The organism is Bacillus timonensis (assembly GCF_000285535.1).
In the GTDB taxonomy this organism is placed as follows: domain Bacteria; phylum Bacillota; class Bacilli; order Bacillales; family Bacillaceae_L; genus Ferdinandcohnia; species Ferdinandcohnia timonensis.
Genome location: NZ_HE610986.1, coordinates 1,149,342 through 1,190,789 on the forward strand (window position 1 = coordinate 1,149,342; position 41,448 = coordinate 1,190,789).

Annotated in this window: 37 protein-coding genes and 1 riboswitch (1 of these 38 cut by a window edge); of the genes, 10 read left to right on the plus strand and 27 right to left on the minus strand. The window is 36.9% G+C overall.

Translation table 11 applies throughout. From position 1 onward, the window contains the following. The 8 genes from BTHG_RS14270 to BTHG_RS14305 form a co-directional block, all read right to left on the minus strand. On the minus strand, positions 1 to 1,254 hold the 5' portion of the coding sequence (locus BTHG_RS14270) for a YycH family regulatory protein (RefSeq protein ID WP_010677407.1). 78 nt of this gene lie to the left of the window's left edge; 1,254 of the gene's 1,332 nt are visible here — the first part of the coding sequence; its start codon is at positions 1,252 to 1,254; its stop codon lies beyond the left edge, outside the window. Further along, the gene (walK, locus tag BTHG_RS14275; RefSeq protein ID WP_010677408.1) at positions 1,244 to 3,085 is read right to left on the minus strand and encodes a cell wall metabolism sensor histidine kinase WalK; all 1,842 of its coding nucleotides are present in this window, start codon (positions 3,083 to 3,085) and stop codon (positions 1,244 to 1,246) included. The genes BTHG_RS14270 and walK overlap by 11 nt, the downstream gene beginning before the upstream one ends. 8 nt (positions 3,086 to 3,093) lie before the next feature. Continuing rightward, the gene (yycF, locus tag BTHG_RS14280) at positions 3,094 to 3,801 is read right to left on the minus strand and encodes a response regulator YycF (RefSeq protein WP_010677409.1); all 708 of its coding nucleotides are present in this window, start codon (positions 3,799 to 3,801) and stop codon (positions 3,094 to 3,096) included. Positions 3,802 to 4,105: 304 nt separating this feature from the next. Then, on the minus strand, positions 4,106 to 5,539 hold the full coding sequence (locus BTHG_RS14285; RefSeq protein ID WP_010677410.1) for a peptidoglycan DD-metalloendopeptidase family protein: 1,434 nt from the start codon (positions 5,537 to 5,539) through the stop codon (positions 4,106 to 4,108). Positions 5,540 to 6,064: 525 nt separating this feature from the next. Next, positions 6,065 to 7,429, minus strand: coding sequence for a replicative DNA helicase (dnaB, locus tag BTHG_RS14290; protein WP_010677411.1), 1,365 nt, complete (start codon positions 7,427 to 7,429; stop codon positions 6,065 to 6,067). 417 nt (positions 7,430 to 7,846) lie between these two features. After that, the gene (gene rplI, locus BTHG_RS14295; protein WP_010677412.1) at positions 7,847 to 8,293 is read right to left on the minus strand and encodes a 50S ribosomal protein L9; all 447 of its coding nucleotides are present in this window, start codon (positions 8,291 to 8,293) and stop codon (positions 7,847 to 7,849) included. Then, positions 8,290 to 10,263, minus strand: a complete 1,974-nt coding sequence (locus BTHG_RS14300; protein ID WP_010677413.1) for a DHH family phosphoesterase — start codon at positions 10,261 to 10,263, stop codon at positions 8,290 to 8,292. Before BTHG_RS14300 ends, rplI begins: the two co-directional genes overlap by 4 nt. A 27-nt stretch (positions 10,264 to 10,290) precedes the next feature. Next, positions 10,291 to 11,220: a YybS family protein gene (locus BTHG_RS14305; protein WP_010677414.1), complete on the minus strand. Its 930-nt coding sequence runs from the start codon at positions 11,218 to 11,220 to the stop codon at positions 10,291 to 10,293. 235 nt (positions 11,221 to 11,455) lie between these two features. Further along, positions 11,456 to 11,560: riboswitch (TPP riboswitch) on the plus strand. A 75-nt stretch (positions 11,561 to 11,635) separates the two neighbouring features. Between BTHG_RS14305 and thiT the strand changes: the two genes are divergently transcribed. After that, a complete protein-coding gene (gene thiT, locus BTHG_RS14310; RefSeq protein ID WP_010677415.1) occupies positions 11,636 to 12,205 on the plus strand; it encodes an energy-coupled thiamine transporter ThiT in 570 nt (189 codons plus the stop codon). 92 nt (positions 12,206 to 12,297) lie between these two features. Here the strand turns inward: thiT and rpsR are convergent, their stop codons facing one another. The 7 genes from rpsR to BTHG_RS14345 all read right to left on the minus strand — a co-directional run bounded on the left by rpsR (position 12,298) and on the right by BTHG_RS14345 (position 18,624). Further along, positions 12,298 to 12,537, minus strand: coding sequence for a 30S ribosomal protein S18 (rpsR, locus tag BTHG_RS14315; protein WP_010677416.1), 240 nt, complete (start codon positions 12,535 to 12,537; stop codon positions 12,298 to 12,300). 47 nt (positions 12,538 to 12,584) lie between these two features. Then, positions 12,585 to 13,151 (minus strand): single-stranded DNA-binding protein, encoded by a 567-nt coding sequence (ssb, locus tag BTHG_RS14320; RefSeq protein WP_010677417.1) that lies wholly within the window; start codon positions 13,149 to 13,151, stop codon positions 12,585 to 12,587. 54 nt (positions 13,152 to 13,205) lie between these two features. Then, complete coding sequence (rpsF, locus tag BTHG_RS14325; RefSeq protein ID WP_010677418.1) at positions 13,206 to 13,493, minus strand: 30S ribosomal protein S6; 288 nt, start codon at positions 13,491 to 13,493, stop codon at positions 13,206 to 13,208. Between the two features lie 351 nt (positions 13,494 to 13,844). After that, positions 13,845 to 14,945: a redox-regulated ATPase YchF gene (gene ychF, locus BTHG_RS14330; protein ID WP_010677419.1), complete on the minus strand. Its 1,101-nt coding sequence runs from the start codon at positions 14,943 to 14,945 to the stop codon at positions 13,845 to 13,847. A 273-nt stretch (positions 14,946 to 15,218) separates the two neighbouring features. Beyond that, complete coding sequence (locus tag BTHG_RS14335; protein WP_010677420.1) at positions 15,219 to 17,219, minus strand: molybdopterin-dependent oxidoreductase; 2,001 nt, start codon at positions 17,217 to 17,219, stop codon at positions 15,219 to 15,221. Between the two features lie 123 nt (positions 17,220 to 17,342). Continuing rightward, complete coding sequence (locus tag BTHG_RS14340) at positions 17,343 to 17,540, minus strand: DUF951 domain-containing protein (RefSeq protein WP_010677421.1); 198 nt, start codon at positions 17,538 to 17,540, stop codon at positions 17,343 to 17,345. Between the two features lie 67 nt (positions 17,541 to 17,607). Then, a complete protein-coding gene (locus BTHG_RS14345; protein ID WP_010677422.1) occupies positions 17,608 to 18,624 on the minus strand; it encodes a YkvI family membrane protein in 1,017 nt (338 codons plus the stop codon). A 139-nt stretch (positions 18,625 to 18,763) separates the two neighbouring features. Here BTHG_RS14345 and yyaC point away from each other — a divergent pair, with 139 nt between their 5' ends. Further along, on the plus strand, positions 18,764 to 19,381 hold the full coding sequence (gene yyaC, locus BTHG_RS14350; protein ID WP_010677423.1) for a spore protease YyaC: 618 nt from the start codon (positions 18,764 to 18,766) through the stop codon (positions 19,379 to 19,381). Between the two features lie 28 nt (positions 19,382 to 19,409). Here the strand turns inward: yyaC and BTHG_RS14355 are convergent, their stop codons facing one another. The 12 genes from BTHG_RS14355 to BTHG_RS14415 form a co-directional block, all read right to left on the minus strand. Next, positions 19,410 to 20,147: a DUF554 domain-containing protein gene (locus BTHG_RS14355; RefSeq protein WP_010677424.1), complete on the minus strand. Its 738-nt coding sequence runs from the start codon at positions 20,145 to 20,147 to the stop codon at positions 19,410 to 19,412. Between the two features lie 91 nt (positions 20,148 to 20,238). Further along, the gene (locus BTHG_RS14360; protein ID WP_010677425.1) at positions 20,239 to 21,096 is read right to left on the minus strand and encodes a ParB/RepB/Spo0J family partition protein; all 858 of its coding nucleotides are present in this window, start codon (positions 21,094 to 21,096) and stop codon (positions 20,239 to 20,241) included. Then, complete coding sequence (locus BTHG_RS14365) at positions 21,089 to 21,850, minus strand: ParA family protein (protein WP_010677426.1); 762 nt, start codon at positions 21,848 to 21,850, stop codon at positions 21,089 to 21,091. Before BTHG_RS14365 ends, BTHG_RS14360 begins: the two co-directional genes overlap by 8 nt. 250 nt (positions 21,851 to 22,100) lie before the next feature. Continuing rightward, on the minus strand, positions 22,101 to 23,006 hold the full coding sequence (gene noc / locus BTHG_RS14370; RefSeq protein WP_408605280.1) for a nucleoid occlusion protein: 906 nt from the start codon (positions 23,004 to 23,006) through the stop codon (positions 22,101 to 22,103). Positions 23,007 to 23,282: 276 nt separating this feature from the next. After that, positions 23,283 to 23,999, minus strand: coding sequence for a 16S rRNA (guanine(527)-N(7))-methyltransferase RsmG (gene rsmG, locus BTHG_RS14380; RefSeq protein ID WP_010677428.1), 717 nt, complete (start codon positions 23,997 to 23,999; stop codon positions 23,283 to 23,285). A gap of 15 nt (positions 24,000 to 24,014) precedes the next feature. Then, positions 24,015 to 25,898 (minus strand): tRNA uridine-5-carboxymethylaminomethyl(34) synthesis enzyme MnmG, encoded by a 1,884-nt coding sequence (gene mnmG, locus BTHG_RS14385; protein ID WP_010677429.1) that lies wholly within the window; start codon positions 25,896 to 25,898, stop codon positions 24,015 to 24,017. 81 nt (positions 25,899 to 25,979) lie between these two features. After that, complete coding sequence (gene mnmE / locus BTHG_RS14390; protein WP_010677430.1) at positions 25,980 to 27,356, minus strand: tRNA uridine-5-carboxymethylaminomethyl(34) synthesis GTPase MnmE; 1,377 nt, start codon at positions 27,354 to 27,356, stop codon at positions 25,980 to 25,982. Between the two features lie 325 nt (positions 27,357 to 27,681). Beyond that, positions 27,682 to 28,302 carry an RNA-binding cell elongation regulator Jag/EloR gene (gene jag, locus BTHG_RS14395; RefSeq protein WP_010677431.1) on the minus strand — a complete coding sequence of 207 codons (621 nt, stop codon included), beginning with the start codon at positions 28,300 to 28,302 and terminating at the stop codon, positions 27,682 to 27,684. Beyond that, positions 28,299 to 29,075: a YidC family membrane integrase SpoIIIJ gene (gene spoIIIJ / locus BTHG_RS14400; RefSeq protein WP_010677432.1), complete on the minus strand. Its 777-nt coding sequence runs from the start codon at positions 29,073 to 29,075 to the stop codon at positions 28,299 to 28,301. The genes jag and spoIIIJ overlap by 4 nt, the downstream gene beginning before the upstream one ends. 147 nt (positions 29,076 to 29,222) lie before the next feature. Continuing rightward, positions 29,223 to 29,570 carry a ribonuclease P protein component gene (rnpA, locus tag BTHG_RS14405; RefSeq protein ID WP_010677433.1) on the minus strand — a complete coding sequence of 116 codons (348 nt, stop codon included), beginning with the start codon at positions 29,568 to 29,570 and terminating at the stop codon, positions 29,223 to 29,225. Positions 29,571 to 29,776: 206 nt separating this feature from the next. Next, on the minus strand, positions 29,777 to 29,911 hold the full coding sequence (gene rpmH, locus BTHG_RS14410; protein ID WP_010677434.1) for a 50S ribosomal protein L34: 135 nt from the start codon (positions 29,909 to 29,911) through the stop codon (positions 29,777 to 29,779). 215 nt (positions 29,912 to 30,126) lie between these two features. Then, positions 30,127 to 30,333 (minus strand): hypothetical protein, encoded by a 207-nt coding sequence (locus BTHG_RS14415; protein WP_010677435.1) that lies wholly within the window; start codon positions 30,331 to 30,333, stop codon positions 30,127 to 30,129. A 552-nt stretch (positions 30,334 to 30,885) separates the two neighbouring features. On the opposite strand from BTHG_RS14415, the gene dnaA reads away from it, so the two are divergent. The 8 genes from dnaA to BTHG_RS14455 all read left to right on the plus strand — a co-directional run bounded on the left by dnaA (position 30,886) and on the right by BTHG_RS14455 (position 41,243). Further along, positions 30,886 to 32,232 carry a chromosomal replication initiator protein DnaA gene (gene dnaA / locus BTHG_RS14420; protein WP_010677436.1) on the plus strand — a complete coding sequence of 449 codons (1,347 nt, stop codon included), beginning with the start codon at positions 30,886 to 30,888 and terminating at the stop codon, positions 32,230 to 32,232. 254 nt (positions 32,233 to 32,486) lie between these two features. Beyond that, positions 32,487 to 33,623 (plus strand): DNA polymerase III subunit beta, encoded by a 1,137-nt coding sequence (gene dnaN, locus BTHG_RS14425; protein WP_010677437.1) that lies wholly within the window; start codon positions 32,487 to 32,489, stop codon positions 33,621 to 33,623. Positions 33,624 to 33,711: 88 nt separating this feature from the next. Further along, entirely contained in the window at positions 33,712 to 33,930 is a 219-nt protein-coding gene (yaaA, locus tag BTHG_RS14430; RefSeq protein WP_010677438.1) for a S4 domain-containing protein YaaA, read from the plus strand. A gap of 45 nt (positions 33,931 to 33,975) precedes the next feature. Next, on the plus strand, positions 33,976 to 35,094 hold the full coding sequence (recF, locus tag BTHG_RS14435; protein WP_010677439.1) for a DNA replication/repair protein RecF: 1,119 nt from the start codon (positions 33,976 to 33,978) through the stop codon (positions 35,092 to 35,094). A 23-nt stretch (positions 35,095 to 35,117) separates the two neighbouring features. Next, a complete protein-coding gene (remB, locus tag BTHG_RS14440) occupies positions 35,118 to 35,369 on the plus strand; it encodes an extracellular matrix regulator RemB (protein ID WP_269719505.1) in 252 nt (83 codons plus the stop codon). Between the two features lie 166 nt (positions 35,370 to 35,535). Next, positions 35,536 to 37,458 carry a DNA topoisomerase (ATP-hydrolyzing) subunit B gene (gene gyrB / locus BTHG_RS14445; protein WP_010677441.1) on the plus strand — a complete coding sequence of 641 codons (1,923 nt, stop codon included), beginning with the start codon at positions 35,536 to 35,538 and terminating at the stop codon, positions 37,456 to 37,458. A 107-nt stretch (positions 37,459 to 37,565) separates the two neighbouring features. Further along, on the plus strand, positions 37,566 to 40,082 hold the full coding sequence (gyrA, locus tag BTHG_RS14450; RefSeq protein WP_010677442.1) for a DNA gyrase subunit A: 2,517 nt from the start codon (positions 37,566 to 37,568) through the stop codon (positions 40,080 to 40,082). Positions 40,083 to 40,175: 93 nt separating this feature from the next. Beyond that, positions 40,176 to 41,243, plus strand: a complete 1,068-nt coding sequence (locus BTHG_RS14455; RefSeq protein ID WP_010677443.1) for an HD-GYP domain-containing protein — start codon at positions 40,176 to 40,178, stop codon at positions 41,241 to 41,243. Positions 41,244 to 41,448: the final 205 nt, after the last annotated feature.

Here is a 41,448-nt window from a genome sequence, read left to right on the forward strand (position 1 = left end):
TGTCCAAAATGGGTGAAGTGAAACAAACTGGGAATTATCATCATCATCCATTAATTCATAAGCAACCGTCACATACTCAAGCAGTTCCGGATTAAAATTTGGCCGACTTGTAATTACCTCCATCACCTTTTCGCCTTTTGGTAGAGGTATCTTAATTTTCGGATTCAATTTGACTTGAAGGCTTATTGATGGGTGAACATATTTTGCAATATCATTGTTTTCCCAATGCTGGATAATATCAGCAAGTCCATCATGACTAAAAACAGGTATATTTTCTACATATAATTTAAATATAGTCATTTGACTCTCTTTATTCCAGCTAAAAAAGCGATACTCTTCGTCTGTCCAACCAACATGTTCATTCACAAAATCAATGCTTGTTTGAATTAAATCCGTAGTTGTCTCCTCTTTTCCACCAATTCTTGTTGGATTAATAAATTCAATATACTTTTTATTATTATAGACTCGAAGCAACCTTGTTCCGTCTGTATGTACTTCACCCGTTGTGAGCACATCCCTTTTTACGAAATTTGAATTCGTAAATAATCGGTTAATAAATGTATCAATTTCAATCAAATCAATATAATAGTCAATTCGATTTACATCTGTGGTATCTTCCGGTAAATACAGTGAATTCGTATCTGTTAATTCAAATTCAATCTGTTTTGGAAATCTCGTTGCTGTCTGGTAGAAACTCTTTCTAAATTCTTTCGTAAATCTACTATCGACACGGCTTTCATATACTAAATTATCGCCTGTAGAAACGAAATATACAATTCCCTCTCCTTGCCTCTCTGAATTGACATCAATTACTAGTCGGTCAAACGAAATGAGAGAATGTTCTTTGTCATTTATATTAAAAAATGACTTATAGAGCTGCAGTGGAAATGGGTCAGGAAAATATATCTCAACATGTCCACTTTGGTTCAAGAAGTCAGCTAAACCATCATCTTGAACAGTATGAGTAATATTTTGAACATCATGAAAATCCCAGGACCTTAACTCTTTCATGACTCGATTCAGTTCTGCCTCATTAAAGGTTCCAAAATGTTGACCATCAATATGATACAGAATTTTAATTGGCTTAATGATTTGGAATATTTCTTTCGAATTATTTGTGGCTACTTCCTCTACTAAATCATCTGTTCCTAGATCCTTATATTGGGGCTGATAAGTCCATAAGGTCCAAGTAAGAACAATACTTGATAGTACTAAGATGATTAATATGGTAGTTTTTATTGATTCATACTTCATCCCAATCATCCTCTAAACTATCTTGATTCTCAACGATTGGTAGGGTAAAGGAAATCGTTGTTCCAATCCCTTCTTTACTTTCAGCCCAAATCCTACCTCCATGAGCAACAACCATTTCTTTTGCAATAGCAAGCCCCAATCCTGTTCCACCTAATTTACGAGTACGTGCTTTATCAACCCGGTAAAAACGGTCAAAAATTCGATTAATGTTTTCCTTCGGTATCCCTACACCCTGGTCAGATACACTTACAATAATTTCATCATTTGCTTCAACCACCTGGAAGGTTACCCTTCCTCCCTCTGGGGAATACTTCAAAGCATTTGAAATGATATTATCAAGCACCTGTGTAATCTTGTCTTGATCCATTTCAAGATAAATGGCCTTTTCAGGTAAATTTCGAGAAAATGAAACATGCTGTTCCTTCGTCATTTCAAAGCGGTCAATGATTCTATGAAAGTACTTTGTAAAATTAATTAAGTCTTTAGATAAACGATAATCCTTACTGTCTAGTTTTGATAACTTCAACAAGTCATTGACCAACCTGATCATTCGCTCTGTTTCCGTTTGTGTCACATGTAAAAATTGTGGAGCAATCTTTTCATCCTTCCAAGCGCCATCTGCAAGTGCTTCGAGATAGCTTCGCATGGTCGTTAACGGAGTTCGAAGTTCATGGGAAACATTCGCTACGAACTCCCTTCTCTCACTTTCAATCTTTTCCTGCTCTGTGATATCATATAAAACCGCAATTAGACCATTAATAAAACCAGACTCCTTCTTGATGACCGAAAAGCTAACCTTAATAATGTATTGCTTTTTATGGGTACTAAAATCAAGAATTTCCGTATCGATATCATGAACAAGCTGCTCAAACGTGTATTGATCATCTAGACCAAGGACAGATACAATTGATTGGTTTAGGACTGTTTCACGTGAAACATCCAACATATTGACTGCAGGAGTATTCATTAAAATAATCCGTCCTTTTTTGTCAGTCGCAATTACCCCATCTGTCATATGCGCCAGTACTGAAGATAGTTTACGACGTTCTCCTTCTGTTGTCGCTTGAGCATCTTGTATTTTATTTGATAAATTGTTAAAGGTCGCGGCAAGCTGGCCAATCTCATCATGCCCAAATACCTTTACCTTCTTTGAATAATTTCCCCTTCCCAATTCCACAACATGCTTTCTCATCGCAGAAATTGGTCTGGTGATAGTTTGAGCAACAAAGATTCCTAGAATCGCTGTAATCGCCATTGCTATTCCCGTTCCCGTTACAAAAATATCATTGATTTCTTTAATGTCATCATAGACATTTTCCATCCTTGCAATTAAAAAAATGGCTCCAACAATATCCCCATTTGCATTCGAACGAATCGGTGTCGAGGATACATACATACGATTATAGGTTTGTCGGTCTAAGCGTACATCATCTGGGTTGTCACCAAGCAATAACGTACGTTTTACTAAATCTTCATTTGTTTTTCGTCCAACGATTCCTTGACTGTAAGGATCTGAACTCCCAATTACACGGCTTTTATTATCAATAACCCGAATTTCTTGAATATCCTCTGACTCATAATCCTGTAAAATATTTCGGATATCCTTTTCTAAGGTAGAGGGGTCCTCCCTCTCCTTGATCATTTCCTGCTCAATACTAAACGCAAGCATATTAACGCGCTCGTTTAAGGATACTTTAAAGTTTTCTACTAATCGTAGCTCCAATTTGCCGATAAAATACACACCAATAATCTGCATCGCAATTAATATGAGAAGCAAATAAATAAGTGCAAATTTAAAGTGAATGGATTGAAAAAATCCTAGCCTTTTCATTTTCAAATTTACTCCTGATCAGGGTTTCGTAAATAATATCCTACTCCACGTCTCGTTACAATCCACGTTGGATGACTAGGACTGTCTTCGATTTTTTCACGTAAGCGGCGTACAGTTACGTCTACTGTACGGACATCCCCAAAATAGTCATAGCCCCATACAGTTTGTAATAAGTGTTCCCTCGTCATTACTTGCCCTAAATGTTTTGCTAAATAATGCAAAAGCTCGAATTCACGATGTGTTAATTCAATCGTTTCTCCACGTTTACTTACCACATATGCATCTGGGTGAATGACCAATGAGCCCACTGTAATTTCACTTGACGTATCTTGGCTGACTGCCTCAGAAATTTGCTGATGTCTTCGTAAATTTGCCTTCACACGTGCTAAAAGCTCTCTCGTACTAAATGGCTTTGTAACGTAGTCATCTGCTCCTAACTCAAGACCCAATACTTTATCAATTTCAGAGTCCTTTGCTGTTAGCATGACAATCGGCATATCATGTTTTTTTCGTACCTCACGACATACTTCCATTCCGTCTTTATGAGGTAGCATAATATCGAGAAGAATGAGGTCTGGATTTACTTCCTCCACCTTTTCTAATGCTTCATTGCCATCATAGGCACAAACCACTTTATAACCTTCTTTTTCAAGATTAAATTGTAATATATCTGCAATTGGTTTCTCATCATCCACTACAAGAATTACTTTATCCATTCATCTTTTCTCCTTCACATTGAAATATTCGCTTATAACTTTCGTCTGGCACATTAACACCCAATTTTCTCCAACTTAAGTAAAAGGTTCATTATAAAAATTAAGTTACCATTTATATAGTTCGAATCATTCTTTTTATTTTGCTCCTTTATCTTTAACTTTAGCAGAAAAAGGGAGGTATATCATCTGATGTGTAAAAAAAACCAACGAAACCAGTCACACATTATTTTCTATTCCCTCTTCATAATTCTATATACTTATGAAAAAACCTTCAGCATCATGCTGAAGGTTTTAAATGTGTTTTTTATAAATAATCTAACGGGTTTTTCAAAGCCCCATTTATATATAATTCAAAATGCAAGTGAGTTCCAGTTGAGTTACCAGTTGACCCCATTACACCAATTTGTTGTCCCTTTGTTACCGTTTGTCCAACTTTTACTTGTATGGAAGACATATGCGCATAAATTGTTTTCATACCATTGTTATGGTTAATCACAACTTTATTACCAAAACTTCCAGAATACCCCGCTTCAACAACGGTTCCATTGTCAGCTGCTTTAATCGCATAATTACTTGGTCTTGCAATATCAAGACCTTTATGGAGCCTTCCCCATCTATATCCAACATGACTAGAAATATATCCACCGACTGTTGGCCAAGCAAGTTGACCAGATCCTCTTGATGGAACAACCTTTGTTCCCTTTTCTATAACCTCGGTCACAGGCTCTTTTACGACTACTTCATTCACTTTTTTCGTTTCCGCAGTCACACCATTAACCATTTTATATTCGTAGTGTACAGTCTTTTCACCTTCTTGACCTTCTTGGGTTACTTTTCTGTCACCTTTGTACATATTTGAATTTTCATTTACCTTTGTTTCAAACTTGATTGTTTCCTTTTTATTTTGCTCCATTTTCACAATTACTGTTAAAAATGGCTTATAAGCTGTTACATTCAGTTCTTGTCCAATTTGAAGAAGAGTATCTTCTTTCATCCCTGGATTTAAAGCTAGCAATTCCGTTGTCTCTAAATCATGGTCTACTGCGATGGAACCTAGTACATCACCCTCTTTAACCTGATACTTTTTCTCCTCTAAAGTACCTTTATTAAGCAATGTTACAGTATCAGCAGGGCTATGAACTTGTTCTGGAGAAACTTTTCCATCAGAAATTGAAACTTTTTCATTAAATGAAACGTCTAATAAACGAGATTGTCCTTCAGCTAATGCTGGTAAAGGCTCTTCTGAGTTTGCTCTAGCTTCAAGCTCCTGCAGCTGTTCTTCTTTTACATACTGCAATTTAAGTTGTTTTAGAGCTTCTTTCGCATCTTCTTCATTTTTAAGATATGCGACAGGTTCTCCATCAACTGTAATTGCCTTAGCTTCTGCAGCAATTTCAATCTCAGTTTCTAATTTTTTTGCAGTTGTTTCATTGTTAAAAGTAGGAAGAAATGCATGTTCTTCAATAACGGATACATTATCTGCAACTAAAGATAGTCCTTGAAACTCATCCTGTAAAGAATCTATCTTCTGGTCAACTACTTTTTCAACAACATTTTTAGAATCAACAGTTCCTACTCTTTGACCATCTATGTATACGTGATAAACGGTTTGGATTTTCGTATCTGCTGATACAGTACCAAACACAAGTGTTGATAGTGCAATGGATGCGATTGTAACTCGCTTTAATAATTTTATGTGTTTTCTTGGTGTTTTTTCTTTTTTATTTTGATCTGACACGTTCTTTCCTCCCTGAACAAAGGTTGCTTGTCCGAATTATTCGTTCATCTCACCTCGTGAGTTGAAAAGCGTTGTCTCACAAAATACGCCAAGACGTATTTGATAGTTCGACAAATCTCTCTATTTTACACTTTATTAATTTACCATAGAATTTGAAAAATAGTATAATAGTTTCCAATATGTAATATAATTGTAGTATTACTGTAAATTTTTTACACAAAAATTGTAGGAATTTGACATCCTTATGAGCCTTTCCTCTCATAAAACCCCGCACTTTTTAAGACATTATGTCGTTTTTCTATATCGAAAGACATCATTTTAAAATGTTACAATTGGCATAGAAAAGGATATCCTATTATTTTTATTTTCCCGGACTGTTTTGAAAACACTTGTCAGACAAGGCGCGCAGCTGAGCGAAGACGCGAATAGACGTTGCCGGATGAGCGCAACGAGAGCGTCGAGCAACGCATTATGCGAGCTTTTGTCAACAATCTAAAAGGACGTGTCATTTTGACACGTCCTTTTTTATGCCCCTGGTGGGATTCCGACATCATCAAATCTCCGTTCGAGATTGACGAATTTATTGTATTCTTTTACGAATGCTAACGAAACTGTTCCAACTGGACCATTACGTTGTTTTGCAATAATAATCTCAATAATATTTTTATTCTCCGATTCTTTGTCGTAATAATCATCACGATATAAGAATGCAACAATATCGGCATCCTGCTCGATACTTCCTGATTCACGGATGTCTGACATCATTGGACGCTTGTCCTGTCTTTGTTCAACCCCACGGGATAACTGCGATAAAGCAATAACTGGAACTTTTAATTCACGGGCTAATGCTTTTAGGGAACGTGAAATCTCGGAAACTTCCTGTTGTCGGTTTTCACCGCTTCTACCGTTACCTTGGATAAGCTGAAGGTAATCGATCAAAATCATTCCTAATCCACTTTCTTGCTTAAGTCTACGGCATTTTGAGCGAATCTCATTAACACGAATACCTGGGGTGTCATCAATATAAATTCCGGAATTTGATAAACTTCCCATTGCCATCGTTAACTTACTCCAGTCCTCAGGTGTTAATGAACCGGTACGTAGATTCTGTGCATTGATGTTTCCTTCCGCACAAAGCATCCGCATTACAAGCTGCTCTGCGCCCATCTCTAGACTGAATATCGCAACATTTTCATCAGTCTTTGTTGCTACGTTTTGCGCAATATTTAGCGCAAAGGCTGTCTTACCAACAGATGGACGGGCTGCCACGATAATTAAATCATTTCGTTGGAATCCAGCTGTCATTTTGTCAAGCTCAGTAAACCCAGTTGGAATCCCTGTTATATCACCTACACGATTATGAAGGGTTTCGATATTATCATAGGTTTGAACAAGGACATCCTTAATATTTTGGAATGCTCCCGCATTTTTACGGTTTGCCACTTCCATAATATTTTTTTCGGCTTCACCTAAAAGAGCATCAACCTCGTCTTCTCGAGAATAACCATCAGTTGCAATCGTTGTTGCCGTACGAATAAGTCGACGTAAGATTGACTTTTCTTCTATTATTTTCGCATAGTATTCGATATTGGCAGCTGTTGGCACAGATTCTGCCAATTCACTTAAATAGGATACTCCACCTATTTCATCTAAAATTTTTGCGTCCGCTAACTCAGAAGTAACCGTTACTAGGTCGACCGGTTCACCTTTATCTGAAAGAGTTAACATCGCATCAAAAATCTTTTGGTGAGCTGTCCGATAAAAGTCTTCTGGAATTAATAACTCTGAAGCAAGAGTCAGTGAGCTTGGTTCAAGAAATATCGCACCTAAAACAGCTTGCTCTGCCTCTATATTTTGCGGAGGAATACGATCAGCAAAAATGTCACTCAACTATTCTCCACTCCCTTTATTTATATAAATTTGTGTTTGTTGTCTAGCTGCAGGCGCCATCGACTCGAGGCCATAAGCCTATCAGCACTTGACTTATGCTTGTCGTCGATAACCAGTCGCCTTGCGCTTTTCTTATCTATCTATCTATTATACTTATTTCAGAATGAAAAAGCTTGTTATACGAAAAAATGTGATCTTGTATTAAAGTAAGTATTCAAAAAGGAGGATAAAAAGGACCAAGAAGATCTAGGCGGTGTCGCTATGAGTTCCAGAAGGTATGCAACTAATACGTGAGGAACACAATAGCAGTCCAACGAAGAAATTCGATGTGTCATTTTTACCGGACTTTTTGAACATCCTTGTAACAAAACCACATTTTTCATTCTATCTGTTTTCTATATTCTTTTTCAATGGAAATTACTGTTCTTTGACATGTACCTTAACTGTTGCTGTTACCTCGGGATGTAATTTTACAGAAACATTTGTATATCCCAATGCGCGAATACCATCCGGTAGATCAAACTTACGCTTATCAATTTTTATATCATACTTCTTCAGAAGCGCATCAGCAATTTGTTTACTAGTTACAGAACCAAATAAACGGCCGCCTTCTCCTGCCTTGGCTTGCAATTCAACTGTTAATGCTTCGAGCTTATCTTTCAGTTGTTTTGACTGTGTTAGCTCCTCTGCTGCTTCCTTTGATTCTTTATTTTTCTTTGCTTCTAATGTCTTCATATTGGCAGGAGTTGCTTCAATTGCAAGATTTTGCTTGAGCAAGAAATTGTGTGCATACCCGTCAGATACGTTCTTCACATCTCCCTTTTTTCCTTTGCCTTTTACATCTTTTAAAAAAATTACTTTCATTCCTTGGTACCTCCCTCTAAATATTCATCTATTACTAATAGTAGCTGTTCTTCTGCTTCTTCTATGGTTGTATCTTCCATTTGGGTAGCTGCATTTGTCAGATGACCTCCGCCACCTAAACTTTCCATAATTAATTGGACGTTAATATCTCCTAATGATCGCGCACTAATTCCTACCCTTAAGTCATTACGGATTGAAATTACGAATGATGCAACCACATCATTCATCGTAAGCAATGTATCCGCTGCTTGTGCAATCATCACCTGATCAAATGTTTCATTTTGATTTCCTTTTGCGATGGCTATTCCATTTTTATAAATATAGGCAGACTCAATTAGCCTAGAGCGCTTTTTAAAATGATCCATATTTTCCTTAAGGAATTTTTGAACAAGGACCGTGTCTGCTCCTTGAGCGCGTAAATAGGATGCCGCATCAAATGTTCTTGAACCTGTTCGAAGCGTAAAACTCTTTGTATCAACAATTATACCAGCTAATAATGCTGTCGCTTCAAGCATATTTATTTTCTTCCGCTTTGGCTGGTATTCAAGTAGTTCTGTCACCAACTCAGCTGTTGAGGACGCATAAGGTTCCATATAAACAAGTAATGGTGATTGAATAAACTCTTCACTGCGACGATGGTGGTCGATAACCACCACTTTATCTATCTTTGATACGAGTTTTTCCTCTATCACTAGTGACGGCTTATGGGTATCAACGACAACAAGTAATGTATCGTTAGTAGCAATTTCAAGAGCTTGTTCCGGTGTAATAAAATACGACCATAGTTCTCTATTTTGTTTTACTTCCTCGAGCAAACGTCCAACACCTGAATCAATTTCATTTGGATTTAATACGATATATCCTTCTTTATGATTCATTTGTGCCACTTTCAATATTCCAATGGCAGCTCCTACTGCATCCATATCAGGGTATTTATGGCCCATGATGATGACTTTATCACTATCTGAAACAATTTCCTTCAAAGCATGTGATATCACGCGTGCGCGGACTCTCGTACGTTTTTCCATTGGATTTGTTTTGCCACCATAAAACTTTACCTTACCATTCGGAAGTTTAATCGCAACTTGGTCTCCACCACGTCCCAATGCTAGGTCCAAACTTGACTGTGCAGCAGCCCCTAACTCAGGAAGTGTTGCAACCCCGATTCCAATTCCAATACTTAAGGTTAATGCTACACTATCCTTCGCGGTGTTTTCCCTTACATCATCCAAAATGGTAAATTTAGTTTTTTCGAGATTGGACAAGATTTCTTCATTCAACACGGCAATAAATCGCTCTGATGATGTCCTCTTTAGAAATACACCATGTTCATTAGCCCATTCATTTAATAGTGACGTAACATGACTATTTAATGAACTCTTCCGTTGATCGTCCATCCCTTGGGTGACTTCATCATAGTTGTCTAAAAAAATAATTCCTAAAACAGTACGCTCAGCTTCATATAATTGCACAATTTCCATTTGTTCCGTTACGTCAAAGAAATAAAGGAGGCGTTCTTCTCTCTTTATGATGACCTTAAATTTCTGCTCATTTAACGTGATTGTCTCACTCTCCACCTCTTGTTGAATGAGAGGAACAATCAATTCCTCAACCTCATACAGAGATCTTCCCACTAACGTATCGGCATCAAAATAATTTGATAAATAAGCATTGGCCCATTCCACTTGAAACTCATCATTATACAACAAGATTCCAATTGGCATTTCCATTAAGGCTTCTTCGCCAACCTTTTTTAAGCGATACGAAAGGGTTGAAATATAATGCTCCATTTCCTTTTTCAAAAGTGAGTTTGCTTTGTATAAAAAATACACAATAAATCCAAGGAGCAGAAAACTTGCTAACCCAATCACCCACTGAAAATAAACGAGAATTGCACTAAAAATACTTGTGATTACAAGCAATGCATATAAGGGATAGCGAAACAACTTCCTTTTGTAAAAGTCTGGCATGTAATTTTCAGCTCCTAAAGCTTTGTTTTACTTCTTTTCACTAATTCGACTTCGCAGTTGGAATCCTAAGTCAATTATACCTAAGATTCGAATAATATAAAGGAGAAACGGTGAAAGAACCGTCAGCACAATTGGTACAGCCTTTGAAATTCTTTTTTGATGGCAGAAATAATAAATAAATGATAAGCCCTGAATCACCATAAACAACTGTAAAATAAAAAAGAAATTTAAAAAAGCAGTATACCCGAACGTCCCCTTTTCAAATTCAACAAAGCTCATAATTAAAATTAGTAGGTAATACCATAAGATACTTTTTGGAAAATGAATCTCACGAAATGGCGGGAATGGATTCATTTTCACCTGAAGTCTTACAAGCACAGGCTTAATTGCTACGACAGTCACGAAAGCCAAAAACATTGCAATAAATACAAACAAACTTGGTATCAAGTATTGCATCATTTCAATTGATTCTTCCAGTTGTGAAATGACTTCCGTATTTACTTCGCCCCCTGTTGCCCTCATTATACTCTCTGCCATCGCAAAAGATTCCCTTGAGCTTTCCCTTAGCATATCTATGACATCGATTTGCAAAACAAGGATAACTGTTACATACATTAGTACAATTGAGAATAGATATGACAAACACGAGCCTAAAAATAGCTCAATTCCACTTCTTCCTCGGTTAATCATTTCACCTAATAAAATCCCTGTGACCCCAAACATAATTGTATGTATAATCCCCAAGACAGAACCTAATAGTCCTGATAAAATAAAGGCAATGACAATAAACAGGAGTGACTGTTTGACCTTATACTTTACCGTAAACAGGATAAATGGAATTGGCAAAAGAAATGAAAGCACTGTTCCAAGTAATGGGATATATAAAGTAAGAAGTAACAGCACACTATATACTGCTAATAGCATAGCACCTTCTGTTAACAATTTTGTGTTTTTCACCTTTTCACCTCAACTTATTTGCAACACCCTTCTAGAAAAACGAAAAGTTTAATTTTACAATCATCTTCTATTTTAAAGATTTCCTATAAAGTCTTCAACTTTTGGACTTCCATTGGATGTAGTGACATCGTTGTTTGGCACTAGATGTGTCAGTTTTTTGTACAAGTTCTTTTGAATCAAAACTTTTTGTTTTACTTTTCCCTAATTTCTATTATGATAGTAATTACATAGTAAACGTGACCACAAGGGGAGCAATTTTGCTGAGAGTGAACACTTTTTTTGTTCAGACCCTTCGAACCTGTTAGTTAATGCTAGCGTAGGAATGTGGAGATTAATTTGAGAACTTATACTTTTATTAAAGTTGTTCTCCTTTGGGGTGCGTTTTTTACAACATACTTCAAGGGGGATTTTTTTTATGAGAAACACAAGATTGCAAGCAATGATTGAAGCTGCAATTTTTGCAGTATTAGCACTAGCACTAGACATGTTTGTACCATCCATTAAAATTGCAACGATATCCATTTCTTTTGCAATGGTTCCTGTATTTATTATTTCTTTAAGATGGGGATTCAAAACCGGATTTCTTTCAGGATTAATATGGGGGCTTTTACAACTTGTATTCGATCCTCAAATTATTCATCCACTACAAGGTTTTATAGAATTTGTTGTTGCTTTTCCTTTTATCGGTTTTGCTGGTTTATTTAAAAACCCGGTTCAAAACATGTTGAATAATAATAAAAAAGGATTAGCTTTAGTCATGATTGTATTTGCGATATTTGTTGGAAGTGTAGCACGTTACTTCTGGCATTTTCTTGCTGGATTCATATATTGGGGCATGTACGCACCAGAAGGAATGGACCCTGTGTTTTATTCCTTTACGTTTAACAGTATTGCAATGCTAGGTTCCTTTATTGCATGTTCTATCGTTTTGGTTTTACTAATAGCAGCTTCACCTCGATTTTTTATTCAAAAGCAAACAATGTAGCAGGTACCACAGGGACGGTTCTATTGGTTCCTCCAGAAAAAAGACAGACAAAAAAAAGCGATGTCCGTATTGACGGTCATCGCTTTTCTTTACTATTCACCAGATACATATGGTAATAATGCCATTTGACGAGCACGCTTAATAGCCACTGTTAATTTACGTTGGTATTTTGCGCTTGTACCTGTTACACGACGAGGTAAAATTTTACCACGCTCAGAAACGAATTTTTTAAGTAAATCTACTTCTTTGTAATCGATGTGTGTAATTCCATTAGCTGTGAAGTAACACACTTTACGACGCTTTGCACGTCCACCTTTACGACCGCCTGCCATTTACTTTTCCTCCTTCCGATTTATGCTATATACGATTGACTTACAAGTTAGAACGGTAGATCATCATCTGAAATATCGATAGGTTGTCCATCATTTGCAAATGGATCTTGATCAACTCTTGTAGGTCCTTGATTTTTATTAGGGTTCTGACTCTGTCCAAATGGAGAATAGCCACCTTGGCCACCGCCTTGGTTACCACCCTGGTTGCCGCCATATCCACCTTGATTGCCTCCATAGCCTCCGCCATAGTTGCCACCAACGTTACCTCCACCGCTTCGCTGTTGGTCATTCGCATTTCTAGGTTCAAGAAATTGAACACTTTCCGCTACAACCTCCGTCACATATACGCGTTTGCCATCCTGGCCTTCATAATTTCTTGTTTGAAGACGACCATCAACGCCTGCTAAGCTTCCCTTTTTTAGGAAGTTTGCAACATTTTCAGCTGGTCGGCGCCATACAACGCAATTAATGAAGTCAGCTTCACGTTCACCTGACTGATTCGTAAATGCTCTATTCACTGCGAGTGTGAAGGTTGCAACCGCAACTCCACTTGGTGTATATCGTAATTCAGGATCCTTCGTAAGTCTCCCTACAAGAACTACGCGATTCATCATCAGAACCATCTCCTTAACAGGATATTGAAACAGAGTCTATACTCTAAAAAATTCTTATTCTTCTTCTTTAACAACGATATGACGGATAATATCTTCACTGATTTTTGCTAAACGATCGAATTCGTTAACAGCTTCAGCGTTAGACATTACGTTAAGAATCATGTAGTAACCATCGCGGAAATCATTGATTTCATAAGCTAAACGGCGCTTACCCCATTCTTTTACGTTTGTAATCTCCGCACCATTGTCAGTTAAAACGCCATTAAAACGCTCAACTAAAGCCTTTTTCGCTTCATCATCAATGTTTGGACGGATGATATACATAACTTCGTATTTTCTCATCACGTTACACCTCCTTTTGGACTAACGGCCCTTCATCTAAAAAGGGCAAGGAGCAATTATTTCAATTACTCACAGAAAAATATTATAGCACATTAAAGATTTGTAGGCAAGAACTGTTTTAACATAGGATTCTTAGCCCGATTGATTAAAAGAAATAAGTGGCTCAGAGTAAGAAGCTTACTCAAGCCACTTATTCTTTTGTCACCTTTAAACCTGGCTGAAAGGAGTGAGAAACTTTTGAGTTTCTCACGATTGAGTTAAAAATCAACTAATAAAAACATCCCTTATAACCTAACAAAACAGCCACAAAACGACACATCATCGTCCTGTGGCTACTTTTCATACCAAAACTTATACATTAAATCGGAAATGGATTACATCTCCATCTTGAACAATATACTCCTTACCTTCAAGACGAACCTTTCCTGCCTCACGAGCACCATTCATAGATCCACCTGCTAAAAGATCCTCATAAGATACTGTCTCCGCACGGATAAAACCTCTTTCAAAATCAGTGTGGATAATCCCCGCACATTGTGGTGCCTTCATTCCTTTTCTAAATGTCCACGCTCGTACCTCTTGTACACCTGCAGTAAAGTACGTAGCAAGTCCTAGTAAGTGATATGCAGCACGAATCAATTGATCCAATCCAGACTCTTCAATTCCGAGCTCTTCAAGAAACATTTCTTTCTCTTCCCCTTCAAGCTCCACAATTTCAGATTCAATCTTTGCACAAACAACAATAACCTCCGCATTGTCTTTTTGTGCAAACTCACGAACTAATTGAACATACTCATTTGAAGAAGGATCCGCTACATCATCTTCACCAACATTGGCAACATATAAAACTGGTTTACTTGTTAGTAAATGCATGCCTTTTACATACTTCATCTGTTCTTCTGTAAATTCAACTGCACGAGCTGGCTGTTCATTTTCAAATGCTTCCTTTAACTGCACAAGCACTTCATGTTCTGCAACAGCTTCCTTATCCTTTTGCTTAGCAAGTTTTGCAACACGGTCGATACGCTTATCAACTGATTCTAAATCTGCTAATATCAACTCTAAATTAATTGTTTCAATATCAGCAATTGGGTCTACCTTACCCGCTACGTGTGTAATATTGTCATCTGCAAAGCATCGTACAACATGACAAATTGCGTCTACCTGACGGATATGTGACAAGAATTTATTACCAAGACCTTCCCCTTTACTTGCTCCCTTTACAATTCCTGCAATATCAGTAAATTCAAAAGTAGTTGGTACAGTCTTTTTTGGTTGTACTAATTCTGTTAATTTATTTAAACGCTCATCTGGAACCTCAACAATCCCCACATTTGGGTCGATTGTACAGAACGGATAGTTCGCTGATTCCGCGCCTGCTTGTGTTATTGCATTAAATAGAGTTGACTTCCCTACGTTTGGAAGACCAACGATACCTGCTGTTAACGCCATTGACTTTTTCCACTCCTCTATCCGAGACATACATACTAGTCTTCAACAATTATAGATATTCCTTATCAAAAATACAAGCCGTTTCAGTTAGAAACGGCTTCAGACTGTTGACAAACGCTCGCATACTGCGTTGCTTGCCTCCCTCGTTGCGCTCATTCGGCAACTTCTATTCGCGTCTTCGCTCAGCTGTGTGCCTTGTCTGACAAGCCTTCGCAAGACAGTCTGGGAATAGAATTTATATTTAGATATCCTTAATAATTCGTGTATACAATCCTACAATTTCTCAATTCCAACAAGGCAATCGTACAATGTGCTACCAAGTCCATTATCAGATATTTGATGAGAAGTTAAATTATTTACACTGCCACCAAAAATATGCCATTGCCCTTCATCAATACAAACAATGTTTGGAGAGGACTCTTTTAAAATTTGTACTTTACCAGTAATCTCACCGCGATCATTATAAACCCTCACCCTATCATCGGGCTCAAGTCCCTTCTCCTCAGCAATATCCTTCGAAATTTCAACTTTTACCGTTTGCAGTCCTTCAATCAAATGATAGTTTTGAGAATGATTTGAACGTAAAGGATGAATGGTTAATAATGAATAAGGATATTTTTCTGCTAACTCTTTATCTGAATAAATTGATTCTCTTGGATATAATAATTGCAATCTTCCATCATACCCTTTCATCTCCCCTAACGATGATGTGAATTCAAATTTTCCAGATGGAGTTGTAAAGGAAAAATCATGCCATGGAACAAGTTTCACTGGCAATGGGACATGACCTTTCTCTTTGATTAATTCGAGCGTAATACCTCGGTCTTGTAACGACCCTAATCCCATTTCAATAAACTCTTCTCTTGTATATTCAAAATCTTCACCAAACCCGAGCCTTTTTGCTAATTCAGTCCAAATCCACACATCTGATTTTGCTTCACCACGAGCTTCGACTAATTTGGGCCCGTAGTTCACATAATGATGGTACATAGAAGAATAATAAATATCCTCTTCTTCAAAAACAGTCGCAGATGGAAGGACATAATCAGCTAATCTTGCTGTATCAGTCATAAACTGTTCTAGTACAACAACAGTATCTACTGACTGAAAAGCTTCCTGTACAAGTGCTGTGTTTGGTACTTGAGTTAATGGGTTTCCACATGATACCATAATCATTTTTATTGGAGTCTCAGAAGCAGTTAAGATTTTTTCCGCTTGCTCAGACATTACAAAAGCTCTTGATTCTTTCTTCCTCTCTGGAAGTGTCAATGCAGCACTATCAAAACTTTGACCAACCTGTGTGTTTCCAAAGTTAGCGCCACCACCAGGAACCCCAACATTCCCACTTACCGCAACAAGAGCGTCAATTAACCGAATCGTATTTCCGCCATTTCCATATCGTTGCATTCCGAGTCCCATATAGGTTGCTGTTGGACCATCGCTATAGATTTGTGCCAAATTAGTAATTGTTTCACGTGGAACATTTGTCATTTTCTCGATTTGTTCAATTGAAATCGAGTCAGTAAGATCCACCAAATCCTCAAAACCAACTGTATAATTTTGAATAAAATTCTTATCCTGCAAATCTAATTGAAGTAATTCTTTTATGATTCCAATCGCCAAAATACCATCCATCCCTGGAGTAATCGGAATATAGGAATGTGCAATTTTAGCCGTACCATTATATATAGGGTCAATGACAGTGATATTGACACCCTTCTTTTTCACTTCCTGTAAGTAAGCAAAAAGATGCATATTCGTTCGTGTTACGTTTCTACCCCAAATTATGACATTTTTACTATTATAAATATCTTCTGGTGAATGGCTAGCTGCATTTCCAAAATCCCAATTTTGAGCTTCAATGCCAGAGCCCCAACAAATACTTCCAATTAATTCAGTAGCACCGCCAAAACAATTAAAAAAGCGGTTGGGTATTTTGGTTAAAAGCCCTCCATTTGCGTAATCATGACTATGCAAAATGGCAGTGGAACCATAGATTTGTCGTACTTCTGCAAGTTTTGATGAAATCTCCGTTAGAGCTTGCTCCCAAGTAATTCTTTGAAACTCTCCATCTATTTTTTTCAAAGGATAAAGGATCCGGTCCTCGGCATTTGTTCTTGCCTCCAGCATACGCCCTCTACCACAAATTTTCCCCTTCGTAATTGGATGTTCTTTATCTCCATCTATCTTTACAATTTTTCCATTTTCTACTTCAACAACAAAGCCACAGCTATCCCAGCAATTCAAAGGACATGCAGATTTAAAGGTGGTCAATCCCCTCATCTCCCAACAATAGATCAAAACTTAATATCCTATATTATAAATCACATCAAAAAAATTTCTATAAAAAAGATTGATGATTGTCCGTTAACTTTTTCCGTAAAAAAAGCACGAGGCCTATTCCTCATGCTTTACAAGAATCTTTTTCAGTTTTCGACCAAATTCTTTACGGGGAATAAGAACACTATGTGCACACCCTTCACATTTAATCCGAATATCCATTCCTAGTCGGATAATTTTCCATTTATTTGTTCCACATGGATGAGGTTTTTTCATTTCTACAATATCATGTAATCCATATTCTTTATCTACCATGACGTTCACCCTTTATCCTTCCTTTTTGAACTCACGACTTTATAAGTTGTATTGTATCAAGAAATCATTATAAATTGTAGCGGTTTGTAATAGGATACAACAAAATAACTGCCAACAAATATAAATTTGCAATACCATATAAAGGATACAAAATAGAAACAAGTGTTGAGAAGCCAAACATTGTAAAAGGTGCCATCAGTAAAATTAATAGGATGGACATCATCCACAACGGCATCTTCATTCTTTCCTTAAATCGTGTGGATAATCCTAATAGCCCGGATGCCGCAGTTGTAAATATTGCTCCAAATAAAAGGATGGACATAATAAAAACAGCAACATACGGAAAGCTCTTCAAAATCACAAACAACGGAATTTCATAAAGCATAATTTCCTGTGCCACTTCAATAAGAGCCTCATTATAGATGAAAGTAATAACCCCTAAAAACAACCCACTTCCAATACTTGCAACCCAAGCCTCCCCTTTGGACTTCATTTCCTTTCCAATTGCACCTAATACAGCAACAAGTGGTAAGATATTAAGGGCCGTAAACGTAAAAGCGGATGGCCAATTGCTTTGTTCCTGAAGGTTAAAGGAAAACCCTTTGCCATTTGAAGATAAAAAAATATACAATACTGTAACTAAAAATAAAATTAAGGCGGGAATAATTGCCATATTAATTGAAACTAATCCATTAATATTCCACAAAAAGACCAATACAAGAAGCACACCAAAAATCAATATCCCCCACCAAAAAGGGATATTAAATAATTCTAAAGTTGCACCGCCACCGGCCAACATGACAACTGTAGTAGAAAACAAATATAAAATAGTAATTGCATCATAGACATGAGCAACTTTATCTCCTACTAATTCTTTTAGTACAGGAACAAAATGTTCTGCTTTTTTTTCATAACTTATTTTCATAATAATATAGCAGCAAATGATAAAAATAAACGTGAAAAAGAAGATGGCTAATCCACTTTGTTCTCCATAAAACTGCCAGATTTCCCGTCCTGATGCATATCCTGCGCCTATTGCTGTACCTAAGATTAAAAACATCCATCGAATCCCTGCCTGAAACATGCAATCCCCCCACTACTTTTAATCCTTCTATCTACTAAAATGTTCATCTTTTCTATTCTAAGATTCTTTTCTATTCAGACGTATAGAATGTAAGAATTCTCCGTATACTGTTACTACAGTGAAAAGGGGTGAAAAAACTATGAATCTTAGATATAAATTATTTGACCATCCTAAAAATGAACCATTCCGTATTCCACATGACCAAGAATTAGCCGACCATCAAATTGCCTTAAAAATCACTTCTATGCTCCCACCTACAACTAATCAACCAATTGTAATATTTTGCATTGGTACAGATCGTTCAACTGGAGATTGTCTTGGGCCCTTAATCGGTACAAAAATTACTGAAAAAGGACTGTCCCACTTTCATGTATATGGCACATTGGACGAACCTATTCATGCAGTTAATTTACAAGAAAAGATTGATGAAATAAAACACAAATACCAAAACCCCTTTATCATCGGTATTGATGCCTGTCTAGGCAGATTGAAGAGTGTCGGATCCATTACCATTGGAGAAGGGCCAATCAAGCCTGGTGCGGGCGTAAACAAGGAATTAACCCCTATCGGAGACATGCATATTACTGGAGTTGTAAACGTAAGTGGATTTATGGAATTTTTCGTCCTACAAAATACAAGATTAAGTTTAGTAATGAAAATTGCAAATACCATTGCCAACGGTATTTGCAAGGCTGAGTTCAAATTCCTTAGAAAAATTGAATTGGAACAAGTAGAAAAAGATCGATTTACCTTATGAAAAAAACCTCTTCTGCAATAGAAGAGGTTTAAAAAATGCCTTGTGCAAAATATACAATGGAATTCCAATAATATATAACTGATACGAGAATGCCAACAACTAGGATTCCAGGTAATAGATTTGCAACTCGTATATTTGTTATCCCCAATAAATTCGTTCCAATGGCAACTATCATTAAGCCACCGGCTCCCGTCATTTCGACAATAAATGAATCCATCAACTCTGCTGGAACCCATTTATCAATTTTTGTCGCAAATAAAGCAATAGATCCTTGATACAGGATAACGGGTACTGCAGAAAAAAGAACTCCAATCCCCAATGTCGTTGATAATATCAAACTAGTAAATCCATCTAGTATAGACTTTGTATAAAGAACACGGTGATCATTTCGTAATCCACTATCAAGTGCACCAATAATCGCCATTGCCCCAATTACAAATATAAGTGTAGCCGATACAAATCCCTTTGCGATTGTGCCCTCGCCTGAAGAGGAGCCTACTTTCTTTTCAATCCAGTTTCCTAATTTATTTAATTTATCTTCCAACCCCCACCATTCACCAAGAATGCCACCAAATACCAAACTAAAAATAACAATCAAAAACTGTTGGCTTTTTAATCCCATTTGAATTCCTAATAGACAAACAGCAAGTCCAATTCCATGCATAACTGTTGTTTTCACATTTTCAGGTATTCGATGCAATACCTTACCTAATAAGGTACCAGCTGCGATACATAACCCGTTTACAATCGTTCCTAGTAGAACCAATTTACATTTCCCCTACATTATATTTTTATAATAAAAAACACTGCACGCTCTTATTTTAAAAATAAAAGTTTGCAGGTTTTTGATTGGTCACTTATGAGATCTTTGGTGAATCTAACAGTTCTAGAATTCTTTCAAGGTCTTCATTTGAGAAGAATTCAATTTCAATTTTCCCTTTTTTCTTTGTTTGTTTAATCGATACAGATGTACCAAAACGTTCACGAAGGAAGGACTCTTGTTCTTTTATAAAGATATCCTTCTCTTTTTTTGGTGGTTTAGATGTTTCACGTGGAACATTTTGGTTCAATTGATTAATCAAAGCTTCTAATTGACGAACATTAAGCTCTTCTGCGATGACCTTTTCAACAATAGCATTTAATTTTTCTTTCTTTTTCAGACCTAATAATGTGCGGCCATGTCCCATCGATAATTTTCCTTCAGAAATTAAAACTTGTACATGTTTCGGAAGAGACAATAGACGGAGATGGTTAGCAATATGTGGTCTGCTTTTTCCTAATCTTTTTGCAAGCTGTTCTTGAGTAACTTTTAAATGATCAAGTAAGGATTGGTATGCAAAGGCTTCTTCAATTGGTGACAAATCCTCACGTTGTAAGTTTTCAAGCAATGCAATTTCCATCATTTGATTTTCAGACAATTCACGTACAACCACTGGAACTGTTTTTAATTTTGCTTCTTTTGCAGCACGGTAACGTCTCTCACCTGCTACAATCTGGAACCCTTTTATCGTTTTTCGAACGATGATAGGTTGTAAAATCCCATGTGTAAGAATGGACTCCTTTAGTTCAGCAATTGCATCTGGCTGAAAAGTCTTTCTTGGTTGATATGGATTGGGTTGCAATTCACTAACTTTAATCTCTTGAACAACCTCTTCTTTCCCTACTTCCATATTTGTGAATAAAGCATTAACACCTCTACCTAACCCTTTAGCCATTCACAATCACTTCCTTTGCAAGATCTAAGTATACTTCAGCACCTCTTGATTTTGGATCATAGATGATGATTGGTTCTCCGTGACTTGGAGCTTCACTTAATCGTACATTTCTTGGAATAATTGTTTTATATACTTTATCTTGGAAATACTTTTTCACTTCTTCGATGACTTGAATACCTAAATTAGTTCTTGCATCAAGCATGGTGAGTAGTACCCCATCGATCATTAAATCTTTATTGAGATGTTTTTGGGCTAGCCGAATTGTATTTAATAACTGACTAAGCCCCTCAAGTGCGTAATATTCACACTGAACTGGGATAATTACTGTATCAGATGCTGTTAAAGCATTTAATGTTAACAAACCTAATGATGGTGGACAGTCAATAATAATATAGTCATATTGATCTCTAACTTCATCTAAGGCTCTTTTTAGACGAACCTCGCGAGAAATTGTTGGCACTAATTCAATTTCAGCACCTGCTAATTGGATAGTTGCCGGAATCATATATAAATTTTCAACCGCCGTTGGAACCGTAACATCCTTCGCTTCTACATCATCAACAAGCACATCGTAAATGCATTGATCTACATTTGCTTTTTCTATGCCACAACCACTTGTAGCATTCCCTTGAGGGTCGATGTCGACTAGTAAAACCCGCTTTCCGACATAGGCTAAACATGCGCTAAGGTTAACAGAAGTTGTCGTTTTCCCTACGCCACCCTTTTGGTTAGAGATTGAGATGATTTTCCCCACGATGTCACCTACTTTCAATTTTAAGCTACATTTTTCTACTTTTTTTTACAAAGTGAGGTCTTTATAATTCTATCACTTTTTCTATTCTATCATGAAAAAATGGTAGGGTTTATCTTTTTTTGATAAAAAAACACGAAAATGTTTCACGTGAAACATTTCCTATGACAAAATGAGGAGAAAAAGTGAAAAAGCTTTATAGAATTAACCAAAAAAATTTCCTCACCGTGATAGGCAAGGAAATTTTTTTGATTTATTTATTTTTAGGAATTCGAATTGTAAATTGGAAATAGTCGTCGAATTCTTCTTCTTCTGTATTTAAAGAGACACCACTTTCTTCAACCATGGTTAATGATTGCCGAATGGTATTCATTGCAATTCGCATATCTCGACTTACTGCCTTGAATTTAGGCTTTGGTTTCTTTTGTTGTTTTTCCGATTCGAGGATTTTAACAACGCGGTCCTCCGTTTGTTTTACATTCAATTCTTTTTCAATAATTTCATGCATAAGATTGATTTGCTTTTCAGGATCCTTAAGAGGAATTAAAGCTCTCGCATGGCGCTCCGTAAGCTTCTTTTGCATGAGTACTTGATGAACTTCTTCAGGCAATTTTAATAAACGTAGCTTATTTGCGATTGTAGATTGACCCTTCCCCAATCGTTGAGCTAACGCTTCCTGTGTTAAATTATGTAATTCTAGTAATCTAGCATAAGCATACGCTTCTTCAATGGCTGATAGTTCTTCACGCTGCAGGTTCTCAATCAAGGCAACGGATGCTGTTTCTGCATCATTGAAATCCTTAACAATTGCTGGAATTGTCTCCCATTCTAGAGTTTGAACGGCTCTCCAACGTCGTTCACCAGCAATAATTTCGTATTGTTTATCAGCAAATTGTCGCACCACTATTGGTTGAATGATTCCGTGAGTACGTATGGTTAGTGCAAGTTCTCTAATTTTATCTTCTGCAAAAACAGTTCTTGGTTGATATCGGTTTGGAACAATTTCATTTATTGGAATTTGGCGTACTTCTTCATTCAGGTGTGTTTCTTCATCATCAATTGAATCTTCTAATTGTGTTTCTACCACCTGGTCTTGATTCATTTGTTGTTTATCAACTTTTTCACCTATATTAAATAATCGTGAAAATGGTTTCATAATTCCACCACCCCTTAGAACTTCCACTATTACAAATTCTCTATTTTCTCTCTCATTCCTTCTATTATAACATGAATTTTATAAAAATCTTACTATCTTTCTACTAATTCATGAGGGTTAAATAAAAAAATGCAAGCTGAAATAAAACCGTTCACCATAAGAATCAAATACGCCTTGGCATATTCGTGCCCAATTTTTTTAAGCTTGCTCAAAACATTACAAGTAAAAATCAAGGCATAAACCATAATCAGACAGGCTGTTACCCCCTGCTGATTATGGTTACTTTATTGGTGAACGATTTGGTGTCCCTGGTTTACGAGGGTATTTCTTGGGAGTTGTTTTTTTCTTCTCGATAATAACGATGTTTCGATCGCTACTCTCAATTGGTAATAAAAAGTGGTGAACATCTTTTAGCTTGCCGCCCAGTGTTGCAATTGCTTTCTTTCCATCCTCTAACTCTTCTGCTACAGATGCAGCTTTCATTGCAATAAATGCTCCATCTACCTTCACAAGTGGCAAACATAATTCACTTAACACAGACATTCTGGCAACAGCCCTTGCCATCACTATATCAAAGGATTCACGAATGTCTCCTTTTTGACCAAAGGTTTCGGCGCGATCATGATAAAATGTTACATTTTCTAGCTGTAGTTCTTTTGAAAGTTCATGAAGAAATGTAATTCGCTTTTGAAGCGAATCAACAATCGAGATTTTTAATTGTGGAAAGCAAATTTTAAGTGGGATGCTTGGAAACCCAGCACCTGCTCCTACATCACAAATAGAGTATTCCTTTGAAAAGTCAAAATAAAACGCAGCCGAAATGGAATCATAAAAATGTTTTAAATACACCTCAGGCTTTTCTGTAATTGCCGTTAGGTTCATTTTTTCATTCCATTCGACTAATAATCGATAATATGTTTCAAACTGATTAAGTTGGGCGGGAGAAAGAGAAATCCCCTTCTCCTCCAACATCGATGTAAACAATGCAGTGTCCATATATGATTCCTTTCCTTAGTTAACTCGTGCTATTTTTCCTTGCTCAAGATATACGAGCAGAATGGATATATCAGCTGGGTTAACTCCTGAAATCCTTGATGCTTGAGCAATAGATAATGGATGTACTTCCTTTAAATTCGCTCTAGCTTCATTTGCTAAGCCAGAAATTGCATCATAATCAATGTTTTCTGGAATTTTTTTATCTTCCATTCGCTTTAGTTTGTCTACTTGCTGCAAGGATTTTTGAATATACCCTTCATACTTGATTTGAATTTCAATTTGCTCTGCAACATCTGGGTGTATTTCATGATCACTTGGAGCTAACTTCCGAATATGTTCATATGTCATTTCTGGGCGTTTTAGTAAATCACTTGCTAAAATCCCATCTTTCAATTCACTTCCACCAACTGAGCGAATAAGCTCCTGCACCTCGTCTGATGGTTTAATTCGAGTGGCTTTAAGGCGTTCCATTTCCTGCTCGATGGAGGACTTTTTATCTAAGAACTTCTGGTATCTTTCTTCAGAAATCAACCCAATTTCATGGCCAAGTTCTGTTAATCGTAAATCCGCATTGTCATGGCGAAGAAGTAAACGGTATTCCGCTCTAGATGTTAACAACCGATATGGTTCTGAGGTACCTTTTGTAACTAAATCATCAATAAGAACCCCAATATAGGCATCTGAACGACTTAAAATAACTTCTTCTTTATCAAGAGCCCGACGTCCGGCATTAATACCTGCCATAATTCCCTGGGCTGCTGCCTCTTCATATCCTGACGTTCCATTAATTTGTCCAGCTGTATAAAGATTTTTAATTTTTTTCGTTTCTAGAGTTGGCCAAAGCTGGGTTGGCACAATTGCATCATATTCAATGGCATAGCCAGGTCTCATCATTTGAGCATTCTCTAGTCCTGGAACAGATGCAATTAAACGATGTTGCACATCCTCAGGAAGGCTTGTGGAAAGTCCTTGAACATAGACTTCCTGGGTGTTTCTACCTTCTGGCTCAAGGAAGATTTGATGTCTTGGCTTATCATGGAAACGAACCACTTTATCCTCAATTGAAGGACAATATCGTGGTCCAGTGCCTTTAATCATTCCAGAATACATTGGTGAACGATGTAAATTAGCATCAATGATTTTGTGTGTGTCTTCACTTGTATACGTTAACCAGCAAGGAAGCTGATCAGTGATGTATTTTGTTGTTTCATAAGAAAAGGCTCTAGGTACCTCATCACCAGGTTGGATTTCCGTTTTACTGTAATCAATCGTATGACTATTTACTCGTGGTGGTGTACCAGTCTTAAAGCGCACTAAATTAAACCCTAATTCCTCAAGGTGCTCTGATAACTTAACAGATGGTTGCTGATTATTTGGGCCACTAGAGTACTTTAATTCACCAATAATGATTTCTCCACGTAAAAAGGTACCCGTTGTAATTACAACTGTTTTGGCACGGTATTCTGCACCTGTTTTTGTAATAACACCTTTACATTCGTTATCTTCAACGACTAAACGTTCAACCATCCCTTGAACAAGGGTTAAATTCATTTCATTTTCTAATGCTTTTTTCATTTCATGTTGGTATGAAAATTTATCTGCCTGTGCACGCAAGGCACGGACAGCTGGGCCTTTACCCGTATTTAGCATTCTCATTTGAATATGCGTTTTATCTATATTTTTCGCCATTTCCCCGCCCAAAGCATCAATTTCACGAACAACTGTACCTTTAGCAGGTCCTCCTACTGATGGATTACATGGCATAAACGCAACCATATCTAAATTTATTGTAAGCATCAGTGTTTTGGCACCTAAACGAGCTGAAGCTAAGCCTGCCTCACATCCTGCATGCCCTGCACCAATGACGATGACATCATAAAAACCGGCATCATAGCTCAATGTTACTTCCTCCTCTTTAAGGATGTTCAAAAATCGGATGAACATGACATTTCATCTTGCTCTTGAACTCCATTTATTCTCCTATTTACCTAAACAAAATTGGGAGAACAACTGATTAATTAAGCTTTCATGAACAGCATCTCCAACAATTTCCCCTAAAAGTTCCCACGTTCTTGTTAAATCGATTTGAACCATATCAATTGGAAGATCGGATTCTACACCCGAAATTGCATCTTCAATTGACTTTTTCGCTTGTGCTAACAACGCAATATGGCGAGAATTAGAAACATATGTTAAATCATTTGCTTCAACAGTTCCAGTAAAAAATAGTGACGAAATAGCCTCTTCTAAAGCATCTATCCCTTTTTCTTCTAGTAAGGAGGTCGTAACTATTGGACTGTCTTTAGCAAGTTCCTTTACCTTTTCCATATTTAACTTTTGTGGTAAATCTGTTTTGTTAACAATAACGATTGTTTCCATACCTGAGATAGCCTCAAATAAACGCTCGTCTTCTTCTGTTAACTCATCTCCATAGTTTAACACAAGTAAAATAAGATCTGCTTTTTTCAAAACCTCTCGTGAACGTTCAACTCCAATTCGTTCTACAATATCCTCTGTTTCACGAATTCCTGCCGTATCAACGAGACGTAGTGGAACACCTCGAACATTGACGTATTCTTCTATTACATCACGGGTTGTACCGGGAACATCTGTTACAATTGCCTTATTTTCGTGAACTAGACTATTTAATAAAGATGATTTCCCAACATTCGGCCTACCTATAATAACAGTAGATAAACCTTCCCGTAAAATTTTTCCTTGGCTTGAGGTTTCCAATAGTTTGATGATTTCATCACGTACTCTTGTTGCTTTTTCAAGCAACACATGATGAGTCATTTCTTCGACATCATCATACTCAGGATAATCTATATTTACTTCAATATGCGCTAAGGTTTCGAGTAGTTCTTGACGTAATCGATTAATGAGGGTTGATAATCTCCCCTCCATTTGGCCAATTGCGACACTCATCGCACGGTCAGTCTTGGCGCGAATTAAATCCATGACTGCTTCTGCTTGTGAGAGGTCGATACGTCCATTTAAAAATGCTCGCTTTGTGAACTCACCTGGTTCGGCCAATCTAGCCCCATTTGTAAGTACAAGTTGTAGGACTCGATTAACTGATACAAGCCCTCCATGGCAATTGACTTCTACTACATCCTCTCTCGTAAAAGTCTTCGGTCCTCTCATCAAGGTTAGCATTACTTCCTCTACGACTTGATTTGTATCTGGATCCACAATATGTCCATAATGAATCGTATGTGAATTGACCTCTTTTAAGTTTTTTCCTTTAAAAACTCGATTTGCTATCTCAATCGCTTCATCCCCACTTAATCGGACTATCGCAATTGCTCCTTCTCCCATTGGAGTTGAAATAGCTGCTATTGTATCAAACTCCACTATCTCACCTTCTTATATATCAACATTTCTATTTATTCTTCTTTACAGGAACTTTTCTCCCAAAATGAAAAATGTGAATAACTTTTATTTATTAGTATTACCTAATTATCCACAAGGAAAACAACTCCTTGTTTTCCCAAAATAAACTACACTCCATTTTATCTTATCCACATGTGAATAACAATAATGAAGAACTCTCCTATTTCTAACAAATAGTCAAAAAATCTGTACTATAACACCTTGTTCTTTAAAAAGGCCGAGTCCTTTTCTACTAAAAAAGAGCACAAAAAGACCTAGGCAATTGCCTAGGTCTTTACTATTACTATTACTCTGCAGGTGAAATTACAATATGTCGATTTGGATCTGAACCACTTGAAGAGGTCTTTACCTTTTTATGACTTGCTAGAGCTGTATGAATGACCTTTCTCTCGTAGGAAGGCATTGGCTCTAGTTTCACGTCTTGCTTTGTGCGATTTACTTTGTCGGCAAGTCTCTCGGCTAATTGAATCAAGGTTTCCTCACGTCGGCCTCGGTAGTTTTCAGCATCCACTATGATATTCAAATAATGATCAGAAAAACGATTTGCAACTAGTTGAGTTAAGTACTGTAGTGAATTTAAGGTTTGACCCCTTTTTCCAATTAACACGGCCATTTTTTCACCTGATAACTGGAATGTTACATTCTTCCCATTCCGTGTGACATCCAATTTCGCCGGAACACCCATTGTTGCCACGACTTCTTCAAGAAATTCCTGTGCCTTTTCAACCGGGTCAATTTTCACAGTTACTTTAACAACAGCAGGCTTCGTTCCAAAAATTCCAAATATCCCTTTTTTACCTTCATCGATGATTTGTATTTCGGTGCGGTCTCTTGTTGTGTTAAGTTGAGCTAAAGCTGACTCTACTGCTTCATCGACGGTTTGCCCTGTAGCAGTTATTTGTTTCACTTTTTTGCTCCTCCCGCATTTCCAGATTTCGCTGCTTTAATATCTGGACCTTTAATTAAAATTGTTTGAACAATCATAAAGAGGTTACCTACAACCCAGTATAAGGCTAACGCTGCTGGGAAGTTAATCGCAAAAACAACAATCATAATTGGCATTAACCATAACATCATTGCCATTTGTGGATTATTTTCCATACCCATCATCGTAATCTTTTGCTGAATAAATGTCGTCACACCAGCTACTATAGGAAGAATATAATATGGATCTGATTCTCCCAGATCAAACCATAAGAAATTATGCTCAGCAATTTCTCTCGTTCTCATGATTGCATGGTAGAAACCAATTAAGATTGGCATTTGAATAAGTAGTGGGAAACATCCTGCTAATGGATTGACACCATGCTTTTGAAATAACTGCATTGTTTCTTGTTGCAATTTTTGTTGAGTTGCTTGATCTTTTGAGCTGTATTTTTCACGTAGTGCTTTTAGTTCAGGTTGAATTGCTTGCATTGCCTTTGAACTTTTTGTTTGCTTAATCATTAATGGCAATAAAGCAAAACGAATTAAAAGAGTTACGATAATAATGGCTAAACCATAGTTTGATTCCCCAAATAGTTCAGCAAAATACGTAATCAGCCAGGATAACGGATAAACAAAGTATTTGTTCCAAAACCCCGTACTTTCTGCGGTAATCGGATCATTAACCTGAGTACACCCAGATAAAAGTAAAACCAATCCTATTAGCGCACTTATTATTAATATTCGCCTTTTCAACTACATTTCCTCCTAGTTCTAAATATCCTAAAGGTAAATATGTATGACATATATTTAAAAACATATTCATTCGAAGAAAATCAATATGTACCCTTGTATTCTACCATCTTTGTATGAAAATTTCTTTCTTTCCCTTGAAAAAATCTTCTATTTTTGCACTTTTTTTAACACCTTTGCCACCTTTAATACATGAAGTAAGCTTTTCTTTACTTCTTCATAGTTCATATCTGCAACAGGCTTCCTGGCAATGATGACATAATCCTTGATTTGGACTTGCTCTTTATGTTCAAGGAAGAACTGACGGATTAGTCGCTTAATTCGATTTCTCGTAACAGCGTTTCCAACTTTTTTACTTACAGATAAGCCGATTCGAAAATGTTCGAACCCTTCCCTCTCATATACGTAGACAATAAATTGTCGATTGGCTGAAGATTTTCCAGACTTAAACACCGTTTGAAAATCTTGATTCTTTTTTATACGGTATTCTTTTTTCATTCTTTACAACTCCCGTACGACGAAACAATGTTTCAAATTCTAATGAACATCATGCTAGCTAAAGTGACTTTCACTTATCTAGTATGGTCATAAGAAAAATTGAAATAAACCTTGAAATGATCTATGTTCTAATTTTTTATAAATTCCTATTAAATTCTTTGTAACTAGATTCCTTTAGAAAAAAAGACCACTGAGCTTTCAGTGGCCTATGCTGATAATACTTTTCTTCCTTTTCTACGACGACGAGCAAGAACTTTACGTCCGTTTTTAGAACTCATACGACTACGGAATCCGTGAACTTTGCTGTGCTTACGTTTGCTTGGTTGATATGTTCTTTTCATTATATGACACCTCCCTGAGGAATTAACTCTCAATTTAACACCAGACAGTCTTACTAATTATAGTGAAAATCCGTAAAAAATGTCAACCTTATTTAAAATACATATTTTGGATGGGAATTAAGAACTAGAACTTTTGATTCTAGATCATTACTTTCTCGCTTAAAAATTCTCTCAAAAAAATGCTGTTTTAGTTGAAGATGCTAATTTTCTCATTTCTAAGCGAGTCGCTTTCGCTTTTCTGGTTGGCCAGCTCCAGCGACTAGAAATTCGAGAAACTTCAACTCCTTTGGCAGAGGCAAAGAACGCCTCTTTGTCGGAGTCTCCAGTTTTCTCATTTCTGAGCGAGTCGCTTTCGCTTTTCCTGGTTGTCCAGCTCCAGCGACTAGAAATTCGAGAAACTTCAACTCCTCTGGCAGAGGCAAAGAACGCCTCTTTGTCGGAGCCTCCAGTTTTCTCATTTCTGAGCGAGTCGCTTTCGCTTTTCCTCTTGTGGACAACTTTTTTCGACAGTTTTTTTAATCCACAACATTTATCGACAAGTTTTACACATCATCTTGTGGTGTGGATAATTTTTTTCCACAAGGTATAGATATTGTGGATAAGTTTTCAAAAACCATTGATTATCTAGTCATTATTTGATATTATAGTTTTGTTTTCACTCGTAATAAGTTATCAACATTTTTTATTTATCCACAGAATGTGGATAGTGTGTGGATAGATTTTTTCACATTGTGTATGGTAACTTGTCCACAATCAGTGGATTATGTCGAAAAGATGTTTTTCTACTATATTATATACTTATTCACATATTACCCAGAATGTATATTTATTAACTCGTATTCATTTCTAGAAAAAGAACTGTATAAGGGCTTATTTTTATGCATTTGATAAATCATACCTAGTAGAAAGTAACTTCGGCTTAAGGATGCCGATACCTTTTGCAAAACAAATAAGCTTACAAAGGAGGGAGATTGTTGGAGAATATTGCGGATTTATGGGCAAAAGCACTCCAAGAGATTGAGAAAAAACTTAGCAAACCAAGCTTTGAAACATGGCTAAAGTCCACAAAAGCTCATGCACTACAGAACGATACACTTATTATTACTGCTCCCAATGAGTTTGCTAGAGATTGGCTAGAATCTAGATATCTGCATTTAATTGCAGAAACGATTTATGATCTGACCGGTGCAGAACTCGGAATCAAATTTATTATTCCTCAAAATCAATTAGATGAAGAATTCGAAATGAAAACACCAGAGAAAAAAGCTGCTAAACAAGATGAACCAGCGGAACACTCTCAAAACATGCTAAATCAAAAATACACTTTCGATACATTTGTAATTGGGTCAGGTAATCGTTTTGCACATGCTGCATCGCTTGCCGTTGCAGAAGCACCTGCCAAAGCATATAACCCACTCTTTCTTTATGGTGGGGTTGGTTTAGGAAAAACACATTTAATGCATTCCATTGGTCATTATGTTCAAGAGCATAATCCAAATGCAAAAGTTGTATACCTATCATCTGAAAAATTCACAAATGAATTTATTAACTCAATTCGTGATAATAAAGCTGTCGAATTCAGAAACAAATACAGAAGTGTTGACATCTTACTAATAGATGATATTCAATTTTTAGCTGGAAAAGAATCAACTCAGGAAGAATTTTTCCATACATTTAACACCTTACATGAGGAAAGTAAGCAAATTGTCATTTCTAGTGACAGACCACCAAAAGAAATTCCAACCTTAGAGGACAGGCTTCGATCTCGCTTTGAATGGGGATTGATTACGGATATAACCCCTCCTGATCTTGAAACGAGAATTGCAATTTTACGTAAAAAGGCCAAGGCAGAGGGACTTGATATTCCAAATGAGGTCATGCTATATATTGCGAACCAAATCAACACGAATATTCGTGAGCTTGAAGGTGCGCTTATTCGTATCGTTGCGTATTCATCCTTAATTAATAAAGATATAAATGCAGACCTTGCTGCGGAAGCTCTAAAAGATATTATTCCAAGTTCTAGACCAAAGGTAATTACGATATTTGAAATTCAAAAGGTCGTTGGACAGCATTATAGTGTGAAATTAGAGGATTTTAAGGCGAAAAAGCGAACAAAATCGATTGCTTTCCCTCGCCAAATTGCGATGTATCTTTCCAGAGAATTAACGGACTCATCACTCCCTAAAATTGGGGAGGAATTTGGTGGACGTGACCACACAACCGTTATTCATGCTCATGAAAAAATTACAAACCTATTAAAAACAGACACACAATTACAAAAACAAATAGAGGAAATCATCACCCAATTAAAGGGTTAAATCCTTAACATGATTTCATATTTTATTTTGGACAAGTACTTGGAACGTGAATACTGTGAATAACTTCTTTGTTGTTACACACAGTCTGTCCACATGTGGATAGACTGTTTTCATTTGGATTGGTTCAGTTATCCACATACTCACAGGGCCTACTAGTACTTCTACGGTTTTTCTTTTAAAAAATAAATAAATATATAACCTAAAAATATATGTGCATGAAATAAAAAGTAGAACAATTTCTAGGAGGATTTTTGATGAAATTTATCATTCAAAGAGACTATCTTGTTCGAAGTGTTCAAGATGTAATGAAAGCTGTATCTTCAAGAACGACTATCCCGATCTTAACCGGGATTAAAATTGTAGCCACAAATGAAGGAGTAACTCTAACAGGTAGTGATTCAGATGTTTCGATTGAATCTTTTATCCCAAATGAAGAAGCTGGGGATGAAATCGTTGAGATTAAAGAATCTGGAAGTGTTGTTTTACAGGCTCGCTTCTTTAGTGAAATTGTAAAAAAATTACCTAAAGATACTGTTGAAATTGAGGTTCAATCAAATCTGCTAACGATCATTCGTTCAGGAAAAGCGGAGTTTAATCTAAACGGCCTTGATGCGGAAGAATACCCACATTTGCCTCAAATTGAAGAGAATCATGGATTTAAAATTCCAGCCGATTTACTTAAAAATATGATACGTCAGACAGTATTTGCAGTTTCAACATCAGAAACTCGTCCGATTTTAACAGGTGTGAACTGGAAGGTTGAAAACAATACATTAAATTGCATTGCAACAGACAGCCACCGACTAGCTATGAGAACTGCTCAAATTGAAACCGAAAATGGTGGAACTTATAATGCAGTTATCCCTGGTAAAAGTTTAAATGAATTAAGTAAGATTCTTGATGATACGACAGATTTAGTCGATATTGTTATTACTGAAAACCAAGTCTTATTTAAAACCAAACATTTACTCTTCTTCTCTCGTTTATTAGATGGAAGCTATCCTGATACATCAAGACTTATCCCTACAGAGAGTAAGACTGAAGTAGTCCTAGCTACAAAAGAATTTTTACAATCGATTGATCGTGCTTCCCTACTCGCAAGAGAGGCGAATAATAACGTCGTTAAATTTACAACATCACCTGGTGGGGTTGTCGAAATTTCATCCACATCCCCTGAAATAGGAAAGGTAAATGAAGAAATTCAAAGTAAATCAATTGAAGGTGAAGAATTAAAGATTTCGTTTAGTGCAAAATATATGATGGATGCATTAAAAGCATTGGAAAGCGCTGAAATTCGAATTAGCTTTACAGGAGCGATGAGACCTTTCTTTATTAAGGCTCTTGACGATGATACAGTTTTCCATTTAATTCTCCCAGTCCGTACTTATTAGAAGCAAGAACTACTAGGCCGTGTAAACCTAGTAGTTTTCTTTTCTAGATGGGTTTTCTTTAGTAAAATAAAAGAAAGAAGGCGAAATAATGGCAACAGAAATAGAAATTTCAACAGACTTTATTACATTAGGACAGTTTTTAAAGCTCGCTGATGTTATCCAAACAGGTGGAATGGCAAAGTGGTTTCTCAGTGAGCATGAGGTCTACGTAAATGGAGAGCCGGAAAATCGCCGCGGAAAAAAGCTAGTCAATAAGGATGTAGTAGACATTCCTGGCTTTGGAACGTTTGTCATATCAAATGCATGAGCAGCGGGGGATACCCTCTGAGCTTGCAGCTAAGGGTGAAGCCATTTGTTTATTGAAGAGATAAAACTGACAAATTATCGAAATTATGAAAAAATATCCGTTCAACTTGAAAACAAAGTCAATGTGATTTTAGGCGAAAATGCGCAAGGTAAAACAAATGTAATGGAATCCATCTATGTTTTAGCAATGGCAAAATCACATCGTACATCAAATGATAAAGAATTGATTCGCTGGGATGAAGAATATGCTAAAATAGAGGGTAGGGTTCAAAAAAGGAACGGCCCCCTATCCTTACAGCTTGTTATCTCTAAGAAGGGCAAAAAGGCGAAGAGCAATCATTTGGAGCAGCAAAAACTAAGCCAATATGTTGGACATATGAATGTGGTCATGTTTGCCCCTGAAGATTTAAATCTAGTAAAGGGAAGTCCACAGGTAAGAAGACGATTTATTGATATGGAAATTGGTCAAGTATCAGCTGTTTATTTACATGATCTTAGCCAGTATCAAAAAATACTTCACCAACGCAATCATTATTTAAAGCAACTCCAAACAAGGAAACAAAACGACCAAACAATGCTTGATGTGCTAACCTCACAGTTGATTCAAGCTGCGGCTAAAATCGTAAAAAAACGGTTTGAATTCCTTGTCTTATTACAAAAGTGGGCTGAACCTATTCATCACGGAATTAGTAGAGGTCTAGAAAAGCTTCAAATTGAATATAAACCTTCAATTGAGGTATTAGAAACTGCTGATTTGTCGAAAATGGTAGATGTATACGATGAAAAGTTTGCTAAAATAAGAGAGAGGGAAATTGAAAGAGGTGTTACACTAGCGGGGCCACATCGGGATGACCTTGCATTTTTTGTGAATGGAAAAGATGTCCAGACCTTTGGATCCCAAGGCCAACAACGTACCACTGCCCTTTCATTAAAGCTAGCAGAAATAGAATTAATTCATTCAGAAATTGGGGAATACCCGATTCTTTTATTAGATGATGTTCTTTCGGAACTGGATGATTTTAGACAGTCCCATTTATTAAATACAATTCAAGGAAAAGTGCAAACCTTTGTTACAACAACAAGCGTTGAGGGAATCAATCATGATACCCTAAAGCAAGCTGCAACATTTGAAGTGTCTAAAGGATTCATAACAAAGCTTAAATGAGGTGATGAAGTTTGTTCATACATTTGGGAGAAAATGTAATGGTTCGTTCATCAGATGTCATTACGATATTAGATCGACAGCTTTTAAAATCCTCTTCTATTGTAAATGAATTTTTAGATGTGCAAAAAGACAGAGTGGTAGAATTATCAAATGGGAATACAAAGTCAGTAGTGGTAACGGTAGATAAAGTATACTTTTCACCATTATCCTCTAGTACATTAAAAAAACGATCACACCAAGTGTCTGATTTTGAGACAATTTTAGAAGAACTATAAGGATAAAGAACGACTCGATGTCCAGCTCCAGCGATTAGCCCCTCTAAAGTCACAAGTAAATCCATCAAGAAGTCAAAGAGCGACCTTCTTGCTGTCTTGTGCTTAACGTGGCTAATCAAGGCGCTTGCGCATTTCTTAATATAAAGTGTAGGTGATATTGGTGGCAATGGAAGAAAAAGAATTGCAACAACAAGAATATGATGAGAGTCAAATTCAGGTTTTGGAAGGCCTAGAAGCTGTAAGAAAGCGTCCAGGTATGTATATTGGTTCTACTTCAGGAAAAGGTCTGCACCATTTAGTATGGGAAATTGTAGATAATAGTATCGATGAAGCATTAGCAGGTTATTGTGATGAGATAAATGTCATCATTGAAGAGGATAATAGTATAACTGTAAAAGACAATGGCCGTGGAATTCCAGTCGGAATACAGGAAAAAATGGGTCGTCCAGCTGTAGAAGTTATCATGACAATCCTACATGCTGGAGGGAAATTTGACGGCGGAGGTTACAAGGTCTCTGGTGGATTACACGGAGTTGGTGCGTCTGTTGTTAACGCCCTTTCCACAAGCCTAGAAGTATATGTGCACCGTGATGGAAAAATCCATTATATTGCATTTGAACGTGGTCATGTAGTTACAGAACTAAAAGTGGTCGGTGAAACAGATCATACTGGGACAACCACACATTTTAAGCCAGACGGTGAAATCTTTACTGAAACACTTGAATATGACTTTGATACATTAGCAACACGTCTTCGTGAACTTGCCTTCTTAACTAGAGGGGTTAAAATCACAATTGAAGATAAACGTGAAGAAAACAAGCGTCGGGAGTACCATTATGAAGGTGGAATCAAATCATACGTTGAGCACCTTAACCGTACAAAAGAAGTAATTCATGAAGAACCAGTTTTTGTTGAAGGTGAAAGAGAAGGAATTGCAATTGAAATCGCCCTTCAATACAATGATAGTTATACAAGTAATATCTATTCATTTGCAAATAATATCCACACCTATGAAGGTGGGACACATGAATCTGGATTTAAAACAGCGTTAACGCGAATTATCAATGACTATGCACGCCGTAATAATATTTTTAAAGACAATGATGCCAACTTATCAGGTGATGATGTCCGTGAAGGATTAACAGCGATTATCTCTGTTAAGCATCCAGACCCACAATTTGAGGGGCAAACAAAAACAAAACTCGGAAACAGTGAAGCAAGAACTGTGACTGAATCTGTTTTTTCAGAGAAGTTCGAGGCGTTTTTATTAGAAAACCCGACAGTTGCTCGTAAAATTGTTGATAAAGGAACGATGGCTGCAAGAGCACGTATGGCTGCGAAAAAAGCGCGTGAATTAACAAGAAGAAAAAGTGCATTAGAAGTTTCAAGCCTACCAGGGAAGCTAGCTGATTGCTCATCGAAGGACCCTTCCATTAGTGAGCTATATATCGTTGAGGGTGATTCAGCGGGTGGATCTGCAAAGCAAGGTCGAGATCGTCATTTCCAAGCAATCCTTCCACTGAGAGGAAAAATTCTAAACGTTGAAAAGGCAAGACTGGACAGAATCCTATCCAATAATGAAGTACGTTCCATGATCACAGCGCTAGGAACTGGAATTGGAGAAGACTTTGATATCTCAAAGGCGCGTTATCACAAAGTTGTTATCATGACTGATGCCGACGTTGATGGTGCACATATTCGGACTTTATTATTGACGTTCTTCTATCGCTTTATGCGTCAAATCATTGAGAGTGGATTTGTCTATATTGCACAACCACCTTTATATAAAATCCAACAAGGTAAACGAATTGAGTATGCGTATAATGACCGCGAACTAGAAAAGTATTTAGCTGAATTGCCAAGTAATCCAAAACCGGGTATTCAACGCTATAAAGGTCTTGGTGAAATGAATCCAGAGCAACTTTGGGAAACAACAATGGACCCAAGCAACAGAACAATGCTTCAGGTTACACTTCAGGATGCGATTGATGCCGATGAAACCTTTGAAATGCTAATGGGTGATAAGGTTGAGCCTAGACGTAATTTCATAGAAGAAAATGCACAATACGTGAAAAATTTGGATGTATAACAATTTACAGGATAGTTCCAATACTATCCTGTCTTTACTTGCATAATTGAATGGGTAAAAATAAGGAATTCGTTATTTTATACCCCTGATAAGGGAGGTTTCTTTTTATGACTGAAGGTCAAAATTCGCATATTCATGAGATAAATATAAGTCAGGAAATGAGAACGTCATTTCTAGATTATGCGATGAGTGTTATTGTGTCACGTGCCCTACCAGATGTTCGTGATGGTTTAAAACCGGTACACCGCCGAATCTTATATGCTATGAACGACTTAGGCATGACTGCTGATAAAGCTTATAAAAAATCAGCACGTATCGTAGGTGAAGTAATTGGTAAATACCACCCACATGGTGACTCTGCTGTGTACGATACGATGGTACGTATGGCACAGGACTTTAACTACCGCTATATGCTTGTTGATGGCCATGGAAACTTTGGTTCTGTCGATGGAGATTCGGCAGCAGCAATGCGTTATACGGAAGCACGTATGTCTAAAATATCAATGGAACTAATGCGTGATATTAACAAGGATACAATCGATTACCAAGACAACTATGATGGTTCAGAGAAAGAACCAGCTGTTCTTCCTGCTCGTTTCCCTAATTTATTAGTAAACGGTGCAGCGGGTATTGCCGTGGGTATGGCGACAAATATCCCACCACACCAATTGGGTGAAATTATTGATGGTGTATTAGCAATTAGTAAAGATCCTGGAATAACCATTCCTGAGTTAATGGATATTATTCCTGGCCCAGACTTCCCTACTGCTGGACATATACTCGGTAGAAGTGGGATTAGAAAAGCTTATGAAACAGGAAAGGGATCTATTACCCTACGTGCAAAAGTAGAAATTGAAGAAATGAAAAATGGCAAGGAAGTTATTCTTGTTACAGAACTTCCGTACCAAGTAAACAAAGCAAAATTAATTGAAAAAATTGCCGAATTAGTTCGTGATAAAAAAATTGATGGCATTACTGACCTTCGTGACGAATCAGACCGAACTGGTATGAGAATTGTTATGGAAGTGAGAAGAGATGCCAATGCGAACGTTCTTTTAAATAATTTATATAAACATACTGCACTGCAAACAACTTTTGGAATTAACTTGCTTGCCCTTGTGAACGGGCATCCACGAGTACTAAACTTAAAGCAATGCTTACAATATTACTTAGATCATCAAGTCGTTGTAATCAAACGCAGAACAGCATTTGAACTTCGAAAGGCTGAGGCAAGGGCTCATATTTTAGAAGGTTTGAGAATTGCATTAGATCATATTGACGAAATCATTACTTTAATTCGTGGGTCTCAGACAACGGACATTGCCCGCGAAGGATTAATGACAAGATTTAACTTATCTGAAAAACAAGCTCAAGCGATACTAGATATGCGCTTACAGCGTTTAACAGGTTTAGAACGTGATAAAATTGAAGCTGAATATCAAGAGCTAGTAGCATTAATTGCAGAATTAAAGGCAATTCTAGCAGACGAAGAAAAAGTACTAGAAATCATTCGAGAAGAGCTACTAGAAATTAAGGAACGTTTTAATGATACAAGACGTACTGAGATTCTTGCAGGCGGACTCGAAATGATTGAAGATGAAGATTTAATCCCAAGAGAGAATATTATCATAACTCTCACAAACAAGGGTTATATTAAGCGTCTTCCGGTTTCAACATACCGTAGCCAAAAACGCGGTGGCCGAGGAATTCAGGGAATGGGAACAAATGAAGATGACTTTGTTGAACAACTTTTATCAACATCAACTCATGATACAATCCTATTCTTCACAAATAAAGGAAAAGTCTACCGTCTAAAAGGTTATGAAATCCCTGAATTTAGTAGAACAGCAAAGGGAATTCCGATTATTAACTTACTCGAAATTGATAAAGAAGAATGGATCAATGCAATTATTCCAGTATCTGAACTTGTTGATGATTGGTTCTTATTCTTTACAACGAGAAAAGGTATTTCAAAGCGAACTCCGCTATCATCCTTTGCAAATATTCGTAAAGGTGGTTTAATCGCTGTTGGACTTCACGAAGGTGACGAGCTTATCTCTGTTCGACTAACTGATGGTTCTAAAGACATTATCATCGGAACGAAGGATGGCATGCTGATTCGCTTCCCTGAGTCTGATGTTAGATCAATGGGTCGTACAGCTGCGGGGGTTAAAGGTATCAACCTATCCGAAGGCGACGAAGTAGTAGGAATGGAAATATTAGAAGACAATCTAGATGTTCTAATTGTCACTGAACTAGGCTATGGAAAACGTACTCCAGCAAGTGAATACCGGATTCAAAGCCGTGGTGGTAAGGGGCTCAAGACAGTTAATATCACAGAAAAGAATGGTAAGGTTATAGCAGTTAAGGCTGTAACAGAGGAAAGTGACCTTATGTTAATTACTGCTGATGGTGTCTTAATTAGAATGTCAATTACCGATATCTCACAAATTGGCCGTACTACTCAAGGAGTTAAGCTCATCCGTTTAGATGAAAATGGACATGTAGCAACAGTTGCGGTTGTTGAAAAAGAAGAAGAAGTAGAGGAACAAGAGCTTGAACCAGAGGGAACTGTTGAAGAAACAGTAACAGAAGAAAATGATAATGAAGAACCAACTGAATAAAATTTTTGAAAAGAGAAATGCTGCAAGTGCAGTATTTCTCTTTTTTTGGTAAAATAGTACTAGTATGTGAATGAAAGATGAGGGTGAAATAAAATGCGTGTAAGGACAAGCCAGTTACAAGAAGGATGTATACTATCAAATGACATCTTTTCCTTAACAAATAACCCAATTATTCCTAAAAAAACAGTATTATCAAATGAGCATATACAGGTTCTTCAAAATTTCTTAGTACAAGATGTACATGTTGAAGCATTTTTAATAACCGGCGAACCATTCACCCCTTCTGAACTAGTAGAAGATATTAAGGTAGCCGAAAAAGAAAGCTCAATTGTGGAGGATTATCTCAAATCTGTAAAAGAATACAAACAGTTATTTCAAAACTGGCAGGCTGGTTCACTCGTAGAGGTTGCTAAAGTACGCCAAATTATTCTCCCCCTATTTAAAAGAATACTAGAACAGCCAAAACAGCTATTCTCATTACATAGATATACAAATCGTGAAGACTATATGTACCATCACTCTGTTACACTCGGACTACTTTCGGGATATTTAGGAAAAAAATTAAAATACAGTCAAGGAGATTGTAATCATTTAGCCATAGCAGGCTTACTAAGTGATTGCGGAATGGCTAAAATTGATCCCAAAATTCTTGCAAAAAGTACGTCACTTACGCTTGCTGAATTCAACGAAGTGAAAAAGCACCCACTTTACAGCTATAGAATGGTTGAAAAAATACCTCTTATAAAGGATAGCGTTAAGTTAGCAGTTTTTCAGCACCACGAACGAATTGATGGAACAGGTTACTTGCTAGGGATTACCGGGGAGAAACTGCATCCATTTGGCAAAATTGTTGCAGTTGCTGATGTATACTCTGCCATGACCTTAGAAAGACCTTATAGCAATCGCCAATCTCCTTTTAAGGTCCTTGAGGAAATTAGAAGGGAATCATTTGGAAAGTTTGATGTGAAAGTAGTAGAAGCATTAACAAGTGGGGTTGGAAATATCTCAATTGGAACGAAAGTAAAACTCTCAAATGGTCAAACCGGTGAAATTGTATTTATTGATACATCTCAGCCAACAAGACCACTACTTAAACTGAGTGAAAGTGATTTTCTAGATTTGAAAAGCTTTCGAGAAATCTTTATTGAAGAGATTGTTTAAAGCCTCCAAATTGGAGGCTTTATTTTTAAAAATAAAGAAGTTGAAAAACATTATTAAACAAAGTGCTTGCTTTAAAAGCCTTTTACATATATAATTCAAAAGTCTTATCACTTTATCAATTATTATTTTAAAAAAACAATTGACTTAAATATTGATAATGTGATATATTAATAAAGTCGCTTCGGGGCGATGAATTAGTTCTTTG

Bases quoted from the DNA above. Each gene is read 5' to 3' on its own strand.
- walK (WP_010677408.1), bottom strand. From the start codon at position 3,085: ATGAAAAGGCTAGGATTTTTTCAATCCATTCACTTTAAATTTGCACTT.
- yycF (WP_010677409.1), bottom strand. From the start codon at position 3,801: ATGGATAAAGTAATTCTTGTAGTGGATGATGAGAAACCAATTGCAGAT.
- rplI (WP_010677412.1), bottom strand. From the start codon at position 8,293: ATGAAAGTAATTTTTTTAAAAGATGTAAAAGGCAAAGGAAAAAAGGGA.
- BTHG_RS14300 (WP_010677413.1), bottom strand. From the start codon at position 10,263: ATGCCAGACTTTTACAAAAGGAAGTTGTTTCGCTATCCCTTATATGCA.
- thiT (WP_010677415.1), top strand. From the start codon at position 11,636: ATGAGAAACACAAGATTGCAAGCAATGATTGAAGCTGCAATTTTTGCA.
- rpsR (WP_010677416.1), bottom strand. From the start codon at position 12,537: ATGGCAGGCGGTCGTAAAGGTGGACGTGCAAAGCGTCGTAAAGTGTGT.
- ssb (WP_010677417.1), bottom strand. From the start codon at position 13,151: ATGATGAATCGCGTAGTTCTTGTAGGGAGACTTACGAAGGATCCTGAA.
- rpsF (WP_010677418.1), bottom strand. From the start codon at position 13,493: ATGAGAAAATACGAAGTTATGTATATCATCCGTCCAAACATTGATGAT.
- ychF (WP_010677419.1), bottom strand. From the start codon at position 14,945: ATGGCGTTAACAGCAGGTATCGTTGGTCTTCCAAACGTAGGGAAGTCA.
- BTHG_RS14340 (WP_010677421.1), bottom strand. From the start codon at position 17,540: ATGGTAGATAAAGAATATGGATTACATGATATTGTAGAAATGAAAAAA.
- BTHG_RS14345 (WP_010677422.1), bottom strand. From the start codon at position 18,624: ATGTTTCAGGCAGGGATTCGATGGATGTTTTTAATCTTAGGTACAGCA.
- yyaC (WP_010677423.1), top strand. From the start codon at position 18,764: ATGAATCTTAGATATAAATTATTTGACCATCCTAAAAATGAACCATTC.
- BTHG_RS14360 (WP_010677425.1), bottom strand. From the start codon at position 21,096: ATGGCTAAAGGGTTAGGTAGAGGTGTTAATGCTTTATTCACAAATATG.
- rsmG (WP_010677428.1), bottom strand. From the start codon at position 23,999: ATGGACACTGCATTGTTTACATCGATGTTGGAGGAGAAGGGGATTTCT.
- rnpA (WP_010677433.1), bottom strand. From the start codon at position 29,570: ATGAAAAAAGAATACCGTATAAAAAAGAATCAAGATTTTCAAACGGTG.
- rpmH (WP_010677434.1), bottom strand. From the start codon at position 29,911: ATGAAAAGAACATATCAACCAAGCAAACGTAAGCACAGCAAAGTTCAC.
- dnaN (WP_010677437.1), top strand. From the start codon at position 32,487: ATGAAATTTATCATTCAAAGAGACTATCTTGTTCGAAGTGTTCAAGAT.
- yaaA (WP_010677438.1), top strand. From the start codon at position 33,712: ATGGCAACAGAAATAGAAATTTCAACAGACTTTATTACATTAGGACAG.
- gyrB (WP_010677441.1), top strand. From the start codon at position 35,536: ATGGAAGAAAAAGAATTGCAACAACAAGAATATGATGAGAGTCAAATT.
- gyrA (WP_010677442.1), top strand. From the start codon at position 37,566: ATGACTGAAGGTCAAAATTCGCATATTCATGAGATAAATATAAGTCAG.
- BTHG_RS14455 (WP_010677443.1), top strand. From the start codon at position 40,176: ATGCGTGTAAGGACAAGCCAGTTACAAGAAGGATGTATACTATCAAAT.